Source organism: Evansella halocellulosilytica, assembly GCF_002335745.1.
Taxonomy (GTDB): domain Bacteria; phylum Bacillota; class Bacilli; order Bacillales; family Salisediminibacteriaceae; genus Bacillus_CA; species Bacillus_CA halocellulosilytica.
Map to the genome: position 1 here is coordinate 1,294,188 of NZ_NIST01000001.1, position 57,671 is coordinate 1,351,858.

Sequence of the window (57,671 nt, forward strand, 5' to 3'; positions counted from 1 at the left end):
GATTTACGGGAAACGTAAAATCGATGTCGAGCCAGTCTTCGGGTTTCTGAAGGCTAATTTGCATTTCACCCGAACGTCGGTGAGAGGCAAAAAGAAGGTAAAAAATGAATTAGGATTTGCACTTATGGCGGTGAACTTGAGAAAGTACACCGCCCGACAGTCTCATCAACCTATTTTAGGTCAACAAAACGGTGCCAACTATCGAAAAGCGATAATTGACACCGTTTTTTACTTAATTTGAGACTGTTTTGTCCCAGCCTCTTATTTTTATTTCGTAGACTTTACAAGGAATTTGTAAAAATCTCACTTATAATGAATGTACTTCTGCTTTAATAATTTTTCTAGATCGAAATAATATTGAAGCTATCGTGAAAAAGAGTACCGTAAAGAAAAGAGGCAGAATGATATTTTCAGGTGCAAATGCACAAATGATCATGGCAGCTCCACCGATAAATAGATGAAGTGACAACGGGCGGACCAGTTTGTTCCAATATTTTGATGAAATAGATGTGATTGATACTTGCTCATCTTCAGGGACTTTAAATCTAGGCAGTGTATTCCCGGTTGTTATGAATACAATTCCTACACATAAAGGAACGAGGGCGATTAAATGGATCAAGAAACCAGCTGCATACAACATAACCGCTACGTGTAAAACAAGTACGACGATAGAGACAGATAGAAAAATATGCTCCATCCCTTTTTTGTATCGGCGATAAATTTGCTTAAGCCTACTAACATTTGGTAAAGCCATCACATTGATAGCTAACAACAGCATAACAAGTGGGTGTACAAAGGAGATGACCTCTTTTGAACTTGTGACGTTTTCTGAAGAGACAGTCAAATAAAAGAATAAGCCAGAAATAAAGCCCACGATTGTAAGTAACCAGATTAATATTTTCCTCATTTTTCTTCCTCCTTTTTATTAAACCTTAATAACCATTTCATCATTTCTTGAAAAATTGTCGTATTTAATGAGTAGTAAACGTATTGGCCCTTTTTGTTTGAAAACACTAAGTCCGCATTTTTTAATACAGATAAATGTTGTGAAATAGCAGGTTTACTCATATTGAAGTGCGTTGCAATTTCCCCAGCGGTCTTATCTCCGTCGAGTAGAATATCTAAAATTTTTCTGCGATTTTCATCTGATAATGCTTTATATAAACGATTATTTACCATGTGTGTAACACCGCCAGTATCAAAAATTAAGTGATTAAGTAATTAAGTAATTGCTTAAATAAAAGAGTACATGAAAATGATGGAATAATCAACCATCATTTCCACTAATATTTATTAATGTCATAAATCTTCTTTTAGCATCGCATTAATTTCGCCGCCAAGTAATATGAGTAGTGATGAGACGTGAAACCAAACCATTAAGGCAATGACAGTTCCTATTGTGCCATAAGTCGCTGAGTAGTTGGCAAAATTGTCGAGATAAAAGGAGAAACCGAGGGATGTAATATGCCAGCCTACTGAGGCAAATAGTGCCCCAATATACACTTCCTTTAAATGGAGTCGAATATTCGGACCAATTAAATATAATATTGTAAAAACGACGAATAGAATGATGAAACTGAGCAGCCAACGGAAAAAAGCACCGTCCAAGAAGGCCATGTCAAATTCAAGATATTCACTAAAACGATCTCCAACAATTTGTAATACAAAAGCGGCAATGACGACAAGTAGTAAACCGATTGTAAGAATAATCGAGATGAATCGTGACGTGAGCGCACCACGTACTTCCGTGACATGGTAAGCTAAGTTGAGTGTCCTCAAAATTGAATTTAATGCAAGCGATGCAGTCCAAAGGGTGAAAATTGCCCCTAAAGAAAGCACACCTGTGTTATGACCGCGAGTAATGACATCCCACTGATCTTCAACGACTGCAAGAACATCACCTGGAATATATTCAACCTTTATAAACTCATATAAGTCTTGAAAAGTAAACGGTAAATATGATAGCAGTGTGACGACAAAAATTAAAAATGGAAACAAAGATAACAGGAGGTAATAAGCACATTGAGCCCCTAAATCAACTAAACGGTGATCGCGAAATCTCTCATATAATATTTGGAATGTTTTCATAGCTACCTCCAATCAAATATACATTACGCTTTCTAACGTTAATCTTCCTTTATTTTTCCCAAACTTTTCTTTTGAGAAACAATACTTTCTTTCGCTAATAAAAAATATGTGGACCTAAAGTCATAAAAACTACCATAATTTTCAATAGTTTAGTATTATTTTTACTAGGGGGTGGAGACATTTTGGTGAAGTATATCAATCTTATTTTGATTATTGGATGCATAGGTATTTTCACGTTTGCAAGCCCTTCATTTGCTGTCTCCCCTATACAATTAAATGATAACAGCGAAAAATATGATGTAAATTTGAAAATAGAAATCCTTGAAGATGAAGCGAATCAATGGACGATTGAAGATGTTTCAAGTGGGGAATTAGATTCGTCCTTTTATATACCACAAGTTCATACACCAAGTTACGGATATACAACATCTACTTTTTGGACCCGTTTCGAATTGAACAATCAGTCTACTCTTGAAGAATGGATGCTGGAAATAAGTAATCCGACACATGATTTTATTACTCTATATTATGAATTGGAGAGTGGTGAAAGGGTAGAAAAAGAGTTAGGCGATCTCTTTCCGTTTGAACAGAGAGAGGTAGATCACCGTCACTTTGTTTTTCCTTTGAATGTCCCTGAGGGAGCAAATCAAACTTATTATTTAAAGTTTGAAAGTGAGGGTTCGATGCAGCTTCAAATAATGTTATGGTCAGAGGACGAATTCTTTAATAAAAGCCTACTTGAATACATTACATTAGGTATTTATTACGGGATCGGCCTTGTCATGATTTTATATAATCTCTTTCTTTATTTTTCGCTGAGAATAAAAAGTTATATATGGTACGTATTGTTTATATCAACATATTTAATGGTTTATTTATCACTAAATGGACTTGCATATCAATTTGTGTGGCCTGACAGCACTTGGTGGAATAATCGTGCTATTGTATTTTTCATGGCAGCTGGATTTATATTTGCCTGCTTGTTCGCTAAAAACTTTTTACATACAAAGGAGAATGCTCCAAAGTTACATGTCCTATTATCTTGGTTAACTTTTTCTCAAGTTCTGTTGATTGGAGTACTTATATTTAATTATCCGTTGGCTCTTGATCTATTAACAGTTTCAACGGTCGTCATTATTTTTACAATAGTTGTGACAGCCGCTTATTGCTGGCGGAAAGGCTACCGTTCAGCTCGATATTTCTTTTTTGGCTGGATTACTTTTATTATTGGGGTACTAGTTTCTTCGTTTGCTCATGCAGGGATATTTTTTCCTTTAGTTTTTGTCACGAAGTACGCTTCACAAATAGGATCAGCTGTCGAGGTTGTCTTGTTTTCTTTAGCACTTGCTGATAAATTTAAGCTGCTTCAATATGAAAAGGAAAGAGCAGAAAGACAAGCAAAAGAAAGTCAGGAAATGGTAGTTGAAAGCTTGCAAAAAATGAATCAATTAAAGGATGAATTCCTTGCTAATACTTCACATGAGCTTCGAACCCCGGTTTACGGCATGATTGGGGTAGCGGAATCAGTAAGAGACGGTGCTGCTGGCAAGGTGTCTGAACCGCTAAAGCATCATCTCAATCTTATTATTTCTAGTGGTAGGAGGCTTACTCATCTGATCAATGACTTGCTGGACTTTTCTAAGCTAAAGCATAAAGAGATTGAATTGAATATTCAGCCAACGAACGTGAAGGCTGCGGTTAGTGTCGTCCTCTCCGTGTCAGCTTCATTAGCGGCAAAAAAAACAATTCAACTCATTAATCATGTTCCAGCTCATTTACCCCTAGTCGCTGCAGATGAAAAGAGATTGCAGCAAATTTTGTACAACTTGCTCGGTAATGCGATTAAGTTTACTGAAGAGGGGACGATTACGTTATGGGCGGAACGGTATAAAGATATGTTGTACATAAGAGTAGAAGATACAGGAGTTGGAATAAGTGAGGAAAGCATTGAATCAATCTTTAATGATTTTGAGCAAGGTACAAATACACGTGGAGGTACCGGTTTAGGCCTAAGTATTACAAAAAATCTGATTGAACTCCATGGGGGCTCAATATCAGTGAAATCTACAATTGGAAAAGGGAGTATATTCACATTTTCCTTACCAATATATATAGGGGAGTCGTTAGAAAGAAAATTAGAAAGCACTCCTCCTATATTAGAGATCGGTGATGATGAGTATTCTCCCCTACAGCAAAAGAACTCAAATAAAGCAACAGGACGAATCGTTGTTGCTGATGATGAACCTGTCAACTTACAAGTTCTTCATAACCAGCTTTCTCTAGGCGGCTATGACGTATTAACAGCGAACAGCGGGAATGAAGTGATAAAGTTGATAACCGACGAACCAATCGATTTAGTTATATTAGATGTGATGATGCCGGGAAAATCAGGGTATGAAACGGCGTATGAAATTAGGAAGAAGTTTTCGTTAACAGAGCTTCCGATTTTAATGTTGACAGCACGGAATGAATCTGGAGATGTTGTGACAGCTTTTGAATTTGGAGCAAATGATTATTTAACAAAACCGTGTCATAAAGAAGAGCTTTTAGCGAGAGTGTATACGTTGTTAACGATGCAACAGGCATTAACGAGTGTCATGAATCAATCCTACAAGATGAAAGGACTGAATCAAGAACTTGCTTCCTTGAATTCCAGATTGGAACAGCGCGTGAAAGAGAGGACAGCCGAACTAGAATCGAAATCAGAGGATTTGTTAAGAAGTGAACAGGCAAGGCGGCATTTGTTATCAAATATATCACATGAGCTTGGGACACCAATGACATCATTACAAGGCTACTTAAAAGCGATGCTCGACGGTATCATTGACCCGAACGATGAACGATATTTAAAGGTCATGTATGAAAAAGTGTTGTTTATCGACCGCTTAACCCAAGATTTATATGATCTTTCGAAGCTTGAAGCGGGACAAGTAAGTTTTAAATGGAGAGAGGCTACAGTTGATGAATTTGTTAACAAGTTTACTCGCATTTTTGAGCTCGCTGTTACGTCGAAGGGGTACCAGTTCCAGCTTCAAGATGATTTATTAGATCAATATTGCTTAAAGAAAAAGTTAATTATAGATTTTGAACGAATCGAACAAGTAATGACAAATTTAATTTTTAATGCACTAAAATATACTGAAAAAGGCGGATCCATTGCAGTTAAAGTAATGTTGGCTTCTTCATATGACAAAGTAAACGATGCATTAGAAGCAGCAACTCTGGAAAGTGCTGATAAACAACCAATTCAAGATCATAAGGAACAGTTGCTCATTTGTGTACAAGATAACGGTAAAGGAATATTAAAAGAAGATGTACCTTTTATTTTTGATCGTTTCTATCGCGGTGGCCTGTCTAGAGATGAAAAGAGTGGCAGCCTTGGTTTAGGTTTAGCGATTAGTAAAGAGATTGTTCATTATCATGAAGGACACATTTGGGTTGAAAGTGAAAAAGGAGCCGGGACAACATTCACTTTTACTTTACCAATCTATGAAGATAAATAGGGGGCGGGTTCGATGCAGAAAAAAGTTATATTAATCGTTGAAGATGATCAAGATATTTTGCACCTTCTTACTCTTTATTTACAGAATGATTTTACCGTTATTGAGGCAGTAGGGGGGAATCAAGCATTATTGAACGTTAAACAGAAGGTACCGGATTTGATTTTATTAGATATTGTCCTTCCAGATTTGGATGGATTTGAAGTATGTAAGAAAATTCGTGAGATGAATGTGGCCTCTCCGATTATTTTTCTTAGTTCAAAAAGGGAGCATGAAGATAAAATTAATGGTTTAATGATCGGTGCAGATGATTATATAACGAAACCATTTGACCCTGAGGAGGTTGTTGCAAGGGTAAAGGCTAATTTGAGACGTATGGAGATGAATCATCCTCAGAAGCCCCTAAAGAAATCGGTGTTTCAGTTCGGTGATCTTAAAGTGAATATAGAAACATACACAGTGACGATGAAGGGAGAGCAAGTCGATTTATATGCAAAAGAAATGCAGCTGCTTATCTATTTAATGAAGCACCCGAAGCATGTTTTTAGCGCGGAACAGTTATATAATCATGTTTGGGGATATGACAGCTTTGGGGATATTAAAACAGTCAAAGTACATATAAGCAACTTGCGGAGGAAAATTGAAACTGATACGGCAAAACCAAAATATATTCATACTGTCAGGGGACTAGGTTATCAATTTAAATATTGTTGACACGTAAGGTGAAGAAGCGTGTACATGGATATGGATTGAACATTTGTAATGGTGGAATTCAGAAAATTTTATTTATTTTATCTCCATTTAACCTTTGTGCATTAATCTTAATGATATATGAAACACATATCGTTAAAGTTATGAAGCAATGGGGGGATAATATGGATGCCGAGAAAGAAAAAATAGTACAGGATCAAGAATGGGAAGAGTTAATATTGGAAGCGAAGGAATTGGGACTCTCGGTAAAAGAAGTACAGCGGTTTTTTTATCACTCTAAAATGTACAAAAGTATGATGCTTTATGACCGGTTGAAAAAATATGAAATGCATTGTCATATGTCAGTGAAATAATAGTATATGGATGATTTTGAAGCTTCTATATAAAAGAAGCTTTTTTTGTTCGGTCAAAAGTATTATCTCATTTGTATCCAACTATTTCTATATATATCCAGCATATATCCAGGTGCCTGGCACATGGATATTAATTCCCAATTTATGTGTGTAGGGCAGTGGGTTTGCTGTTTGGTTCATTATAATCATTCTAGTTAGCGGATAAAACTGATTTTTTACCGGATAAACTCAATATATCGCGGATAAAACTGATCTTTTACTGGATAAACTTAATATTTCACGGATAAATCCGATTGTGAATAGCACTCGGAAAAAGAGAGGGCTATCCGAACTTTAACATTAGATGAAATGAGGTAAATCATCTAAAAGTAATGGGAAATTTTGCGATTTATGCCCAAAGTAGTTGTCAAAAAACGAATTATGCATAATACTAAACTAGGAAATATTTTAAATGGATGTCCAAAGTTTTGTGAAAAGTAGCTGATTGTCATCGGTGATTACAGACACAGGAAGAGTTTTTTGACGATCCGTGACTTTGATGTCCACCTTTTATAACATACAATGAAAGACAGAGGGAATTGACATGAATCATATATATGAAAAATTAGTTAATATTTGTACTGAAAAAAATGTGCTCCGTGATGAGCCGATGAAAAACCATACGTTAACAAAGATTGGCGGAAAAGCCGACTTTTTCGTCACTCCTGAAACGCATGAGCAAACAGCCAAAGTTGTCGCTTTTACTTATGAAAACAATGTTCCATTTATGCTTTTAGGCAATGGCTCAAATATGATCGTCCGTGATGGTGGAATTCGCGGAGTGGTCATGAATCTAAAAAAACTAAATGACATTGAGGTGCGTGGAAATCAATTAATCGCACAAGGAGGAGCAAATATTAAAGATGCATCCCGTTCAGCGTTAAAGCACAGTTTGACGGGTCTTGAATTTGCTTGCGGCATTCCAGGATCAATTGGTGGTGCCATGGTTATGAATGCAGGTGCCTACGGTGGTGAAGTAAAAGATGTCATTGATCACGTCACTGTCGTATCAAAGGAAGGAGAGCGTTTCCAACTTTCAAAAGATGAACTTGAGTTAGATTATCGATCAAGTATCCTCGGGAAAAAAGGTTACATGGTTCTTGAAGCTGTCTTCAATTTAAAAAAAGGGGATGCCACGTTAATAAAAGAAACGATGGATGATCTCACATTCAAACGAGAATCAAAACAACCATTGGAGTATCCTTCAGCCGGAAGTGTATTTAAACGCCCGCCAGGCTATTTTGCAGGAAAGCTTATTCAAGACAGTGGTTTGCAAGGGAAAGGTTTCGGTGGAGCAGAAGTCTCTACGAAGCACGCTGGGTTTATTATTAATAAAAATAATGCGACAGCAACAGACTACATCTCAACAATCAATATGGTCCGTGAAACGGTAAAAGCTACATTCGGTGTTGAACTAGAGCTTGAAGTGAAGCTTGTCGGTGAAGATGAATAGACCTAAAAAACAGGTAACCAATAAGTTTACCTGTTTTTTCCAGGTGCCAGGCACCACATATTTTATTTCGTCTCTCTAAAGAAATCCGTCGCGTCAGGACGCGGCATATGTTACAATTTCATTACAATATTTTTTTGGGGGGTGCATGTCAGAAAACAATGAATAATCTAACAGAAATCGCAGAGAAACTCCACTCACGCCAAGTTGAGTATAGTAAAAAGAATTGGACACTTTTCACGACAGGCTACGACTTTGGTGTCCAAGATTCATATGTAGATATGATGGATGTCTTGCAGGACAAACGTAATTTTAGCGAAATAGAAGAATATATAAAGCAAGATCTTTCTGAAACTGACAGAAGGAAAGCTGACATATTACATAACTCGTTTAAGCCGTTTCACCTTTCAGATGAATTAAATGAGTTGAACGTAAAGATTCAGAAGAAAGTAAGTGAACTATCAAAAATTCTTAATACGTTCCGATATAAGCTGGAAGGAAAAGAAGTGTCAGCAGTTGAGCTTGCCCAAGTGCTTAGTATGGACAGTGACCGTGAAAGAAGAAAGGAAGCATTTTTTGCGAGAAATCAAATTAATCAGCTTATGATTGATAACGGTTTTATCGAGTTGATCAATTTAAGAAAAGAGTTTGCAAAACGATATGGTGCCAAAAATTTCATCACATACAAGCTGGAGTCAAATGAGTTAGATGAAACGACGTTCGACAGTTGGTTAAAGGAGCTTCATGACATTCTTCCTGAGATGAAAGAAGGAAGACGAAAATATGCTCAGCAATTTCTAAATGATGATGAAATTATGCCGTGGGATGAACAATATATTCAATCACAAATCGCGCCATCTTTAAACGAAGATGTCGATATGTCAGAGTACTATACGAATATTAAAGAACTTTTCGGGCTTTTCGGGATTGACCTCTCTGAAATGAACATTACGTACGATATTTTTCCGAGAGCAAACAAGTCGGAGTGGGGCTATAATTTCCCAGTGGAAACAGCAATAGACTCACGAATTCTTGCGAATGTTAAAAATAAGTATTATGAGTACGGTGTTCTTCTTCACGAGACTGGACATGCGGTGCACTCATTCCTGCTAGACCCTGATGAGGTTATTTTAAATAGGGGCGTCAGTGGGATCATTAGTGAAGGAATCGCTAATTTGTTCCAAGGATTTTTATACAGCCCTGCTTTTTACAACAAGTTTTTTGCAGATGCAGAAAAGGTAGAAAAAGAGTTTACGAGATTAAAGGAATATCAGAAACTGAATTCTATACGAAGCATCGCTCGGATTTTCTTTGACCATAGCTTATATACAAATGATATTCAATCTTTAGACGATATTTATGATGTTTACTGGAAAAATCAAAAAGAAGTGTTACAAGAAGAACCGTTTGGGGAAGCTCCTCCATGGGCATATATGATCCATTTCACGACACATCCGATTTACCTCCATAACTATTTTATGGGTGATGTCACATGTGAAATGCTTGAACGAGTTTTCAAAGAAAGGTATGGCCATGAGATTTTGGATGCCCCGAAGCAATTCGGTGAATTTTTACAAACTGAGGTTATTAAACCGTCGGGGACATATAAATATAACGATTTGTTTAAGAGAATCAGTGGCGAGGATTTTTCATTGAAGTATATGGTTAATAAAAAATAAAACGGTTATGTGAAGGGCATGAGGTCCAAGGCTGATCTTATGCCCAAAGATAAGAAAATAGCAAACTTCAATATCTTGATAGAAGAGCGTTTACATCACGAGCTTCCACACGGATGTAGTAACTTCGGTGTTCCCGCAGGATGCAGGGATTTTAGCCGAAGATCTGATCTAGTGATTTGCCTCGACTGATGCCACGGAGTGTTGCTAGTAGAGGAAGAGGCAGCACCCATCGACTTGAGAAACTTCCTTCACCTTGTCTCGATGGGTATACTACGAATCTTTACTAGAAGAGAAAGAGACAAAAGTGAGTTTTTCGACTCTCTATTATCTCACTAGGCTTAGTCCGACGCACAGGACGTTTTAGTGTCGGGCATGCCATAGTACGTGGCGTTGTCCAACCAGTTTGCTTTGTCGATAACTAAGGGTGCTTGCGCTTTTCTAATTTGACTGTCGAAATTCTTCGTATATTTAAAGTCGTAATACGATGCCTCATTGAATAGACTGTACAAGCAAAGCTTGTACGGTTTTTGTATTTTTACTGGAGGCTGGTTACATGACTGTTTTTTTTACGTATGTCATATTAGGACTTTCATTGGCAGCTCCGATTGGTCCTGTTAATGCGGCGCAGTTGGACAGAGGCATTAAAAATGGTTTTCTTCATGCTTGGCTAGTCGGTCTTGGTGCGACCGTAGCTGATGGACTGTATATGATGCTCGTTTTTTTAGGTGTCGTTCATTTAGTCGAGATTCCATTTATCCAATCTTTTCTTTGGCTGTTCGGCTTTTTCGTGTTAGTGTACACAGGGATTGAAAGTTTAACTGGAGCAGGGAAAATGGCTTACTCATATTCACGGTCAGCGAATGAATCTCACACGAAATCATTTTTGTCAGGTTTTTTTATGTCATTGTTTAACCCGTTAACGATTTTGTTCTGGCTTGGAATCTTTGGATCTGTTTTAGCTAAAACGGTTACGTCTTATGGGACAGAAGAAGTGATCCTCTATATTTGTGCAATTTTTTTAGGAATTACATTATGGGATTTTACGATGGCTGGATTTGCAAGCACGTTAAGAAAGTATTTAACCCATCGTCTGTTAATGTGTATATCTGTATTATCCGGTATCTCTTTGATCGGTTTCGGAGTATATTTCGGGATTCAAGCAGCTACTGTTTTATTTTTTTGAATAAAGAGCCTGGTTGAGGGTCATCAGGCTTATTTGTATGATTTCTTTTCCAAACACGCATCATCAACCACGTAACAATGCCGATGACAGCAATAAATAACAGACTGACAAAAAAACCAGGGCGGCTAATCTGATGAAAAGCTGTACCGGCAATTGCAATGAGTACGATTAAAAAACCTAGTCCTCGTTTTACTTTATCGAACGTTGTCAGCTCAAGTAACCGGTTATATGCACCTAAAATAAAAAACCAATTGTAAAGCAGCATCAAGCCAGCTGCTGTTGTAAAATATTCGTAAATCCTGTTTGGCATAAGCAACGACAACACGATGGAAGCAATTATGGCTAACGTCGTCACACCAATAGCAGGCAGGGCGGTTGCCTTCATGACGGTTTTCGCTAAAAAATGAGGAGCATCATAACCTTCTGCTAAGCTAACGAGAATTCGAATCATCGCAAACATTGAAGCGACCATTGTCGAAAAGCCAGCAATAATAAAAACACCGTTAAAGATATGAGCAATAAACGGAACTTGATAGTTGTTAAGTGCTGATACAAAAGGACTTTCTTCAGTACTGAACTCATTCCACGGCAGCAACATTAACGCAAGAGCAAGAGAAACAATATAAATGATTGCAAGCAGCACAAACATCACTCTGCCAGATTTCATCGCATCTTTCATCTCTTTTAAACGAATCGCAAGAAGTCCGATAATCTCGATTCCAGCAAACCCATAAAAACCAAAGATTAATGCTGGAAGCAGACCTCTCCATCCATTCGGCATAAACGCATCAAATGTACGCGGCAGGTTGGCCGCTTGGATACCTTCTTGTTCACGTCCTCCTAAAAAACCCATTAAAGCAGCGGCAGCTAAAATAATAAACATGACGATAGCGGCAACTTTTAAGACAGCGAGTAAATTTTCAATTCTGTCGAACCCCTTTGCCCCAGTAAGAATGACAATAATGCCTAAAAGTGAGTATCCACAAGCGAACAGCCATAGTGGTACGTTAGGAAACCAAAACTGAGAGAAGATCGACAATGCTGTTAGTTGACTTCCCATAATTAATAGTTCTGATAACCAATAGACCCAGCCACAAGAAAAACCAGCCCAACGTCCATAAGCCTTTTTCGCATAAATACGAAACGACCCTTTTTGCGGGTCCGCGATTGAGAGTTTTGCTAATGCCTCGTAAACAAAATATGTGCCGATAGCGGCAAGGGCAAAAGCAATGACGACGGAAGGACCTGCCATCGTAATAGCAATACTTGAACCAAGCAAAAAACCTGTTCCAATTGTACAGGCAACACCTAATAAGGAAAGCTGCCACCATTCCAGCTTTTTCTCTTTTTGTGTCCCGGAATTCGACATCATCATACTCCCCCACTCGTTTATCCTGCTTCTATTTTTCCTGAAAACAAGTCAGTTTATGTAAAAAAGCATCGTTAAGCGAATTACACGTCAAAATATCGCTCATACTAAGTGCCAGGCACTTGTCGAAAAATCTCAATCGGATAGGAGGGATCACTTTGCAACTATATTTTTCACCAGAATTCTTCAAACAGGATGCACAAGTTTTAAATATTGTTACTGATAAAAATAAGCCGGTCGGCTATCTCGCCTTTTTAATGGAAGAGAAAAAGATGTACGTGTACGGAGTTTTGCAGGGGATTGCTGCAACTGAAGACTTTAAAGATTTAGTGACACCGTATGTTAAAGGGCTAACAAAGCTGAATCCGGAGTTAGAAGTTCTCTCCCACTTATCAGTTGGCGGGGAAAAAATAGATATTGAAATTGAAGTAGAGTGAACAAGACATTTGCTCAGTAAATTTTTGAAGTTCGCAAAAATAATAAAAATATTATGCATACAAGAACAAAGACGCGCATATAATAATAATTTCCGCTTTAACGAATAAACAACAATCTTTCCCCCTATTTCCTAAAAACAAATAAAGTGCCCTAAGGGCTTTTACGAACCTCCCTTTCATTCCCTCCAGCAATGACTAAAAAAATCATTTGAAAAATTAGAAAATTCATCCATAATAGAGAGTAAATTGTATTCAATGGAGGGTCTCGATTTGAAAATTGGACTCGTGCGCCATTTTAAAGTGAAAAAACGGAAGCCTTCTAAGTGGTTGATCACTTCAGACGAGCTGATCGACTGGTTCGAAGAGTACAATACAGCAGAGGTTGAACTCGGTGAAACAGATCTTATGGATGTAGATTGGCAAAGCTGTTATTCTAGCGATCTATCAAGGGCGGTAACGACAGCTAAGCATATTTTTAGTGACGAACTGGAGATGTCTGATAAATTGCGGGAGGTGAAAGCATATCCACTATTTTCTCGTAGACTTAAGCTACCGTTCATCTTTTGGGTTGTGGCTGTTAGACTTGCATGGCTTTTCCATCATCCTTCACAACGAGAAACGAAGGAAATCGTTAAAGAGAGGGTTCGTAAAGCAGTTGATGATATTCTTTTCCATGGTGAAGAAAATATCTTAATTGTCAGTCACGGTGGGACAATGATTTATTTACAAAAAGAACTTTCCAAAAGAGGCTTCATAGGACCGAAAATTCGGATGCCTGCAAATGGCAAACTATATTTATTTGAAAAACAGAGAGGAGAAGAATATGTCGGAACAAATGAAAGCAAACGAGATGAAGCGACTATTTAAATACATAACCGATGAAAAATTAATAAGCGGGGTAGCTTTTGCTGCTGAGGATGGGAAACCGATTTTTCATGAAGCATTTGGTGAAAATCTTCATTCTGGAAAAACGTTAAATAAACATACGAAATTTGAAATTGCTTCACTCACAAAACCTTTTACAGCAACGGCGATTCTCGTTTTAATTGAGCAAGGAAAACTTCAACTAGACGAGTCCCTTCAAACGTATTTCCCGGAGCTACCATATGAACATGTGACGATTTACCATTTATTAAACCATACGTCCGGATTGCCGGATTATATGGTGTGGTTTGAAAACGATGAAAATTGGGATCCCGCAAAAATTGCAACGAATCAAGGTGTTCTTCAATATATATCTGAAAAGCAGCCGGAGGTGTATTTCGCCCCGGGTGAAAAATGGGAGTATTGCAATACTGGGTATGTTCTACTTGCGGAAATCATTGCACAAGTATCTAAAGTGTCGTTTGAACAATTTTTACGAGATATGATCTTTGAGCCACTGCAAATGAACAACACGCTGCAGCACTCACGGAGAATTCGTCCGTCACAAATTAAAAATTATGCAATCGGATATATGTATGACCACCAATCACAGTCATTTCACCTGCCTGATGATCGAAAGAACAACAATTATGTATATTTTCTTGATGGCGTTTACGGTGATGGTGCATTAAGCTCAACGATTGATGATTTATTTGCGTTTGAACAAGCATGGTATACAGAGAAAATCCTAAACAATGAAACGGTGAAAAAAGCATTGACTCCTACAATCATTAACGGAGAAAGCATCGGCTATTGTCCAGGTTTTCACATAAATGCCGCTGCAGGCTACGGTTTTGGCTGGAAAATTGAAGAGGATACTAATCTCGGGAAAATTGTCTACCATGATGGCTATTGGGCCGGTTATTGTTTAGGGATGATCCGTTATGTTGATTACAATAAAACGATAATTTACGCAAGCAACGTCGACTATATAAAACGGGAACAAAACAAAATTCATCATGATACGATGCTGGCAATGGAAAAGATTTTGTTTGACATGGAGTGGGAGTATCCAGAAAAATTATAAACCTTGAGCTCTAGGGGGATTCTTTCAATGTAGGTCAAGGAAATTATACATACTTATAGAGGTTAGTTTGAGGTTTTAACGAACGCGAGTGGATCTCCGATTTGTATTACTCATTTATATAGCGATTTTAATCAACTTTGCAATTATTTTGCTGATACCTTTATTGAACATTTTACTTTTGATTTAGTGAATCTTAGAGAAGCGGATAACTCGTGTATGGCTCAAACAGATGATCAGTTGAGTATGAAAGAGTCAGTAATAGATTTAGAAGCAATCAGACCGTTGGACCTTCAACAATGGAGTTGTGGAGGACATTCAACAGGTGGGATGCTAGGGCTAGTGTATGCGGAGGTGTTCCCAGATTCGCTGACAAAGATGGTTATTGGTGGAACTTCTGCCTCGAGTGATTACATGGGAGACAAGAGCAGTATGTATAGTAGGAAATGCCCAATAAAATGCTAGATTAATAGATCTATTCTCGATTTTAAAACCTCCGGATTCTTCGAAGGAGGATCGTCAAAAAGCTGGTCGGGAGTGGACAGAGATGTCTCTTTATAAACCAGAAAAGTATAATGAATACTTCTCAATGCCAAGTAGTGGGAGAATAGTGCAAAAGCGGCTTGATTATTATTTGTTTAATGATTGCCACAACTTGTTATGAGAGAGCAGCTAAAAGAAATATCGATTCGTACCTATGTATTTTGCGGTAAGCATGATGCGCAATGTCCACTCAAAATTTCTGAAGAAATTGCTACTAAGCTTAGAAATGCCAAATTAAATGTTTTTGAGGAAAGTAATCACATGCCGTTTATAGAAGAAAAAGATGATTTTCTAAGGATGGTCAAAAACTTTACGAATGAGCTCTTTTAAATGAAAAGGTGAGATTATGGTGCAAAATAAGCAACCCCTGTATGTAATTACAGATAAGGTCAATTCAGGAGCACTTAATGAATTGTTAAATAACACCTTTGGAATTGATGAACAGTCAATTCAATATGTGAAAAGAGGAATAAATAGTCGTAAAAATAGATGTACATATGCTGTCATGAAAGCAGCGGATTTAGTTGGTTTCATAACTGCTTGGAAAACGATCTTTCATCCATATACAACATACTTTGCTATGGTCGTGCACCCAAGGTTTCGAAACGGACAAGTAGAACGGTTACTGCTTCAACAGATTGAAGGCAACAATCATGTAACATTCCCTCTACAAACGTCATGTTGGGAGACGAACGTTTCATTTAAAGATTTTTATGAGAGAACTGGATTCAAAGAACTACGGCGGACATTTATTACTTCACTCAACGTTCAAAATTCAATTAGGCTTTTGGTCAATACTCCTAGTAAGTTATTGAAAGTTCAAACTTTCTCAGAATTGCATGAATTGGAAGAACAAAGAGAGATCATTTACTTTATAATGCGAACATATGAAGAAACACATAAAAGTAATCCACTCGGTGTGTATGATGAAAACATATGGGAACAAATAATTTTTGGAGATGACACAATCCTTAAAGGTAGTTTCATTGTTCGAGATATGAACGGGCTCGTTGGTTTTGCTCTCCTCCACTATTCAGATATGGAAAATAAGCTAGAGTTTGGCTGGCGAGGTACAAGGGATTTAACAGATTTATCTTATATTCACTTCCTCACTTCTCTTCAAATTAAATTTGCTCTAAAAAGTCGTTATGAAGTAATAGAAGGTGAAATTGACACGACTGACATTTACTCGCTGGAGATGCTAAAGTACTTTCCTTTTTCTCCAGCACCAGCTTGGATTACTTATCAGATGAAAGAGGGAGAACGATGCAATGATCAAAGCAGTCTTATTTGACTTGGATGGTACGTTATTAGATCGAGAACATTCTTTACTTCATTTTATAAAAGATCAGTATGATCGTTTATATGATGATCTTAGTCATATCGACAAGGATGAATATTTAGGTCGATTTATTGAACTAGACGACAACGGCTATGTCTGGAAAGATAAAGTGTATGAGCAGCTAATAGTTGAACTAAAAATTAAATCATTAACCGTGCAAAACTTGCTCAATGATTACATATCTGAATTTAAACATCACTGTGTTCCGTTTCCACAATTAAAGGAGACGTTAGATGCTTTGAAAGGCAAAGGATATGCTTTAGGAATGATTACGAACGGAAGAGGAAAATTCCAAATAGATAATGTTGCCGCTTTGCAAATAAAAGATTATTTTGACACAATTCTCGTTTCGGAATGGGAAAAGATGAAGAAACCAGACCCTAACATTTTTCGAAAAGCATTGAAGCAGTTAAGCGTTTTACCAGAAGAAAGTGTATTTGTAGGCGATCATCCGAAAAAAGATGTTGAAGCTGCTCAAAATGTTGGGATGAAGGCAATATGGGTGAAAAACGATCATTGGGGAAGTGAAAAGGCGGATGCTGTCATTAAGAACCTTATAGACATACCACAAGTTGTTGAAGATTGGAGAAAGTAGGGAGAAAAATGGGGCGGTTACATTTTAAAAGGTTAGCAAATGAACGAGAGGAATTAATAGATTTTTATACGATGAATAATTGGGAATATCACGCTGATCCTCATCCGGAAAAAGACGAGATTGCACAACGATTTGATTGCGGATGGTATAAAGGTAGCAGAGAAACATTTTGGGTTATTGAAAATGGCGTTCGCATTGGATTGATCATTCTTGACGATATGTCAGACACAATGCCGATGCTGTATGATTTGCGGCTTGCAGAACAAGCTCGAGGGAAAGGCTATGGCAAAGTATGTCTGAAATGGGTAGTGGATTATGTTTTTTCTAGCTCTGCTGAAAAACTTCGGATTGAAGCCTATACTCGCTATGATAACTATCCGATGAGAAAGACATTCTATCATTGTGGGTTTCAAAAAGAAGGGTATTTACGAAAGTCATGGGAGAATGATGATGGTAGTGTCGTTGATTCAGTCGTTTATGCGATCATTCGAAGTGATTGGGTACACGGTGTAAGATCAGAAACCCAGCTGGACGATGTACCGTTTTAGGAGGACAAACATGGATAGCGAATCGTTAAAAATTTTTGATGACAATCGCAAGAAGGTCGGCGTCGCAACAAGAGAGGATGTTCACAGGCAAGGTTATTGGCACGAAACGTTCCATTGCTGGTTTGTGAAAAAGAAAGCACAAACTCATTATATTTATTTACAGCTGCGTAGCGGTAAGAAAGCTGACTATCCAAACTTACTAGATATCACGGCAGCAGGTCATATTTTAGCTGATGAAACAATTGAGGACGGTGTTCGTGAAGTAAAAGAAGAAACGGGAATTTCCGTTTCCTTTGACGACATGATTTCGATTGGTGTCATTCCGTATACGGTCATAAAAGAAACATTCATTGATCGAGAGCTTTCACACGTTTTTTTATATGTAATCAATCATTCTTTTGATGAATTCGATTTGCAAACTGACGAAGTCTCAGGTATCGTTCGAGCAAATTTTAACGAATTTTCACAGCTTTGGTTAGGTCAGAGAGAACATGTAAACGTAGAGGGCTTTGAAGTAAATCATGCAGGAGAAAGGGTAAGTGTGAATAAAAGTGTAGGCAAAGAAGCGTTCGTTCCGCACGACACTTCCTACTATCAAACTGTATTAAATAAAATAAAAGAGTCTATATCATAGTAAAACATTTTGTGCTGGGCTTTTCAGAGGGAATGGAGGAAGGCTGATTTTTTTATTTTTTAGGTGAAAATGTCGAGTCGCGGAATACACTGTCAATATGTACAGAATGTTAATGATCATTGACACTATGTTAAAGATTACTTACACTGTTAGTTAATATATGGCTAAGTTCACCGTGATTATTGGTAAAAAATGACATGGATTCATTTCGGATCATTTCTGAAACTGGTTTTTTCGAAAAAATGATGCAGATTTATTAAAAGATGTCGTGTACATGAAAACCAATGATTAATATGTAGGGTTACTGAGCCGAATAAGAAAAGGAAAGGGTCTTGCCTATGCTACGTAATCGTGTTCGAGAATTGCGTGCGAGGTTTCAAATGACGCAAGGTGATTTGGCAAAAAAAATTGGAGCCACGAGGCAGACAGTTGGAATGATTGAGAAAGGCGACTATTCACCTTCAGTTACGTTGGCGTTAAAAATCTCAAAGGAATTCTCGATGCCATTGGAAGAAGTGTTTTGGCTGGAAAGTGAGGAGGAAAGCTGATGCTTGAGCGGATCGTTCGTTCTCCGTTTACAATGACATACTTTTTAGGGTTTATGATGCTTGCCTTGTACGATACATCACAAAACAGGGAATGGTATCCTCTATGGTCAGCATTACTATTAGCAGGACTTATTGTTTACATTGGGATGATATTATTACACAACAAAAGGCATCCAGATCAGAAAATTAAATTAGTCACCTTAATCCCATACGAACTAAAAGAAAATGATGAAGGTCAGCAGTGGGTAACGAACAGAGCTTGCAGGAAAGTGTACATATTTTATTACTTTGCTATACCAGCAGCTGCCCTTTTGTTTATTGCATTTCCATATTTTCCAGAAATCCCATTAATTATAATGTTCGTTATGGGTACGGTCCAATACTTTATTTATTCTTACGAAGTGAATAAGTATTTGAAGTAATGAATCAATGATGTGTTACTTTCATATAAAAAGAACGGTCAAGTGGAAAGGCACCTTAGTAATATCGATAAGTTTTGAACAATAGGACCACGGAAAATTCTACACCTAAGGAAAAATACACCGGATTAGACAATCATCAGGTGTATTTTTTGATTAGTAGAAAAAGTGATAGAATATAAAGAAGAGATTATGGGGGGAGAAGTGAGTGGCTACGTTAATTAAGAGATCAAATGGTCTGTTATTATCAACAAATGAAAAGAAATCGGAAAGTAAATGGCGTGATGACTCGTGTTATAAATTCATCTATTCAATTAATGGGACGATGCGATACGAGACATTAAAACAGGATGTATCATTGTTCCAGAACGAATTTATTCTTTTAAACCCTCATGACAGGCATAGACAATTGAGAACAGAAAAGCATAAGTTTCTAATTGAACTCGAACGTTCATTTCTTAACGATATCTCCAATTCCTTTCAAGTTCAGTCACCAGAGCTTTGTTTTGCCTTATCGTCTCAAAAGCATCCACAAATAGCGCAATGGGTACATTTCGTTCACCAATATATTCAAGTGGAGATGGAAGGGGGCGATGATGAATCATTAAATTTATTTTTAGACCATAGTTTCCATCAATTAGGGTTGCTTTTGTATAAAAATTGTATAGGTACTCATACATATGATTTACGTATTTCATCGTTTCGAGGGGCGCATTCAATACTATATAAAACGATGGATGCAATCAAACAAAACTATAAGCATCAATGGAGTTTAGATGAAATGGCCGAAGTAGCATATTTAAGTAAATACCAATTTTCACATCTTTTTAAAGAAACAACCGGTGTAGCACCTTATTCGTGGTTGCAGTTGTACCGTTTAGTCAGAAGTCAGCAATGGTTAGTAGAATCGAATAAGTCGATTATAGATATCGCTTTGGACAGTGGTTTTTCTTCTGTTTCTGTTTATAATCAACTGTTTAAGCGTGTGTACGGTTTCACCCCAAATGTTTTCCGGAAACAAATGAACAAATAAATACATGTAGTTCCCATCATCAAGCTCCCGCATAATAAAAAGATGACTGAAGTTTCAATAAATGTAGATAAAAAACCGAAAAAACTTAATGACAGAACGTTTGAAACATAGAGAAGCACTGCATTAAAGCTAAATCCCCGTCCAAGCTTATCCTTTGGAACGCATGTTTGGATAAGAAATACTCTGGAAAGCCCTGTAATAGGAAGGCCGATCGCAACGATAAATACACCAATAAAGTAAAGTGAAATATGGCTGGCAAACCCAATGGTTAAAATGCCTGTCCCCCAAAGTAAACAACCGATAAAATAAGTTGTAAGGGACATTTTTTTCCAGATGATCGGAACAATAAAATTAATCACGATAACCCCGGCACCATACCATCCTAATAGTAGGCTATACATCTCCTCCCCGTTTCTAGTAAAGTCAACGAGACTTAATAACAAGCCGACTTGCCATACCCAAGTATTAAAGAAGACGACCGTAAAGGTGGCCAAAAACAGAGTTTTGATGGTGAATTCATCTTTTATCCAAATGAAGAACTCTAGAATAGGTTCAAATAAATTGAATGTGTTTTTATTATCGTTTGCAGGATAATTATCATTCCATTTTAGTTTGTAAATTAAGCAGGCACTAATCAAATACGTAATGGCGTCAACAGTGAAGAAATGAATTACCTGACCTGTACTAATTAACCCGATGCTGAACATAGGTGATAATACTTGTACACCTCTCGTGACGATATCGAGCATACTGTTGGCAGTCGTTCTTTCCTCATCTTTAGTTATGAAAGGTAAGACAGCGCGATAGGCGGGATTGAAAAAGCAACCGCAGCTTTGAATAGTTAAGCTGATTGTAATTAAATGCCAATACATTAGCGAGTCCATCTGGTAAAGGATTACGAGTGATAGGATGATAGGCACTCTCAATAGATCTAACCAAATTAGTAACTGCTTTTTATTGACTTTATCAGCGATGACACCACCAATGAGTCCGAAGAAAAGATAAGGGAGTGCTTGGGTTATAACAACCCCCGTCGTATGAATACTCGAACCAGTCAATTCATAAGCGAGAAACAAAAATGCCAGTCCAGCAATGATATTTCCTAATTGGGATATCCCTGCTCCAGATAAATAGAGGAGTAGGTCTTTGTTTTTTAATGCTTTTCGATACATTCTAACCACCTCTTAAAATAGGTTAGAACATATGCTAAATAGCATCTTCTGTAATGTTGTTGTTATTAACAGCAATATGTAGCAGTCTGTTCATTTCATGTTCAAGTAAAAAAGAAAAGTGCTTAGTCACGCACTAAGCACTTTTAAACTTATGTTTATTGTCTCGTTCGGTCTGTTGTATGGAGGATAGATGGTCGATTATTTTTTAACGGTACCGGTGTTCTGAATAAAACATCACCGAATGCCTTCGGTTCAAATGGAATAAATGGCCACATGTAAGGTGTATTTAACGTTTTGGCAGCTGTTAGCATAAAAATTAAAACAGTAGTCCCGAGTACGAATCCTTGCACACCAAAGGCAGCAGTTGCAAGCAATAAAAGGATCCTTATAATCCGGTTTGCGATGCTCATTTCATAACTCGGAGTGGCGTAGCTCGCCATTGCGGCAATTGCGATATAAAGAACAACCTCATGTGTAAACAGTCCAACCTCAATGGCGACTTCCCCGATCAAAATCGCGGCGACGAGGCCGAGTGCTGTTGCCAATGCACTTGGAGTATGAATCGCTGCCATCCGCAAAATTTCAAGGCCGATTTCAGCTATTAAAATTTGTGCGAAAAGTGGGACTTCTCCTGGGTCATCAGGTCCAACATAATGAATCGATTCCGGAACGATCTCCGGAGTGACAGCAAAGAAATACCATAATGGCAATACGAAAAGAGAAACGAACACTGCAATAAACCTAACCCAACGTAAGAATACACCGACTAATGGCTCTTGCCTGTATTCCTCAGCATGCTGCAGGTGATGCCAGTATGTTGTAGGGCAAATCATCACACTAGGAGAGCCGTCGACAAAGACTAATACGTGGCCTTCGAGTACGTGTGTAGCTGCGGTATCTGGTCTTTCTGTATATCGAACTAACGGAAATGGAAAGCTGTTTTTCTTTTTAAACATAAACTCTTCAACGGTCTTTTCCGCCATCGTTAATCCGTCAATATCGATATTTTCTAGTTTCCTTCTTATTCGCTCAACTAAATCGTGATCGACAACACTATCAATATAAGCAAGAGCAAGGTCTGTTTTAGATCTTTGGCCAATTTGTAAATATTCCATCACGAGTGAGCGGTCCCGAAGCCGTCTTCTCATTAAACCAGTGTTGAAAACAATCGTCTCAATAAATCCGTCACGTGGACCACGAACAACCCTTTCAATATCGGGTTCCTCAGGAGATCGAGCCGGATATTCACGAATATCAATTAAAACAGCTTCTTGGCACCCTTCGACGATAAAAGATGCTTGACCCGCGAGCGTTTGTCCGATTACTTCCTCTAGGTCATCGGTCGTTTCTACCTCTAAATGTGGAATTAGTTTTTGTACTAAATTTGTGATCGGGTCATCATCTAAATCACCGTGGTCAATGAGTGATAAGTGGCGCATAATATGAACCATCACTTCATCTTTAGCGAATGCATCAACAAAAAATAACCCGAATTTTCTTCCACCGTAAACAAGTTTATGGTGGATTACATCGAAGTTCTCTTCAATTCTCAACTCTTTATTTAAGTACTCAATGTTTTCTTCAAACGTTTCAAAAATAGGAACTTGGGATTCGCTCATTGCATTCACCTCATTTCGTATATTTTTACAATGAGTACAAAAGAATATACATTTTTTACATATGGAGCGATACAAGGATGTTCCAGGTATAAAAAAGAAATACCTTGCGCATATTGAGCGCAAGGCAAAGGAAGAATTTAGAGTAATGCTATGAATATTAAACTGGCGATTCCCATTGTTATATGAGCAAATATATGGGCGAGCATCGCTGTTTCCAACCCTTTTTTCCAATATAGCCATCCGAAGATCATACCAGCTGCGCCATTTAAGATGAGCATTCGGATGAAAACAGCTGTCGTGACAGTTGTTGTTGCCGCAGTTGCAGGGTAGTGCCCAATCGCAAAAACGAGTGATGACAGAATGATGGACACCCAAAATACGAAAGGAGCAGGCTTTGCTTTTTTTCGTTGAAAAAGTCGCCAAATGACCCAAACAATGAGGGTCATAAATCCCCAGCGTATCATTATCTCCTCGACAATACCGCCATATAAAACACCAGATAGAAGTTGAAGGAAGTCAGGAGATCCGGTTGTTTGGACAAGGTCTTCTGGAAGCCAAGGTATAAAAAGAAGATCAGCTACAATAATGATTAATCCTGCTGCAATTCCACCAATTATTCCATGCTTCATCGTTGGCTTAAACGATGCCCAAAATGGTTTTTTAAAGACATCTTTTTCGTATATAAAAGATGTTAAACCGACTTTCCGAGCGAGAAGGTGACCAATGACTGTAGCTAAGATGATTAAGATTAACGGGTTCATTATTGATAGTACCCCAAGCAGTTCTATAGGGATACCAGGGTCAATGCCAAGGTGGTCAATTTGTATTTCTACGGTTTCGATTAACATTGGAATGAGTGTGAGTGCACCAATGAGTCCTAATAATAGAAAAATGAGAAATGAGCGCCAAGGTTTATGGGGATTCATGGGAAGGCCTCCTCTTTTTCTTAAAGTACGAAATGGATTATGGAAAGGTTTCAAATTATTAATGGAATATTAGCAAAATTAAAATTATAAAGTATTCTTTTGGGGGGGTTTTTTCTTTTCGGTACAATCGGTGACTATGCTATGATAAAGTAACGTAGTGATGAAATGTAGAGGGGGATCGGAGATGACAAATAAAAATGTTGAAAAGGCTACCTTTGCAGGAGGCTGCTTCTGGTGTATGGTGAAACCTTTCGATGAACTGCCAGGGATCATCGATGTTGTTTCCGGATACAGCGGAGGAAATGTTGAAAACCCGACCTATGAGCAAGTGAAAACAGGAGAAACAGGGCATTATGAAGTTGTCCAAATCACTTTTGATCCTGTTTTATTTCCATATAAAAAACTACTAGACTTATATTGGCCGCAAATTGATCCGACCGATGATGGCGGACAATTTATTGATCGAGGCAGTCAATATCGGACAGCGATCTTCTATCATAATGATGCTCAAAAAAATGAGGCAGAGCAATCGTTGAAAGAAGTTGAAAATAGTGGGAGGTTTAAGGCACCTATCGTGACCAAAATTCTACCAGCTGCACCGTTTTATGAAGCGGAAGAGTATCACCAGAAGTTTTATAAGAAAAACCCTGAGAAGTATAACCAAGAACAAATTGAATCAGGCCGCGAACAGTTTAAGAATGAAAACTGGAAATAATGATTGAGTTTTTAATTGAATAACAAATTTTTACAAGTGCCTGGCACCTGGAAGTAACCACCAGGTGCCAGGCACTATATACAAGAGCAATACGATAAGTTCCAATAGAAGATGAAAGGTCATGATAATGATGTGGTTTTTAATTGCGTTAGCGAGTGCAATCATATTTGGCATATCGCCATTTTTGATGAAATACCACACTTACCGTAAACGACCGTTAGCACCGTTCTTATTCGGATTATATGTGAGTGGCTCTGCTGGATTTTTGATTGTCGCTTTTATTCAGCAATCTTGGTCAATTAGTTTTTCGATTGTGATTGCTGGAATATTGATCGGTATCGGGTCATTGTTCGGAAATGTGTTGTATATGAAAGCATTAGAACATGGACCGGCAAGTTTAACATCTCCAATCGTGAATACGAATATTTTATTCATTGTCTTCATGTCGATCATTTTTTACGGAGAACAACTGCGGGGAGTGGAAATGGCTGGAGTCCTTCTTATCTTTGTGGCAATTGGCATTTTACCAATGGATCCGAAAGAGAAAGTGACAATTCCGAACCGGATCTGGTATGTGCTCTCGATTGGGGCAACGCTTCTTTTCTTTTTAAGAAATGGAGGTCTAAAGGTAACTGAAGAAATGGCGCTTTCTAATACGTCAATTTTATTTTTCGCTTATCTGTTTGGAATTGCTTGGTCAAGTTATATGTTGAAAAAAGGGAAACAGGAAGTAACGAAAGAAGAAAAGCGGATTTCATTTAAATGGGGGCTTTTTGCTGGCCTTTTTTCTTTCGGAGGAATGCAGTTATATGCTGAGGCGCTTTTGCTAGGTCCTGCTAGTATCATCTCGCCCTTGTTTGCGACTCATAGTTTACTAGTTGCAGTCTTATCTATCCTCTATTTAAAGGAAAAGTTAACTCCTTTTCAAGCTGTAACCTTAGCTCTCGTTTTTATAGGCATCATCTTATTACGAATATAAAATGGTGCCAGGCACCTGGAAAATCACTTCCATGTGCCTGGCACGTACTTATTCTCGTTCGCAAATTTGCCGAAAGTTGCAGCGGTCACACTTTTTAATATGTTCTGTTTTAGGGAAGAATGATAACTCGACCGGCTTATTCTCCTCTTCATCGACAACATATTTACCCATTTCTACTAAACTTAATTTCATGATGTTATAAACGTCCATTAAATCAGATTCACTCATTTCATGGGTTCGGCATTCGCCTGTAAGTAAATATTCGTTGCGAATCTCAATTTGATCAAGTGGAACGTGATATTTTTTGCTAATATACATCGCGTATATTGCAAGCTGGTGGCGGTCATCCATCGTTTCTTTACCGGTTTTCCAATCAACAATGACCCATTTGTTGTTTTTTAAATCTTTATAAAGGACGTCAATCACGACAAAAACTTTGACACCTTCAATGTCCATCGTGCGAAACTGCTCACTTTCAAGAAACTTAATTTCGTCTTTTCTGGCAGTTAAATCGAGGAAACTGTCGCTATTCAAAAAGTTATTAATACATAAAGCGAGTCTTTTTTCAATTTCATCGACTGAAGCTTTTTTCAACTCGCCACCATAGTAGATTTCATGTAGCATATTGTATCGATTCGGACGGTGGTACCATTCATCAAATCCTTTGACAGAATCACGAAAAGCCAGATTCAACCGGTTACGAATATGAGTGGTTAAGCGCTCCTCAGTTGGAACAGTACCAGATTTAAGATAATGGTTAATGACAGATTCTATCATATCGTGTACTTCTTGACCGAATAGAATTGGAAGGTTCGTGATTTTTTTTAATCGGTAAGCCTCTCGAGAAAGCTCAGAAGCATCTCGAAACCAGCCATTGTGCGATGTGTAGTACATCAATCCATATTTACGTGGACAGTCCATCATTGACTTGTGACGAGAGAGAGACCATGAAAATTCAGGATATAATTTACGTTGCAATGTGAAAACTCCTTTTTAGAGCATGTTAATAAAGACCGGGAAAAATAACTTTCGTATCTATGCGTTGACTCGTTTCTCCGTTACTTACGTATGAACACGATACGCTCCGCGACGCAAAACTTCGTCGACTTGATAAAAACTTTGTCTCTTCCTCTACAAGCTAAGCTTTGTCGTGGATCCGTCAACCGGACAAAACGCCACGTACTGTGGCATGTCCGGGATTAGGACGTCGTGTCCGTCGAGACAACTCGATCGATCAAATCTTCGGCTAAACTCCCAGAGTCCTGCAGGGAACGCCGAAGTCACCACATCCGTGTTGAAACTCGTGATGTGACACTCGTAGCTCTTATTGCCCTCCTTTGGAACAGGCTCTTATATATCGGTGAAATCGGTATGTAATGGCACTATTACGTATTGATTAAATTAATGTAGAGAGCACTAGGTTACATGAAAAAATAATAATAAAGGTAAAACAGTGATCCACAAAAGATGATCCATTCACTAGGCTTGCCTGTTCGATATAAGGGAAATTTAAATCGGTCATTCTTGAATGGTAAAAGCAGCGGGACACCGCCTTTAGAGAAGAAATCTCCGACGATATGAAAAATAATCCCGAGAAACAGTCCTGTTAAAAATGGCTGGTCCGTATTAAATAAGCCAAGTAATGATAATGCAATCACAATGCCAGAATGTGTTATACCGCGATGACCAAACAACGTTTTTACGATTGCAGCAAGTCCACCTGACCTCCGGCCGATATATGAACGAGTTTCGTCAATATCAGGAAGAATCGCCCCTGCAGCAACTCCGAATAGTGTAGCGGTTGTCATTGCTGTATCAGTAAATTGCCCGTATAATAAACCCATTGATAATGATGTTGTGATATGTGTATAGTATCTCATGATGCATCATTGCTCCTAAAAAATAACTTGTATGAATATCATCATACTAGGATCTGCGAAATTGGACAATCTGCAATTTTGCTCATACTTTTTGTAAAAAAGTTTACGTATACCTATATAGAAGATTTGTTACGATTATTTTTTCCAGAGTGGGGTGGCTTTGGTGAATTGGAAAAGGGGCTGTCCAATCGGACAACCCCTTCATCATTATATCTATGGTTCATTACCTTTATGCCGCGGTAATGATCTCTGTCTGACAGCTAAAAACACTTAACTTACATAACGAAAGCCCTACCTCTCTTCCATCCTTGCAACTCCTTGGTTGCGCCAGTATAAATAAGGATAAATGTAGGACAGGATTCCAGAATTGATGTTTAAAAATAAAAAGATATAAACCATAAATGAATACCATTAAAGGCACAAAAATGATTATAACACTTTAATCAATGAAGATCAACATACGTACAAGCAGTGGTTATTTTTTTACATATGATAATAAAAAAGAGGGATGATGGTTATGAGTCAGTTTCAAATGGAGATTGTAAGAAGAATTCAAGCCATTGCACAATCAGGGTTAGCCTTTACGAAGGATCCATTTGACAAAGAACGGTATCAAGAACTGATGACGATAGCGGCAACGATGATGTCGAGTTCATTAGACGAAAGAACAGAGGATATCCTAACGATTTTTAATGATGAACAGGGCTATCCGACACCAAAGTTAGATGTAAGAGGAGTTGTTTTTCATAATAAAAAGATTTTACTCGTTAAAGAAAAAATGGACAACCTTTGGGCATTACCTGGGGGTTTTTGTGAGGTTGGTTTATCTCCAAATGAAAATGTTGTGAAAGAAGTAATCGAGGAAGCAGGTATTGATGTGAAAGCAAAAAGGTTGTTAGCGATGTTAGATATGAATAAACATCATCACCCGAAACAATTATTTCACTATTATAAAATATTTATTGAGTGTGAATGGCTGGAAGGCTCACTTGAAAAAGGCTTAGAAACGTCGGAAGTGAACTTTTTCGAAAAGGATCACTTGCCACCATTATCGACAGGAAGAAATACGGAAGAACAAATTGAGCTGCTATTTTCATTTATGAATGAGGATAAGATGCCAATTATTGATTAGATTTGCTGAAGTAGAGTGCGGTTAACAGCTGACAAGTAATCAGAACTTTGATTTAGAAGCTTACTTAGAACAAGCGTACAGTAAGAATAACACTTATGAAAATGAGCCAACGGTCTAAGGAGGGATACTCTTTAGGCCGTTGTTTATTAAAGACGTTTTATATGGTAGCAACTTTACATATTTAATTTGGTTTTTTCAGCAGACCAGATTGTCCAACGGTCCTTTTCGACTATTTGTCCAGACGGCAAAATCTCATCTAATTTTTTAACAAGAATAGTTAGCTCCTTATCTGAAATCTCATGCAAAATACTGCGACCTTTTCGGTTACGCAAATCTTGAAAGAGGTCGTTCTTCGTTTCGTACGTTCTTCTCGTTTCCCAAAGCTTTTGCTCCTTAATCGAAGTAAAACCTACTTCTTTTAATGCTGCTATAACGGTGTTGCTCTCGTATCGACGTTTCGTTTCAATTGGTAGCAAATGAGGGAAGGTTGTAAAGAAATAGCCACGGATGTGTGAGGTTGATCCTGGTATTAGGCAGTCTTGAGGTGTTCGGTCTTGAATAATAATCGTACCGTGCTCTCTTAATATCCGGTAAGCTTCTTGAAAACTAGCCGATAAATCGGTTAAGTGATGGATGAGTGCTCTTGATAATACAAGGTCAAAGGAGTCGTCCTGGAGTTTCGTATGAAAGGCATCTCCGTGATGGTAGTGAATATAGTCATATTCATTACTAGAAGAAATCGCTGCTTCAAGCATAGCTTTAGAATAATCAACTCCAGTAACGGTAGACACTCCAAGCTCACTTAATGCTCTCGTATAAATTCCGCCGCCACAACCAATATCTGCAGCTTTTTGAGGAAGCGAATTAGGAAAAAGTTGAAGCATTGTTTTTTTCCAATTATCGCTTGCTCCTCTCTCTGTATAGCTTTTTTTATTGCGTTTGTCGTGAAAATCGATGGTCATTTCATCAGCCTCCTTCTCATGATCATCATTCACTTATTATGGTAAAGTAAAGCTATCAATAATAAAATGTCATATTTATTTAATAATTTTATAAGAAAAACTTAAGGGAGGGGTCGGAGATGAAAGTAGAGGAGTATGAGTTGATCGTTGCTCTCGATGAAACGAGAACAATAAGAGGTGCTGCAGAAAATTTATTTATTTCACAGCCGGCAATTAGTCAACGTCTTAAGCAAATTGAACAAGATTGGGGAGTTGAACTATTCATTCGTACACCGAGACGATTAATTCCGACGAACGCGGGTGAAAAAATTGTTGAGCATGCAAAAAAAGTGATGGTTGAAGAACGAAGAATTCGTCACGAGCTTGACTCGATTTCAAATGAAGTCGGAGGAGTCCTTTCATTAGGAATTTCATCTCTTGTAGGTCAATATGTGTTACCTTCGATTTTAGAGGCGTATGTAGAGAAATACCCGAATGTAAAAGTTCAGCTTAAAACCGGATTAAGTCAATCGATCCGTGAAAACATTGAGAAATTTCATGTAGCAATTGTAAGAGGGGAAAGAGTTCGCGGGCAAAAGTGTGAGCATTTTTTCTCAGACGAGATGTATTTTATTGACCGGGAAGATTTCGTGAACAATGACCGACGCCCTTTTATCGAATTTCAGGCTGATGATTCGTTAAAATCGGATATTCGGAAGTGGTTCGTCGAGCAAAAGGACATTCACGTAGCGCAAACGATTGAAGTTGATCAAATTGAAACGTGTAAACAATTAATGAAGAAAGGGTTAGGGATGACGGTTCTTCCAGCGAGTGCGATGAAAGACTTACAGGAAGGCTTTGTAAAAACGTCCTTAAATTCTAAGACTCCTCATATTCGGGAGACGTGGATTAGTTATCATGAACGATCGAAAGAGCTTCCGCAAGTCACTGCATTTTTACAAGAGTTATATCATTATCGTATATAAACAAAACTTGGCTTCAGCAAGCGAATTGTGCTTGCTTATGCTTTACTCGAAAGAGCGCCAGGGGTCACTCAGGCAGGAAAAGCAATCGTCGAAAATCCCCTAGGTGCACACAGTGTGACACCTAGGAAGTTGAGGCATTGCCCGCCGCAAAGAAGACACTATGCAAACGAAGTGCAGCACGAGTAGATGTCGCACTTGTGCTTTGGAGTGAAAGCGTCCGCTATAGCGATTTCGAATTCTATATGATTATGAAAAGGGATTCCCTCAAAAAACTTTGGCACGGACCAAATTAAATAAAGTCCTTTAAGGGACTCTGGTGGTAAAGTGCCCTTATAGGGCGAAATTAAAACCGCCGTTTTGCGGGAGGATACTTATTTCGTGCAAGTCATAATAGCGAAAGACATAGTTGTTATACTATCGTCCATAGGTTTAATAAATTCTGATCGTAAAGAAAGAGCAAAGCGGACTGTTGTCCCTTTGCTTCTTCACTTTCTCTATTCTGTATCTTCTTGAATGATTGCTAATACTAGAAACAAAATAAAGCTCAATGCTAAAATCGATCCACCGACAATATACCAAATGAGCTGAACGGTATCTGGTAATTGAATCGTATCAAGCATATAAATATACATTCCGGATGTCAGACCGAAACTTCCTATAATTGCTGTCCATACGTGCAACTTTGTCAGTAATGACTTTCTCGGTTTGTATACTTTATAAAATACACTCCACGCGAATAATGATAACCAGCCGACGACTAAAATGTGAGCATGAACTGGTCGTAAAGCATATGATCCTGCTCCAGCCATGTGTGAACCCATAAACGTCCCTAGTAATGCAAAAATAGCAGAGACGATGAGCAAGAGTTTACTATATGACATAACTTCCCCTCCGAATAAACAACATGATCATACTGTTAACTTACATAAAACTATGTTGCCTTACAGGCTTAGGGAAGTCAATGAACATTATGTGTCACTTTTTTGGCATATTACCATCCATTCATCGATAGCAAAGGACTCGATGTTTCTATCTTTTTGTTTAATATGAAAATATTTTTTCATTTCGTCATCTGCATTTTTGAAAAGCGAGGTCACTTGATTTGCAACAGCCTCACTTTCCACCGTTCTCTTTAACCAATCTTCGTATAGGAAATCTTTTTTTCTTGTCTTTTCCTTTAATATTTTAAAAGAAGTTTCATCTAATAAGATCTTCCATTCTGATATCGATAATGCTTTGACATGACTCGGATCACGAAGTTTTTCAAATGTGTTCATGAAAGAATGCAGTGATTGGTGATCAGGGGCAACGTTGTCAATGAAACAAAATATTCCACCTTTTTTTAATGTGCGGTACACTTCCTTGATAAACAGATCCGGGTTAGGAAAATGATGAGGAGCGATTCTGCACGTAATCAAGTCGAATTGATTGTCTATAAACGGTAAATTTTCTGCATCGGCGATGACGTAATCGATATTTGTTAAATCACGTAAATGATTAGCAGTATTTTCAAGCATTTGTTTCGTTAAGTCTGTAGCAAAGACTCGTTTTACATAAGGAGACAATAATTTTGCTACATGACCGCCTCCGGTAGCGATGTCGAGTGCAGTCCAATCAGGTTGAGGGTTTGCCCATTCAAGCAGCAATGGTAAATCAGCACCTTTTGCATGCGTCTTACTATCTATATATTTTTGAGCATGCTTCGAAAAGGTTTGTTTCACTTTTTGTTTTGGTTCATTGTCGATCATGTTTGCTCTACCTCCTAAATGAATGTCACATTAATCATATTCGAATATGAGAGATAAAAAAATGATCGATAAATTAATTATTAAGATAAATTTAACTTATATATATGTTTGTGTTGTGTGTCAAAGTAAGAAATGTAGATTAAACAGTGTATAGCGTTATTAAAAGAAGAGAACTTGATGATATCCTATGATTTCTAATTATTTCTAATCATTTTCACTTATTTGTAATTATTTCCATGTGCCTGGCACCTGGGGATATATGGATATATGGATATGCGGATATGATTGGATGCGCTTTCTCCTATTAGTTGTCGTTTGTGGATGGACGAATGGTGAGTGTTTCAATGACATCATTGATGAACTTATTGTAGTCAAAGCCTAAAGCAATACTTACTTGAGGGGCATTCTCCTCTTCTTCTGGAATAGGGCGGAAATTAGCAATACTTTGCCCACGGACAGGTTCATTCGCAACGACTTGAACTTCACGTTCGGCAAAATCAAATTGATCACGGTTAATTGAGGTATAGACTGCTAAAACATCGTGGAATAGTGCTCCATTTAATTCAGGAATTAATTGTTCGTAAGCTTCTTTATAATATTCAAAAATTGGTTCAAGTAATGGAGTAAATGCATTATACTCTTTTGCTGTTACCACATCAATGATATCTTCAGTAATAATCGCGCGATTCGTTACATTTAAAGGGACTAAAGTTACGTTTTGACCTCGTTGCATGACTAGGTTTGCTGCGATCGGGTCCCCATAGAAATTTGCTTCGGCAACCTCTGTCACATTTCCTGGGACGAGAAAAGCGCCTCCCATAATATAATATTCTTTTATGTGCTCCATAATTTCGTCACCAATAATAAAGGCAATTGCTAATGAAGTAAGCCTGCCAACGTCAATAATCGTAATTTCACCAGGATTATTTTCTATAAGATCAAATATATCGGAAAAATTGAGTAATTCCCCTTCGATCGTATCTGGTGGCTGAATTGGACCGAGTCCTTCCTCTCCATGAATTTCCGGATAATACCGAACGATCTCTCCGGAAAAAGGATAATTTGCCCCCGCATATATCGGAATATCTTCTCGTCCCGCTAAAGACAGCAAATAAGCAGCGTTATTTGTCGCTTGTTCTTGATCGACATTTCCATAACTGGTAACGATACCGACAACTTCAATTTCGGGATGTAATAGCGCATACATAATGGCAACAGAATCATCTATACCCGGGTCACTAAATATAATGACTTTTTTCACTCGCAGACACTCCTTTTTTATAATTTATTCATAAGCATGAGTATACAGAATGGATCTTATTAAAATAATTTTAATGATCAGAAAAAAAGCTTTATTAATAAATATAAAAGTAGGATAATAGTTAGAGTCCGCTCGCAGTATATGTTATATTTTGTTGGATTATAATTCCGGATTAAGCAGCAAATTTACGGGTAACGATGGTATTAGAAGGAAGGCAGTGAAGCAATGAAGCTAACGTGGAAAGCTTTTAGTGTTATTTTTATGTGTATATCAACACTCCTCGTTATTCTGTACTTTATAATAAACCCGCAAATGATGAAGCAATATGAAGCTCTTGAAGAAAGAATGGCATACAAAGACGTGCAGCGAGTGGAAAGTGCTTTAATGACGAGATTGCACCAATTATCAGCCTTTACAAGAGATTGGGCTGTTTGGGACGATACATATGCATTTTTAGAAGGTGAAAATGATGAATATATTGAAAGCAACTGGATACAGGAAACGTTTGATAATGTTGCAGTTGATTTCGTTTATTATATACAGGAAGATGGAAGTTTGGTTTTTTTTGATTATGACAGGGAGGCGGAAGGAGCCTCAGCTTTAATCGATATTGACGTCACTAAGTATTTCAATAATTTTCTAAGTGTTGACAGGGCGCACAATGGCATCGTGAATATTGGAAGTCATGTTGTACTGGCTGCCTCAAGTCCAATTTATGATACGAATCGAACAGTAAACCCGAACGGTGTTTTAATCGGGGGAATGATGTTAAATCACGAATTATTGAATTCGATATCAGATGATACCGGTCTAGCTGTATCATGGTCAGTTGAAGCCGATGTGGATCATGCACCGCAACGTGCTGTTACGAGAAATGACAGTACGATACAGGGGTTATATGTGTTCCCCTATACGAACACAAATACGTTTGGGCAGCTAAGTTTTGTAGAAAAACGAGACATTTATTTACAAGCACAAGCGAGTCAAAATTGGGCAATTGTTATTTATGGAAGTTTAACAATAGTCTTTGTATTACTAACATTACTGTTGTTAGATCGATTTATCTTATCACGCATGAAAAAACTGAATGCACATTTAGAAGAAATTGAAGATTCACGTGATGTCACAAAGCGTATTCCGATTAAAGGAAATGATGAAATTACAAATGTAGAAGAGGGAATTAATCGAATGCTAATTGCATTGGCTGATTCTCAGCAAGAGGTCAAACATATGGCTGAAACAGATAGTCTCACTGGCTTTTTTAATCGCAAAGCATTTACTGATAAGGTTAATGACTGTCTTAACAAGCTATTAGATCGCTCATACTACCTCCTCTTCATTGATATTGATCTGTTTAAGCGGATTAATGATACATTAGGACACCATGCAGGTGATGAAGTATTATTACAGCTAACTGAACGGATCTCAAACTGTTTAAGTGACAATGACTTTGCCGGACGATGGGGAGGAGACGAATTTGTCCTGTTTATTAACTGTGAAAAGCAAGTTGAAATGAACATGATGATTGAAAACTTATTAAGTTCGATTGAGCAGCCATTAACCATTGAGAAGAAGAGGAAGCTTCAAGTAACTTCAAGTATTGGAATCAGTCGTTTTCCGGAAGATGGTGATTCTGCCGAAACGCTTATTCAGCGAGCAGATCTTGCGATGTACAATGCGAAGCAGAAAGGGAAAAACCAACACAAATATTATCATAAGATTGACAACGAACCTTAAAATAAAAACTAAAATGGATGTTTTCTTCCAGGTGCCTGGCACTTGGAAGTGATTGGAATAAAACGGGCTTTGTTTGGGAATCGTTTTGGTAGTTATGTAAATAAGGAACAATAAAGGAGCTATCTTATGGAACCTTTGCTACAAACATATTCTGAAATAAGCCCTTTAAAGAAAGTGTTATTAAAGCGACCTGGTAAAGAGGTAGAGACATGATATTTTTGCTGATACATTAAGAAATAAAGGGGTGGAAATTGTTTATTTTGACGATTTACTTCATGACGTATTTGAACAACGTCACGTAAAAGAAACGTTTTTACAAGAATTTCTAATCGAAAGTAAGCCTCCAATCGGAGCTCCGGTTGAAGATTTAATCCAATATTTCCTATCCTTATCGACTGAAGACTTCGTTAAGAAAATGATTGAAGGAGTACCTAAAGATGAAATTGCCCCGGAAAAGAAAATAAATAAGTACGAGATGATGACTGATAAGGATCCTTTTTACTTAGACCCTATGCCAAGTTTGTATTTTACAAGAGATATTGCCGCAGTTGTTGGTGAGGGGCTAATGATTTGTAACATGTATGAAAAAGCAAGAACGCGAGAAACTTTACTATTTCAATACGCTGCAAATTACCATCAAGAGCTTTACCGACCAGGTATAAAGCGGTGGTTTGAAAGGTCAACGAAAGCATCATTTGAGGGAGGAGACATTTTTGTATTCGATGAAGAAACGTTGTTAGTCAGTGTAAGTGAACGTACATCTATAAGTGCAATTCAACATTTTGCAAAAAGTATATTTTCTACAGAAAACTCCTTCAACAATATCATTGTCATTGAAATACCGAAAAAAAGACAGTTTGTTCATCTAGATACAGTATTTGCGATGATTGATTATGATAAGTTCCTCGTACACCCGGAGTTGTTTAATGAAAAAAGAAGTGTAAATCTCCAAGTGTTTAAAAGAAAAATAGAAGGCGGTTATACGGTAGAAAAGTTCAATAACTTAAAGGAAACATTGCAAAAATTCCTTAAAATAGATGAAATTTTAATGATTTCATGTGGTCAAGGTGATGTGATTGATGCTCCTAGGGAGCAATGGAATGGCGCAATAAACTTACTCGTCATCTCCCCAGGTGTTGTCATCGCGTATGACCGCAACTACGTCACCAATCAATTAATGAGAGAAAATGGAATTAAAGTTATTGAGGTACCGAGCTCTGAGCTATCTCGAGGGAGGGGCGGACCACGCTGTATGAGCATGCCAATCATAAGAGAACAACCAACAAGTGAGAGGGAACCAAAAAATCCCAGGTGCCTGGCACCTGGGATTTTTTGGAATTCACTGGTTTATTTACGTGGGATTAGATTTTTACTTTCTATTTCAACATGAAAAAGTTATATGAGTAAATGAATCATGGACGTAGCAATTGTAAAGTAGATCATTAAGCCGAGAATATCATTCACAGTTGTAATGAACGGACCTGATGCTATTGCAGGATCGAGTTTAAGTTTATGAATTATTAGTGGAACGATGGTTCCGATGACTGTCGCGATGCTTAACGATAAGAAAATCGATAGTCCGACAATTAATGCAAGCCAGTAGCTTGAGTGTAATAAAGGAATAATCAGCATTAACACAATTGCACACATTAACCCTAGTATGAGGCCGGTACCAAACTCTCTCATCAGCATTTTACTTAACCCTTTTTTCTCAAGTGTACCGAGAGCGAGGGAACGAACAGCAACTGCGAGTGATTGTGTGCCAGTGTTTCCTGCAGAATCCATAATTAATGGAATAAACCCTGCTAACAATACGTACGCTTCAAGCGTTTCCTCAAACTGACCTATTACATTTGCTGTGATCATCCCGAAAAACATGAGTAAAATGATCCACGGTGCTCGCTTCTTTGCAGCAGTAAATGAAGAAAGAGTAATATCAGTAGCACCACGTGATGCTGCAAACTCACCGAAATCTTCAGTTGCTTCTTCCTCGATAACATCTAAAATGTCGTCGACGGTAATAATCCCGACAAGCTTATTATGACTCGTTACAACAGGGACAGCTAAGAAATCATACTTTTTAATAAGCAAAGCGACATCTTCTTGATCATCACTCGTTTTTACAGAAACGACACGAGAACTCATGACTACATCTACTTTTGTATCTGGATCAGCAATAATTAAATCCCTTAAAGAGACAACTCCTGCTAATTCATGCTTATCATTTATAACGTATAAATAATAAATTGTTTCCGCATCAGGACCTTCATTTCGCAGAAGGTTAATGGCGTCACGCACTTGAGCAGCAGCACGAATATTAATAAATTCTTTTGTCATAATCGCTCCGGCAGTCTCTTCTTCATAGCCGAGAAGCTCTTTTATATCCTTCGCGTCGTCATCTTCCAAACCTTCAATGATCTCATTTGCTTTTTCTTCATGAATTTCAGCTAAAAAATCAGCGACATCATCGGCAGACATGTGAGAAATCATATCTTGAGCATACGATTCATGCAGTTCTTGCAAAATATTTTTTTGATCTTCAAGCTCTAGCTCCTCAAAAATGTCAGAGAACTCTTCAGAAGATAAATATTGATATACGTGTGTACGCTGTTCTTTCTTTAATGTTAAGAAAAAATCTAATTGATCTTGCGGATGTAACTCTAAAAATAACTGCCGGAATTGCTCAATGTTTTCAGAAGTAAGTGCATTCATGATAGATTGAGCATATTGTTCGCGGTTTTGATCTGTTAACTTAACCATATTGATCGGCCTCCTCTTACAAGGCCAACACTCGGTGTGAAATGGCCTTGTTTATGCTGAATTGTATTTTTTGCTGACTTAACTGATAAAAGTTCCTACTGTATTCGGGAACGGGGTCCATTCCACACCACCTCTTTTCCTAAAAAATAAAAAAACACCTTCACGAATGAAGGTGTTTAAAAGCATCATTAAACTAACACGATGATCAATCCATCACGTCCTCCATTCGTAGAGCTTTAGCACTGTACGGCATAGGACGTTGCCAGCTGCATTAGAATACACCTTATGTCGATGAATCCAGTTGACCCATTGGCGTCTTTGGACGTTTTTGGGCAGCAGCATATCTCCGTACAGGAGCCTCACCTAACGAGGAATATTATTTTCACAATTGTTATCGTAAATGATACCGTTAATATCTGTCAACACCTTTAATGAAAAAGTGAATTTCGTTATTTCCTATAAAAATAGTTGGAAATGGTTCCCCTTCATCATGAAAAACCTTATAATATAATGTATATTAAACTATTTTGGAGGCGTGAGCGATGAAACGTAAATGGTTTTTGGGCGGATGTTTTATTTTGATGCTAACACTTTTCGGTATTACGTTCATGTCTGGTGAAAAGTCTGAGGCAGAAGCTGCCGCTATCAATTACGCAGAAAAATATTTCATTGAGGAATATGAAATAACAGATGAAGAAGTTGAAATTAATAGCATTCATTATTCTGAAGAGGAAGATCGCTATGCAGTAGCTATTAGCGAAGGCAATGACATTTATGAATTTGCTTTAAGACTTGATGAAAATTTAGATTTATCGTTTATTTTAGATGTAACAGGACAATTTGATGAATTTGGGTTAGCATATTGTCATTAACGATACGAAACAAAGGTTTGGGCGGTGTCTGTCCCAAACCTTTATTATTATATTCTTTGTAAACCACAGGCTCTGCCTGTGTGAAAATAAATCTTTAAGGGTTGTATTCGTGAGATTTCTTTAAAAGTAACGAATAGTTGGAAGGTATACTGCTAGCTTTCACCCCAGGGCACAAGTGCGACATCCGCTCTTACTTCACTTTGTTCGTATTCACGGTGTCTTCTTTGCCACGGACCAAATGAATAAGGTCCCTTAAGGGACTCTGGTGGTAAAGTGCCCTTATAGGGCGAAATTAAAACCGCCCGTTTTACGGGCGGATACTTATTTTAAGACGTGCCTCATTTGTACTAACTTTGAAGGCGGACTTTTTGAGTTCGTCTTCTTCTATTTATAGCTCCAAAGAGCGGTTCCCCCATGAATAAAGCTGTGATGAGCCTTTTTTTTCAGGTTTTTAGGTTGTTTTTTTGAAGAACTCCTCGTTTATTCCTGAAAAAAATGAGTTTATTCCTGAAATTTTTTGTTTTATTTGCGAAAAATCAGCTTTTATCCTGTAAAAAGACGATCTTATCCGCTAACTAGAATAATTCTAAATAACCCCTGTTTAACCTTACTAAAACTTCTCTCATATAAATCATTCTAAAACGCTAAAATCGTGCTTAAACAACATCGGTATCTTCGACAGATTTGCGTCTAAGCGTTGCTAGTAGAGAAAGTGGCAGCACTGTGATTCTTCCTCTACAAGATCAATCGAAGAAGAGAATGCGTCGAAGCATCTCGGAGAGGATTCAGCGAAGAGTGTTACATCACGAATAAGCTACGAGTTACCTTGACGGACATACTACGAAGCAACTCAGGTAGAGGAAGAGGCAGCATGAACGACGTGAGAAACATCCCTTACCTCGTCTACGATAAGTCGTGAGCGACGAGCGTTCACATCACGAGCTTCCACACGGACGTGGTTGACTTCGGCGTTCCCACAGGGACAGGACGCGGGGGTTTTAGCCGAAGTTCTGATCTAACGAGTTGTCTCGACGGACAGGACGTGGCGTATTGCCCGGTTGACGGATACACTCCAAAGCTAAAGTTAATTCTCTTGCTAAGGGCCTCATTAACGACAAGCCAAGTTTTGGTTAAATCATTATTTAGTTAATCGAAATATTAGCACACTAAAAAAATATCATGGAAATCCACAAAAAAAGATAGATATATGCTATAATAGATTCCTATTATTTATTAGGGAGCTAATTAAATGAATACGCAAGATATTGAACAAATGATTGGATATCATATAGGGGTCGTCTCTCACTTAATTCAAAATAAATACAATAAAAAGCTGTCGGAATTCGATTTAACGATTGCTCAAGCAAAGGTTCTATACAGGCTTGTGCAAAATGGAAAGATGACGCAGGCTGAAATTCAAAAACGATTGTACATTAAAGGATCGACAATGAATGGTATTATCGACACAATGCTTAAAAGAGACTTGATCGTTAAAGAAGACAGCAAAGAAGATCGAAGAACGAAGCACATTTCATTAACGGAAAAAGGAGAGCAACTTGAACGAAAGCTTTGGAGTTCTGTTGGAAATCTTGAAACAGAGTTAGTTGCTGGATTTTCAGAAGAAGAACAAAAGCTGCTCGTTTCATGGTTGAAACGTTTACGTGAAAATCTCGATAAAAATGAATAGTAGAATAAAGAGTAGAAAGAAGGAACAATCATGCAACAAAAACATCAAAGTGAACGCTTAGGAACAGAGCCAATTCCCAAATTGCTTAAAAACTTATCCATTCCGGCTATGGTCGGAATGTTTGTTATGGCTCTATATAATGTAGTAGATACGATTTTTATTTCGTATGGTGTTGGCATTGACGCTGTGGCAGGTGTAACGATTGCATTCCCGCTCATGATGATTATTATGGCGGTTGCTGCCGCAGTAGGTATTGGCGGTGCATCTGTCATTTCTCGTCGATTAGGAGAAAGACGAGAAAAGGACGCTAATTTTGTTTTTGGGAATATATTACTATTAATCTTCTTTTTTAGTGGACTTGGTTTAATAGGTGCCTTTACCTTTTTGGAGCCACTCCTTATATTATTCGGTGCGACACCTGAAATTATTGGCTATGCAAGTGACTATATGTTTCCAATCATGCTTGGAACCGTCTTTTTCTCATTTGCTTTTGCAACAAACAGTATTATCCGTTCAGAAGGAAATGCTAGATTTGCGATGATGACGATGATCATCCCATCTGTACTAAACATTATTTTATCTCCAATCTTTATATTTGGTTTTGACATGGGCGTACAAGGGGCAGCCATTGCAACAGTATTATCACAAGCCTCTGTCTGTGGAGTTGTCGTGAAGTATTTCTTAGCAGGTCAAAGTTCGATTTCTGTATCACTCGCTTTCATGACTCCGCGATTTGAATTGATGAAAGAAGTTATTGTTGTCGGCCTCCCAGCATTAGTTCGCCAAATTGCCGGAAGTGTCATGATGATTGCGATCAATGCGATGCTCATCCGTTTTGGAGGTGAGTTTTACGTAGGTGTATTTGGAATTGTCCAACGTGTAGCGATGTTTACGCTTATGCCGATGATGGGGGTGCTGCAAGGGATGCAGCCGATTGTCGGATACAATTATGGAGCAAACCAAATGGACCGTCTCCGTGAAACGGTTTGGCTAGGATTAAAAGTATCTACGGCCATTTCAGCTTTCGTCTTTTTAATCGTCATGTTTTTCCCGAACATCTTCATGCACGCTTTTACGAACGATCCACAAGTGATCGAAGCTGGTGTTGATGGAATGAGAGTCATGTTTGCAGCTGCCATCCTCATTGGTGCTCAAGTAGTTAGCGGTGGATTGTATCAAGCACTTGGAATGGCAAAACAAGCACTTGTTCTCTCAATGGCAAGGCAAATCTTATTTTTGATCCCGTTAGTGCTCATCTTACCGCATTATTTCGGGGTTATGGGAGTATGGCTTGCTTTTCCAATCGCTGATGTACTTGCATTCATATTATCAGTTGCATTCTTGTACCGAGATCGTAAGCTCTTTTTATTTGGAACTGAAAAAGAACAAACGAAGGTGGCAGAAGCAGTTTCATCATAATACGTGTCATGATGCAAGAGGTGTCTTAAATTTTACATTTGAGACACCTCTTTTTTTAGTGCGCCCAGCATGGGTGTAATCTATAGGGTGAAAGTCCCGAACCACGAAGGCAGAAGTAGTGGTTAGCCAAACGCAAGGGTGTCCATGGTGACGTGGAATCTGAAGGAAGCGAGCGGCAGACCTCCGGTCTGAGGAACACGAACTTCATATGAGGCTAGGTATCACTGGATGAGTTTGCTAAACAAAACAAAGTCCGTTCTGCCGAAGGTGGTACAGAGTAAATGAAGCAGATAGGTGGAGGGAAAGATTGCACTCTTACCTGGGGAGGCCTGGCTGTAACGCCAAGCTCACTTGGTAACCTATTTAGTGATAAATAGCTGAACAGTCAGGAGTCAGCAGAGGCCATAGTACTTTGAATGATCTAGAGATTTAAGGGAAGGGCCGAATCATTTAAGAAGAATTAGCGCTTGGCGTACGTATTACTCAATGAAGCAGAAACATATAATCCTTCCTAATGGAGGACGTGGTGAATCCCACAGGGGACATAAGAAGGGCTGAGAGTAATACCACACAAGAAGATGATCTAATTCACGTAGGAGATTGATAAGAATGTTGGAACGAGTTCTATCACGGCAAAATTTAAATCGCGCACTCGAAAGAGTGGAGCGTAATAAAGGAAGTCACGGTGTAGATGGGATGAACGTACAAAACCTACGACCTTATCTTCATGAACACTGGGCATCCCTGCGAGCTCAGCTCGAAAGTGGTACCTATCAACCTCAACCTGTTCGCCGAGTCGAAATCCCGAAACCGAGCGGAGGTAAGAGGAAATTAGGAATCCCGACTGTGATAGACCGTTTCATACAACAGGCTATTGCACAAACACTGAGTGAGGTTTATGACCCAACATTCTCCACCAAAAGTTTTGGGTTCCGACCAGACAAACGTGCTCACGACGCTGTTCGACAAGCTAGGGGGTATATTAAAGAGGGTTGTCGCTGGGTCGTGGACATTGACCTAGAGAAATTCTTCGATAAGGTAAACCATGATAGATTAATGAGAACAATAAGTTATCGAGTGGATGACCCCATACTACTTAGGTTGATACGTAGGTATCTTCAATCTGGTGTGATGGAGAAAGGCCTTGTCAGTCCTAATACTGAAGGGACTCCGCAAGGAGGACCGCTTAGTCCCCTCCTGTCTAACATTGTTCTAGACGAACTTGACAAGGAACTGGAGGAAAGAGGTCTTGCCTTCGTACGCTATGCCGACGATTGTAATATCTACGTCCGCTCTAGAAGAGCAGGTGAACGGATAATGGAAAGTATTACAACGTTTATTGAGAAGAAACTCAAACTGAAGGTGAACAAAGAGAAGAGTGCAGTAGACCGACCATGGAGAAGAACATTCCTAGGCTTCACTTTCACCAACAACATTAAACAACCGAAAATTAGAGTATCCAAGCAAAGTATTCAACGTTTTAAACTGAGAATACGAAAACTCACCTCGAGGAAATGGTCAATTTCTATGGGGGATAGGATAGAGAAAATCAACCGCTATCTGATCGGTTGGATGGGCTATTATCAACTAGCCGAAACTACCTCAGTCTTTAAAAGGATTGATGGTTGGCTTCGAAGAAGGTTGAGGATGATTCGATGGAAAGAGTGGAAGAAGATTAAAACGAAACAAAAGAATCTTAGGAAGCAAGGAATCAATGAACAACAGGCATGGGAGTGGGCTAATTCTAGACTAGGATACTGGCGTATAGCTAAAAGTCCTATATTAGATAGAGCCCTTGATAACCGATATTGGAATAATCAAGGGCTTAAAAGTCTACTTTTGAGATATCAATCGTTACGTTGGACTTAAATGAAACCGCCGTGTACCGAACGGTACGCACGGTGGTGTGAGAGGTCGGGGGTTAGTCACCCCCTCCTACTCGATTTACATTCTTTGTCAACCACAGGTTCTGCCTGTGTGTAAATAAACCTTTAAGGGTCGTAGTCATGAGATCTCTTTAAAAGTACGAATAGATAGAACGTATGCTGTGCTTCTTCCTCTACAAGATTAATCGAAGAAGAGAATGTGTCGAAGCAGCTCGTAGAGAATTCAGTGAAGAATCGCTCGTTGCTCCTGCGATTACTCGTCGCAGAAAAACAGTGCTCCTGCGATTACTCGTCGCAGACTCCATGCTTCTTCCTCTACAAGATTAATCGAAGAAGAGAATGCGTCGAAGCAGCTCGTAGAGAATTCAGTGAAGAATCGCTCGTTGCTCCTGCGGTTACTCGTCGCAGAAAAACAATGCTCCTGCGATTACTCGTCGCAAAAGCATTTGCTTGCTTATAGGGCAAAATTAAAAGCACCCGTTTTACGGACGAATAGTTTAGTTAAAACAAATATCTAGCTGAATTACAAGTAAACTCGATGCATCCTCTTAGCCTTGTGTGGAACCTTGAATACCTTTTTCGAAAAAATCCAAATCCTTCTTCTTCTACCTATTGACAAATTGATTAACAACCTCTATGGTTAGTTACATAAGTAATGAACCACGGAGGTTAACACTATGGGTCAATCGTTTGAGGAAGGACAGCCGATCTTCCAACAAATCGCAAAGAGAATCTCAGATGACATTATAAACCGGACACTTACCGATGGAGACCAAGTTCCGTCAACGAACCAATTTGCTCACCATTATCAAATTAACCCTGCAACTGCTGCCAAAGGAATTAACCTTCTTGTGGAAAAAGGCATTCTTTTTAAAAAGCGAGGAATTGGAATTTTCGTATCAGAAGGTGCGAGGTCGATCCTCATTGACGAACGTCGAGAAGAGTTTCATAAAGAATTTATTGTGCCAATGCTGAAGGAGGCGAAACAGTTAGAATTATCGAGTGGAGATATAAAAGAAATGATTGAACGGGGGGAGAACAATGAAAATTGAATTGAAAAACGTTTCAAAGACAATACTCGGTCAGCCAGTTTTAAAAGGTTTTTCCTGGAGTATTGATGAGCCAGGTATTTATGCAGTACTCGGTCCAAATGGGGCAGGTAAGACGACAATGATGCAAATCATGTCTGGGTTGTCCATACACGATTCTGGTGAAGTGCATGTGAACGGTGAAAATCCGTTTAACAACCGAAAAACGTTATCAGAAATTAGCTTTGTGCAAGAAAGTGATAATTTCAAACCTACATTAACAATTGAGCAAGTAATAAGTATCGTTCAACCGTTTTACCCAAACTGGAATCACTCACTTGCTAATACGTTAATAGATACTTTTAACCTTCCACGAAAAAAGCGGCTTAATCAACTGTCAAAAGGAATGGGATCAGCCCTTCACATGATCATCGGACTTGCAAGCCGAGCTCCTTTAACGATTTTCGACGAGCCATATATTGGAATGGATGCGAGAGCGAGAAAAACGGTATATCAGGCGATTCTTGATGATTACCTTGAATATCCTCGTGTTATTTTGTTCTCGACTCATTTTATTGAGGAAACAGAGAATTTATTTCAATCGGTTTGTATTATTGAGCAAGGAAGCAAGACGTTCGAAAGTAATATCGATCAACTATCCGAGCGTGCATTGCAAATTACGGGGCCAAAAGAAGTTGTTTATAGTTTAGCGAAAGAGGCATCAACTGTGTTAAGTACTTCAACGTTTATGAGTGAAGCAAGTATGAACGTATTATTAAACGAGGGGGAAGTATTAAATATTCCTCATACTTGCAAACAAAAGTCGATATCTTTACAAGATTTATTTATTGATTTTACGAGTCATTCCAAAGAAGGTGAGCACGTATGAAGCAATACAAATCAATGTTAAAAGTTTTATTTTCAGATATTTTCAAGTCTTTCGTTATTTTTTGGTCGATATACACAGTCATTACAATTGCTTCTTATACGATTGCCCACTTAGCATCAGTCGATAATATTCACCAAATGGGCATTCCGTTTGCAATTATTTGGATTGCGATTCACAGCTTCCAAGCGATAAAAAATGATTTTCCTTACATTATTAAATTAGGTGCTACGAGACAGCAGTTTACAATCGCTATAACGATTTTCGTGACGATTCTATCAATTGTCATGACGTTGACAAATTTCCTCCACTTATCACTTTTTGCGTTTCTTGCAGAACAAGTCCAAAGTATTACCCCTGTTACTTTTGTTACATGGGATTATCTCGGTCATACGATTTCTCTTGGAATGTCGTTAGTGATCGACGTGTTACTCGGAATGTCGATAGCATTTTTCCTCGTTCTTTTGGCAAGCTTGCTTTATCGATTTGGCAAACTTCCAGTATATGGTGTAATGGCTGTTCTGGTGATCGCGCTAATCATTCCGGCTACACATCAAAACTTAATTGAATGGGCAATTAATGTTGCTGTTGGAGATGCAACTTATACGATCTTCTGGCTTCTGCCAATCGCTCTTCTGATGAGCGTCATAAGCGGTCGGGTACTACAAAGAGCTTCGTTTCGGTAGTAGGCAAGTGAGGCTGTCCCAAAGATCCTTTCCAGACTTAATTTTGACTACGGAGGATGAGACAGCCTTGCCTTTAGTTACAAGTCTGAAGTTCGTTTTTCCCTTCTTAAGATGAGTTTTAGCAAATGCTGAATTCTTAAATGGTGGATGATTGTCATAACAATGATGATGGTGCTTAATAAATGACTGAACAACATAAATGTATACATTTTCTTAGAAAACATGATATCCCGCCCTTCTTTTTCGTTAGTGTGTGGAAAAACGAGTAGAATCATTACATCATCATATTTGCTTGTGACGAGGGTGACGACTGGACTCCATTAAAAGGAAAAAAGCCTATGCAGGTTGACGGCTTCAATGCTCGTAATAAAATCGAATCGGTCAGGCTATCGTCTAATGTGGTTCGTTATCACTCAAATAACGAACAATAACATTCAAAAAAATCTAAATATATGAATGAATGTTAATATTTCGACTTGAAAACGCTTTATTTTATGTTATAATTTTCTTATAATTACAAAAGTTTAAGGGAAGAGAAGAAGAGATCACCCTTAAGAACTAGTTTGGTCAAGCCACAACTATGTTCTTTTGGGCTCTCTTCTTCCTTTTTTTAACTTAATTTTCAAGCCGTGATTTATCTGTTTTAAAACAATTACTAGGAGGGCTTAAATTGAAGAAGTTATATTCCGGACTCATTAGTGTACTCATGTTAAGCGTATTAGCAGCTTGTGGAGGAGATTCCGAATCAAGTGGAGATGACATAGGAACGATTACGTTGTATTCACCTGAAACGCCAGACATGACAAGAGAAATGGCTGAAGCATTCGAAGAACAATATGGAGCAACAGTAGATGTACATTATGCGGGAACGAACGTGCTAGTTAACCAGATGATTGCTGAAATGGACAACCCTCAGGCAGACCTTTGGTACGGAGGTGGAGGTATCTTACCATTTGAAGCTGCGATCGAACATGGTTTCATAGAAGCCTATACTCCGGAGCTAGCTGAAGATTGGGAAGTCGTAGAAAATGGGATAAAAATGCGCCATGAGGATTGGATGTGGACAGGCGTAGAAGTTTTTGTGTTAGGACTGACATATAACACAGACTTAGTAAGTGAAGACGAGCTTCCGCAAACTTGGGATGACCTATTAGATCCGAGGTGGGAAGGTGAACTGCAAATGCCCAACCCAGCAGCCTCAGGAACAGCTACGTTACTCGTGTTAAGTCAAATGTTAGATAAAGGTGAAGAAGAGGCATGGGAATATCTCGATGCACTTGTTGATCAAATGAGTGCAATTCCAGACTCAGGCGGAGCACCGTCACAAGCGGCAGCGTCGGGCGAAGCGGCAATCGGAATCGGTTTTGACTTTATGGCATATCAAATGAAAGAACGTGGAGAATCTGTCGACTTCCATATCCCAGAAAATACACCGATCTTAGTCAATCCGGTTGCATTAGTAAAAGATGGTCCAAACCCTGAAGGAGCGCAGCTGTTCATTGATTTTATGTTATCTGAAGAAGGACAGCAAATTAAAGCTGATTGGCATCATATTGTCATCAATCCAGATGTAGAGTCAAAATCTCCATTATCACTAGATGAATTGCAAGATACAGCACAAGATTTAGATGTTGATTGGGTTGTAGATAATTATGACAGAATTCGACAAGAATGGCGTGACCGTTATCAATAAAAAGAATGAATCAACGTTTTTTACTTCGTGAGGAGGCAGACAAATGGGGTCAGTGGTTGTAAACGATTTATTGAAAAAATATAAAGATGTAACAGCGTTAAAGAGTGTCAATTTAAATATTCAGGAGGGCGAATTTTTCGCCCTGCTTGGTCCATCTGGATGTGGCAAAACGACGACGATGCGTTGTATTGCAGGATTTGAATCACCTACAGATGGTGAAGTTCTCATAGGCGGAAATTCGATGACACATGTTCCAGCTAACAAACGAAACTGTGGGATGGTATTTCAAAGTTACGCACTTTTTCCACACTATAATGTGTTTGAAAACGTCGCGTACAGCTTAACTGTACGTGAGCTTAACTCTGGTTCTATCGGACAAAAAGTGAAAAGTTTCGGCAGGCTGATGAGTAAACGGCTCGGGAAGCCAAGTAAAGACATTGAAAAGAAAGTAATGAATGCATTAGAGTATGTCGAAATGGCGCACTTAGCAGAAAGAGGCGTAAATGAGCTGTCTGGGGGACAACAACAAAGGGTAGCTCTTGCTAGAGCACTAGTGATGGAGCCAGCTGTTTTATTAATGGACGAGCCTTTATCTAATTTAGATAAAAAATTAAGAAACACGATGAGAACGACAATTCGAAAAATACAGCAGGATGTCGGGATAACAACGATCTTTGTTACCCATGACCAAGAGGAAGCGATGAGTATGGCAGACCGCATTGCTGTCATGAAAGATGGTGAAATTATTCAAATTGCCACTCCGACTGAATTGTATGGTAATCCAACAAACTCATTCGTTGCTGACTTTGTCGGGTCATCAAATATTTTTGAAGGAAAAGTCGTTAAGAGAAATAACGGAATTACAACGGTGAATGTTGGAGGAACGTTGTTAACTTCTACACAAAAGTCTCATAAGGATGATGTACAAGTTCTAATTAGGCCGGAAGGAATTGAAATCATTAATGATTCAAATAAAGGAGAAACACATAATGTCATAGAAGGTACCATTTCTATGTACACATACTTAGGGTCAAATATTCGATATGATGTGAATGTTAACGGACATGAGTATATGGTTGAACAGCCGTATCAACTCGGATCCCAACTAAAAGAGGTAGGCGAAAAAGTTACGCTAGATGTTCATCCTGGGCGGGTGTTATTAATATGAAACCTGAACTAAATACGAGCCCACCTGTTAAGCCGAATAAATCACGAAAAAAGATTTTTGCCAAGTTTGATAGTTTATCATTAATGAAATTTCTAATTGGAGCTTTCTTCTTTTTATTTTTAATCTTACCATTACTTTCGATTCTTATAGTCAGTTTCACTGGACAGCCTGTGAATATTCTCGGTTCATTGATTAATTCTGATATACTTTCGACGAACATTGAGAGATTATCGAATGCATCGTTAGAACATTGGGCAAACCTATTTGGCGGTGGAGTCTATTTCTCGGCACTAACGAATAGTTTGTCTTTATCACTTGGTGTATCTCTATTAGTCATTCTCATGTGTTTGCCGATTGCTTATGGGTTTGCGAGAACGACAATGCCGTTAAAAAAAACGTTCGCTGCCCTCTGTACAATGCCAATCATCGTTCCAACGTTTATTTCTGCCGCGGGATTTATCATTATGTTTGGACGAACAGGATGGGTTACAACATTATATCAATATTTAGGTGGAGACGGAGCACTCTTTCCTGTCTATTCAATGACAGGTATCGTTTTAGTCCAAATCTTCTTCTTTTTTCCATTTGCCCTTTGGCCAATGGTAGCCGCTTTTAAAATAAGTGATATTTCTTTAGAGGAAGCGTCTCAAAATATGGGAGCAAGAAACTGGATTACGTTGTTATTTATCACTTTCCCACTAGCGATCCCAGGGATCATTTCTAGTGCTCTACTTATTTTTACGGTTAGCTTTTCAGATTTTGGTACACCAATCATCCTTGCTCCCGATGGACTGAATTTAATCGTAGTAGAAGCGTATCGCGAGATCTCCGGCTTTTTTAACTGGGCAGGAGCATCAATTTTAACGGTTGTGATGGTCGTTGTTGCAGCAATCTTTTTCTGGCTGCAGCGTTTAGTTACAAAAGGGAAAGATTATGGGACATTGTCTGGAAAGCCGAAACAAGCTAAATTAAATGATCATAAAATCGTGACGACTTCTTTAGCTGTGTATACAGGGATCATTGTTTTAGTTCCTTTGTTAGCCGTATTATCTGTTCTCATGCAGTCATTTGCAACAACTTGGGGGGCAGACTTACTTCCAAGAGGATTTACAATCGATCATTATCGAACGATTTTTACCCGCTCGACAGATAATATTATAAACAGTATCGTGCTAGCAGGCGGAGCGTTAGTATTAAGTGTGATTATCGCGACCTTTGTTTCGTACTTTGTCGTTCGTGAAAAAGCGATGAAACTTGATTTTCTATCATCACTTCCATTAATTGTTCCTGGCATCGCATTAGGGATTGCATATATTCAAACGTTCAATACTGCCCCTCTCCAATTGACTGGAACAGCGTTTATTTTAATCGTGGCGTATGCTATCCGGCGAATGCCTTATATGATTCGATCAACAATGGGAACGATGATGGCGATAAAGAGTGATATTGAAGAGGCTGCAGTTAACCTAGGGGCTTCAAAGCTTTTAGCGATTGTAACAGTTGTAGGACCGCTCATGCTGCCGGGAATTGCAGCTGGATCGATCTTAGTATTTGTAACCGTCATTAAAGAAACGAGTATTACGATTTTAATGGCACCATCCAACTGGGCACCAATGTCTTTAGTTGTATTCCAAAACCTTTTACGAGGGGAAATTTATACGGCCTCGGCAATGGCGATTTTAATTATCGTGGTTGTTTTAGTCTTGCAATCTATCGCAAATAAACTGACAAAAAATTCGCTTTATTAAAGGAGTATCATATGCAAAAAGGCTTTATCTTTGATTTAGATGGCACTGTATACCTCGGTAATGAGGTTATTGAAGGTGTTCCAAAGGCGATAAATAAATTAAAAGACCAAGGGCACAAAATTCTCTTCCTTTCAAATAAACCGATTGCTACACGGAAGTCATATGAAGAGAAATTAACGAAAATGGGTATTGAAGTAACACGAGAAGAAATATTAAATTCCAACTATATTCTTGCAACCTATTTACAACAATCAATGAAGGAGGGGGAGCTCACCTGGGTATTAGGTGAACCGCCGCTATTTGAGGAATTAGAGAATGCAGGAATAAAGGTTACGTCTGATCCTTTAAAAGCTAGTCATATTGTGTTGTCATGGGATCGAGATTTCACCTATCAAAAGCTTAATTCTGCATTTCAAGCATGGAGGAATGGTGCGAAAAAAGTGATTGCAACGAATCCGGATGGGACATGTCCGATTGAAGGAGGCGGTCAAATTCCGGATTGCGGTGCGATTATCGGCGCTTTTGAAGGGGCGACTGGTACAAAAGTCGATTTAATTGCTGGTAAACCGTCTCCGATTACAGTAGAAATCGCATTAAGTAAATTAAAGTTACCAGCTGAAAATTGCTATATGGTCGGAGACCGTCTTGAAACGGATATAAAGATGGGTCTTGAACATCGCATGAAAAGTGTCCTTGTATTATCAGGTATTACAAGTCATGAAATGTTGAAAAAATCAAAATATAAACCGCATTACACATTGACAAGTGTGAAGGAAATCCATACGATAACAACATAACCAAAAAAAGTTGAGTAGCTTTTTGCTTTTTGTTCGTGCAAAAAGCTACTTTTTTCTAATAAAATGGTTAGAGGGGTTTGCCTAATGAATAATCATTTGTCTATTACCGATATCGTAGAATCTCAAGTCATTGCAGCCATTAATAGTGAGACAAAATTATTGAAAGCCATTCAGAGTGAATGTAATGTTGCCTTTCTGCTCATGGGAGATATTATGACGCTTCCGAATTACGTGAGGGACCTTCAGAAGCACGAGATGAAAGTGTTTGTTCATCTTGATTTTGTAGATGGAATTGCAAATGATAAGAGTGGGATTGAATTTATCGCAAAAAAAGTGAAGCCAGATGGGATTATTACAACGAAAAAGCATTTGATTAAGCACGCAAAAGATGAAGATCTGATTACGATCCAACGGTTGTTTTTAATAGATAATAGTGCAATTGATAAAGGGATACAAATGATTCGATCATCTAAGCCAGATGCAGTGGAAGTCTTGCCTGGCCTAATCCCAAAAGTGATTACAAAATTGACGGACATTACTCCTTTGCCAATTATTGTAGGCGGGCTAATTGAAAATAAAGCTGAAATTTTACAAGCTCTAGAAGCTGGTGCATTAGGCACTTCATGCGGCAGCCCAGAATTATGGAACCTAGGTATATAATGTAAATCTATTATGAACTAGCTATAGTATATAAGACGAAGTTGAATTATAAGCATTTACAAGTAAAAATAAATTATGGTATAATAAATGTAATTTCATACGGACGGTCTGGAGATATAGAGAGACCACAACATTCTTGAAAAAGATGGGTAACCTTTGCCTTTCTTTAGTAGAGACGTTGTGGTCTCTTTTCTTTTTTATCTAGGAAACTTTGACGTCTTAAGCGTGATACATTCCTTTAATAAAGACAGTGATGCTTTTCCTACACAAATCTAGACTTTCTCTATATTTTGAAAGGGTGATCACCATGGTTAAACCATTTTCAGCAGTTCAAAGAAATGTATATTTAGAAGAAATGAGCAATAATGAGCTTGATCTTTTCATAATAGGAGGAGGAATAACAGGTGCAGGAATTGCACTTGATGCAATATCAAGAGGGATGTCTGTAGGGCTTGTCGATATGCAGGATTTTGCAGCTGGAACTTCGAGTCGTTCAACCAAACTCGTACATGGTGGACTTCGTTATTTAAAGCAGCTTGAAGTGAAACTTGTTGCAGAAGTCGGAAAAGAACGAGCGATTGTTTATGAAAATGCCCCTCATGTCACGACACCAGAATGGATGTTACTGCCCATTATTAAAGGTGGAACGTTTGGTAAATTTTCCACATCTTTAGGGTTAAAAGTGTATGATTTTTTAGCACGAGTTCGTAGGCATGAACGACGAAAGATGCTGAATCGAAATGAAGCTTTACAAAAAGAACCTTTGCTAAAAAAAGAGGGCATTAAGGGCGGTGGAATTTATGTAGAATACAAGACAGATGACGCAAGGCTAACGTTAGAAGTACTAAAAGAAGCTGTTCATCGAGGAGCAAGAGCAGTTAATTATACAAAAGCGACACGGTTTATTTATGATGATGGCAAAGCTGTCGGTGTCGTTGTTCAAGACTTAATAAGTAAGAGAGAATACAACATCTATGCTAAAAAAATAGTAAACGCTGCTGGACCATGGGTGGATACTGTGAGGGAACAAGATCGATCAAAGAAAGGGAAGTTTCTTCATTTAACGAAAGGGATTCATATTGTTATTGATCAATCACGTTTTCCGCTCCAACAAGCTGTCTATTTTGACACAAAGGATGACGGACGAATGGTATTTGCGATTCCTCGTAACGGGAAAACATACATTGGTACAACAGATACAAACTACAATGAGGATATAGCTAGCCCTCGAATGACTGAAAATGATTTGAAATATTTGCTCGATGCAGCTAACTATATGTTTCCAGAAGTAAAATTAACTGAATTTGATGTGGAGTCTAACTGGGCTGGATTGCGTCCGCTCATTCATGAAGAAGGAAAAAGTGAATCTGAAATATCTCGAAAAGATGAGGTTTTTGTATCTCCGTCTGGTCTTATTTCTATAGCAGGTGGGAAGCTGACAGGTTACCGCAAAATGGCGGAAAAAATCGTGGATCTTGTCGGCAATGAATTAGGAAATAAGAACAAATGTATGACTGATAAGCTGAAACTATCTGGCGGTGATATTGGGGGTTCACATAAATTTGAAGCGTTTATTGATAAACATGCAACCTTTGGGGAAACGTTAGGGATTGATGCATCTGAAGGGAGAAGCTTAGCAAAACTTTACGGTGCGAATGTCGAGAGAGTCTATGAAATTATGCAAACAGTCGGAGAAGAGTCAAAACATTACGAGTTACCGAAAGGGCTGTTTGCTTCACTGATTTATGGAATTGAAGAAGAAATGGTTGCAACGCCGTTAGACTTTTTTGTTCGCCGAACGAGTTCGCTATTTTTTAACATTGACTCGGTAAAAAAATGGAAAGCTTCTGTCATCGATTACATGTCGACACGTTTTCAGTGGACGGAGGAAGAAACAGTGGTTCATCGTCAAGAATTAGAACGAGAAATTGCTTACGCAGAAAATCCTGAAGAGGTTGCTGATGAAATGATGAAAGAGAGTCAAGTAAATACTCATAAAGTATAATGTAGAAATCGTACTGTTTTAAAAGAAATTGCACCGATTTCCCCCTTTGGATCATTTTGTCCAAGGGGGTTAGTACACGTAACTAAGTTGTCTGTAACGGTTATGTAGTGAGTTTCCCAAAAAAAGGGCTGATTTTTATAAATAAGTGACCAAGATTCGTTACATGTCCAAACATAAGCCCTTAATGTTACATAAAGTATTGTGTAAGAATGAATCTTGCCAATATTTTATATGGGAGGTAATAAAAGATGTGTGGATATTGTCAACCTCAATACGTAGCTCCAGTGGCTGCACCACGTAGAGACGGAACTTTTTTTGGGCTGATTTTAGTGTTGTTTATCTTATTAGTCATTATAGGTTGTGCTTGTGCAAAGCATTAATCGTGTTCTAAAGGGGCTTATAATGGGCTCAAAGTCCCTCTTCTAGGAAAAAAGCGTATCTAGTTTAATGGATACGCTTTTATTAGTGCGCCCAGCATGGGTGTAATCTATAGGGTGAAAGTCCCGAACCACGAAGGCAGAAGTAGTGGTTAGCCAAACGCAAGGGTGTCCATGGTGACGTGGAATCTGAAGGAAGCGAGCGGCAGACCTCCGGTCTGAGGAACACGAACTTCATATGAGGCTAGGTATCACTGGATGAGTTTGCTAAACAAAACAAAGTCCGTTCTGCCGAAGGTGGTACAGAGTAAATGAAGCAGATAGGTGGAGGGAAAGATTGCACTCTTACCTGGGGAGGCCTGGCTGTAACGCCAAGCTCACTTGGTAACCTATTTAGTGATAAATAGCTGAACAGTCAGGAGTCAGCAGAGGCCATAGTACTTTGAATGACCTAGAGATTTAAGGGAAGGGCCGAATCATTTAAGAAGAATTAGCGCTTGGCGTACGTATTACTCAATGAAGCAGAAACATATAATCCTTCCTAATGGAGGACGTGGTGAATCCCACAGGGGACATAAGAAGGGCTGAGAGTAATACCACACAAGAAGATGATCTAATTCACGTAGGAGATTGATAAGAATGTTGGAACGAGTTCTATCACGGCAAAATTTAAATCGCGCACTCGAAAGAGTGGAGCGTAATAAAGGAAGTCACGGTGTAGATGGGATGAACGTACAAAACCTACGACCTTATCTTCATGAACACTGGGCATCCCTGCGAGCTCAGCTCGAAAGTGGTACCTATCAACCTCAACCTGTTCGCCGAGTCGAAATCCCGAAACCGAGCGGAGGTAAGAGGAAATTAGGAATCCCGACTGTGATAGACCGTTTCATACAACAGGCTATTGCACAAACACTGAGTGAGGTTTATGACCCAACATTCTCCACCAAAAGTTTTGGGTTCCGACCAGACAAACGTGCTCACGACGCTGTTCGACAAGCTAGGGGGTATATTAAAGAGGGTTGTCGCTGGGTCGTGGACATTGACCTAGAGAAATTCTTCGATAAGGTAAACCATGATAGATTAATGAGAACAATAAGTTATCGAGTGGATGACCCCATACTACTTAGGTTGATACGTAGGTATCTTCAATCTGGTGTGATGGAGAAAGGCCTTGTCAGTCCTAATACTGAAGGGACTCCGCAAGGAGGACCGCTTAGTCCCCTCCTGTCTAACATTGTTCTAGACGAACTTGACAAGGAACTGGAGGAAAGAGGTCTTGCCTTCGTACGCTATGCCGACGATTGTAATATCTACGTCCGCTCTAGAAGAGCAGGTGAACGGATAATGGAAAGTATTACAACGTTTATTGAGAAGAAACTCAAACTGAAGGTGAACAAAGAGAAGAGTGCAGTAGACCGACCATGGAGAAGAACATTCCTAGGCTTCACTTTCACCAACAACATTAAACAACCGAAAATTAGAGTATCCAAGCAAAGTATTCAACGTTTTAAACTGAGAATACGAAAACTCACCTCGAGGAAATGGTCAATTTCTATGGGGGATAGGATAGAGAAAATCAACCGCTATCTGATCGGTTGGATGGGCTATTATCAACTAGCCGAAACTACCTCAGTCTTTAAAAGGATTGATGGTTGGCTTCGAAGAAGGTTGAGGATGATTCGATGGAAAGAGTGGAAGAAGATTAAAACGAAACAAAAGAATCTTAGGAAGCAAGGAATCAATGAACAACAGGCATGGGAGTGGGCTAATTCTAGACTAGGATACTGGCGTATAGCTAAAAGTCCTATATTAGATAGAGCCCTTGATAACCGATATTGGAATAATCAAGGGCTTAAAAGTCTACTTTTGAGATATCAATCGTTACGTTGGACTTAAATGAAACCGCCGTGTACCGAACGGTACGCACGGTGGTGTGAGAGGTCGGGGGTTAGTCACCCCCTCCTACTCGATTACATATATACGATCCTAATTATCTGCTCCTAATAAACGTGATGGACAGGAATTTCTATTTCAAGATCCATTGGTAAGTATAGCTGATCCATGATATAATCTTGGAAAGAAATATGATTATGTTTCATAAAGAAATCGCCTCCTGGTATGGTTTTGGTGTGGTGCTTTAATTATACCAAAAGGGGCGATTTCTTTATTTTTCAATTTTATTAAAAAACCTCGAAAGAGTGGCAGGCGGCGACTCTCCAGCGGGAAAAGCAACAGCTTTCACTTATGCGACGAGTAACCGCAGGAGCAGAAGACCCCACAGGGTGGTTTTCCCGAGGCTGAAGTGTTGCCCGCGGAAAGCGTCCGCCTAGAGCGATTCGAGCAAACCTATTACATTTACTTCAATTAATTAGGTAAAACAATGAGGGTGTCACCAAAAGCTAGGCTTATGGGATACCCTCAACATAGAAGGCAATTATTTTATTCATTCACTGTGGAGACTGTAAAACATTCCCTAGCTGA

The 57,671-nt window shown here is 38.6% G+C and carries 56 protein-coding genes and 1 riboswitch (1 of these 57 only partly in view); of the genes, 40 read left to right on the forward strand and 16 right to left on the reverse strand.

Going from position 1 to position 57,671, the window contains the following annotated elements; translation table 11 throughout:
- Positions 1-241 (forward strand): transposase (locus CD001_RS26825; protein WP_257009727.1); only part of this gene is annotated, 241 nt, incomplete at its 5' end.
- 66 nt (positions 242-307) lie between these two features.
- On the opposite strand, the gene CD001_RS06275 is transcribed toward CD001_RS26825, so the two are convergent.
- The 3 genes from CD001_RS06275 to CD001_RS06285 form a co-directional block, all read right to left on the reverse strand.
- Positions 308-907 (reverse strand): hypothetical protein, encoded by a 600-nt coding sequence (locus CD001_RS06275; RefSeq protein ID WP_096186701.1) that lies wholly within the window; start codon positions 905-907, stop codon positions 308-310.
- The gene (locus tag CD001_RS06280) at positions 904-1,179 is read right to left on the reverse strand and encodes an autorepressor SdpR family transcription factor (RefSeq protein ID WP_096186702.1); all 276 of its coding nucleotides are present in this window, start codon (positions 1,177-1,179) and stop codon (positions 904-906) included. The genes CD001_RS06275 and CD001_RS06280 overlap by 4 nt, the downstream gene beginning before the upstream one ends.
- Before the next feature lie 120 nt (positions 1,180-1,299).
- On the reverse strand, positions 1,300-2,088 hold the full coding sequence (locus CD001_RS06285; RefSeq protein WP_096186703.1) for a YihY/virulence factor BrkB family protein: 789 nt from the start codon (positions 2,086-2,088) through the stop codon (positions 1,300-1,302).
- Between the two features lie 185 nt (positions 2,089-2,273).
- On the opposite strand from CD001_RS06285, the gene CD001_RS06290 reads away from it, so the two are divergent.
- The 6 genes from CD001_RS06290 (at position 2,274) to CD001_RS06315 (ending at position 11,003) form a co-directional block, all read left to right on the forward strand.
- On the forward strand, positions 2,274-5,591 hold the full coding sequence (locus CD001_RS06290; protein ID WP_257009967.1) for an ATP-binding protein: 3,318 nt from the start codon (positions 2,274-2,276) through the stop codon (positions 5,589-5,591).
- Positions 5,592-5,603: 12 nt separating this feature from the next.
- Complete coding sequence (locus tag CD001_RS06295) at positions 5,604-6,302, forward strand: response regulator transcription factor (RefSeq protein ID WP_096186705.1); 699 nt, start codon at positions 5,604-5,606, stop codon at positions 6,300-6,302.
- An 8-nt stretch (positions 6,303-6,310) separates the two neighbouring features.
- Positions 6,311-6,652, forward strand: coding sequence for an anti-repressor SinI family protein (locus CD001_RS26830; RefSeq protein ID WP_257009728.1), 342 nt, complete (start codon positions 6,311-6,313; stop codon positions 6,650-6,652).
- Between the two features lie 583 nt (positions 6,653-7,235).
- The gene (murB, locus tag CD001_RS06305; RefSeq protein ID WP_096186707.1) at positions 7,236-8,144 is read left to right on the forward strand and encodes a UDP-N-acetylmuramate dehydrogenase; all 909 of its coding nucleotides are present in this window, start codon (positions 7,236-7,238) and stop codon (positions 8,142-8,144) included.
- 107 nt (positions 8,145-8,251) lie between these two features.
- Positions 8,252-9,820 (forward strand): M3 family metallopeptidase, encoded by a 1,569-nt coding sequence (locus CD001_RS06310; protein ID WP_257009729.1) that lies wholly within the window; start codon positions 8,252-8,254, stop codon positions 9,818-9,820.
- A 553-nt stretch (positions 9,821-10,373) separates the two neighbouring features.
- Positions 10,374-11,003, forward strand: coding sequence for a LysE family transporter (locus CD001_RS06315; protein WP_096186708.1), 630 nt, complete (start codon positions 10,374-10,376; stop codon positions 11,001-11,003).
- Here the strand turns inward: CD001_RS06315 and CD001_RS06320 are convergent.
- On the reverse strand, positions 10,984-12,375 hold the full coding sequence (locus CD001_RS06320; RefSeq protein ID WP_096186709.1) for an amino acid permease: 1,392 nt from the start codon (positions 12,373-12,375) through the stop codon (positions 10,984-10,986). The genes CD001_RS06315 and CD001_RS06320 overlap by 20 nt on opposite strands.
- A 155-nt stretch (positions 12,376-12,530) precedes the next feature.
- Between CD001_RS06320 and CD001_RS06325 the strand changes: the two genes are divergently transcribed.
- From CD001_RS06325 to CD001_RS26840, 11 genes are all read left to right on the forward strand, one after another.
- A complete protein-coding gene (locus CD001_RS06325; protein ID WP_096186710.1) occupies positions 12,531-12,809 on the forward strand; it encodes a hypothetical protein in 279 nt (92 codons plus the stop codon).
- 270 nt (positions 12,810-13,079) lie between these two features.
- Entirely contained in the window at positions 13,080-13,676 is a 597-nt protein-coding gene (locus tag CD001_RS06330; protein WP_096186711.1) for a histidine phosphatase family protein, read from the forward strand.
- The gene (locus CD001_RS06335; RefSeq protein ID WP_179298635.1) at positions 13,633-14,760 is read left to right on the forward strand and encodes a serine hydrolase domain-containing protein; all 1,128 of its coding nucleotides are present in this window, start codon (positions 13,633-13,635) and stop codon (positions 14,758-14,760) included. Before CD001_RS06330 ends, CD001_RS06335 begins: the two co-directional genes overlap by 44 nt.
- A gap of 216 nt (positions 14,761-14,976) precedes the next feature.
- On the forward strand, positions 14,977-15,222 hold the full coding sequence (locus tag CD001_RS26835; protein ID WP_257009730.1) for an alpha/beta hydrolase: 246 nt from the start codon (positions 14,977-14,979) through the stop codon (positions 15,220-15,222).
- A gap of 424 nt (positions 15,223-15,646) precedes the next feature.
- Complete coding sequence (locus CD001_RS06345; protein WP_218839241.1) at positions 15,647-16,594, forward strand: N-acetyltransferase; 948 nt, start codon at positions 15,647-15,649, stop codon at positions 16,592-16,594.
- Positions 16,572-17,237 carry an HAD family hydrolase gene (locus CD001_RS06350; RefSeq protein ID WP_096186714.1) on the forward strand — a complete coding sequence of 222 codons (666 nt, stop codon included), beginning with the start codon at positions 16,572-16,574 and terminating at the stop codon, positions 17,235-17,237. Before CD001_RS06345 ends, CD001_RS06350 begins: the two co-directional genes overlap by 23 nt.
- Positions 17,238-17,245: 8 nt before the next feature.
- Complete coding sequence (locus CD001_RS06355; RefSeq protein WP_096186715.1) at positions 17,246-17,785, forward strand: GNAT family N-acetyltransferase; 540 nt, start codon at positions 17,246-17,248, stop codon at positions 17,783-17,785.
- Between the two features lie 10 nt (positions 17,786-17,795).
- On the forward strand, positions 17,796-18,419 hold the full coding sequence (locus CD001_RS06360) for an NUDIX hydrolase (RefSeq protein ID WP_096186716.1): 624 nt from the start codon (positions 17,796-17,798) through the stop codon (positions 18,417-18,419).
- A 338-nt stretch (positions 18,420-18,757) separates the two neighbouring features.
- Complete coding sequence (locus tag CD001_RS06365) at positions 18,758-18,967, forward strand: helix-turn-helix transcriptional regulator (protein WP_096186717.1); 210 nt, start codon at positions 18,758-18,760, stop codon at positions 18,965-18,967.
- Positions 18,967-19,389, forward strand: a complete 423-nt coding sequence (locus tag CD001_RS06370) for a hypothetical protein (RefSeq protein WP_096186718.1) — start codon at positions 18,967-18,969, stop codon at positions 19,387-19,389. The genes CD001_RS06365 and CD001_RS06370 overlap by 1 nt, the downstream gene beginning before the upstream one ends.
- Before the next feature lie 205 nt (positions 19,390-19,594).
- Positions 19,595-20,419 (forward strand): helix-turn-helix transcriptional regulator, encoded by an 825-nt coding sequence (locus tag CD001_RS26840; protein WP_257009731.1) that lies wholly within the window; start codon positions 19,595-19,597, stop codon positions 20,417-20,419.
- On the opposite strand, the gene CD001_RS06380 is transcribed toward CD001_RS26840, so the two are convergent.
- From CD001_RS06380 to CD001_RS06390, 3 genes are all read right to left on the reverse strand, one after another.
- Positions 20,356-21,591 carry an MFS transporter gene (locus CD001_RS06380; RefSeq protein WP_096186719.1) on the reverse strand — a complete coding sequence of 412 codons (1,236 nt, stop codon included), beginning with the start codon at positions 21,589-21,591 and terminating at the stop codon, positions 20,356-20,358. The two genes, CD001_RS26840 and CD001_RS06380, sit on opposite strands and share 64 nt — an antisense overlap.
- Positions 21,592-21,746: 155 nt before the next feature.
- On the reverse strand, positions 21,747-23,210 hold the full coding sequence (locus CD001_RS06385; protein ID WP_096186720.1) for a spore germination protein: 1,464 nt from the start codon (positions 23,208-23,210) through the stop codon (positions 21,747-21,749).
- Between the two features lie 137 nt (positions 23,211-23,347).
- Positions 23,348-24,136, reverse strand: a complete 789-nt coding sequence (locus CD001_RS06390) for a CPBP family intramembrane glutamic endopeptidase (protein WP_096186721.1) — start codon at positions 24,134-24,136, stop codon at positions 23,348-23,350.
- Positions 24,137-24,320: 184 nt separating this feature from the next.
- Here CD001_RS06390 and msrA point away from each other — a divergent pair, with 184 nt between their 5' ends.
- Together msrA and CD001_RS06400 are read left to right on the forward strand one after the other, a co-directional pair.
- On the forward strand, positions 24,321-24,851 hold the full coding sequence (gene msrA, locus CD001_RS06395) for a peptide-methionine (S)-S-oxide reductase MsrA (protein WP_096186722.1): 531 nt from the start codon (positions 24,321-24,323) through the stop codon (positions 24,849-24,851).
- A 121-nt stretch (positions 24,852-24,972) separates the two neighbouring features.
- On the forward strand, positions 24,973-25,830 hold the full coding sequence (locus CD001_RS06400) for a DMT family transporter (RefSeq protein WP_096186723.1): 858 nt from the start codon (positions 24,973-24,975) through the stop codon (positions 25,828-25,830).
- A gap of 48 nt (positions 25,831-25,878) precedes the next feature.
- On the opposite strand, the gene CD001_RS06405 is transcribed toward CD001_RS06400, so the two are convergent.
- Both CD001_RS06405 and CD001_RS06410 read right to left on the reverse strand, forming a co-directional pair.
- On the reverse strand, positions 25,879-26,808 hold the full coding sequence (locus tag CD001_RS06405; protein ID WP_096186724.1) for a PD-(D/E)XK nuclease family protein: 930 nt from the start codon (positions 26,806-26,808) through the stop codon (positions 25,879-25,881).
- A gap of 443 nt (positions 26,809-27,251) precedes the next feature.
- Positions 27,252-27,710 (reverse strand): metal-dependent hydrolase, encoded by a 459-nt coding sequence (locus tag CD001_RS06410; protein ID WP_096186725.1) that lies wholly within the window; start codon positions 27,708-27,710, stop codon positions 27,252-27,254.
- 517 nt (positions 27,711-28,227) lie between these two features.
- Between CD001_RS06410 and CD001_RS06415 the strand changes: the two genes are divergently transcribed.
- Positions 28,228-28,842, forward strand: a complete 615-nt coding sequence (locus CD001_RS06415; protein ID WP_096190510.1) for an NUDIX hydrolase — start codon at positions 28,228-28,230, stop codon at positions 28,840-28,842.
- A 173-nt stretch (positions 28,843-29,015) separates the two neighbouring features.
- Here the strand turns inward: CD001_RS06415 and CD001_RS06420 are convergent, their stop codons facing one another.
- Positions 29,016-29,804, reverse strand: a complete 789-nt coding sequence (locus CD001_RS06420) for a class I SAM-dependent methyltransferase (RefSeq protein ID WP_096186726.1) — start codon at positions 29,802-29,804, stop codon at positions 29,016-29,018.
- Positions 29,805-29,923: 119 nt separating this feature from the next.
- Between CD001_RS06420 and CD001_RS06425 the strand changes: the two genes are divergently transcribed.
- A complete protein-coding gene (locus tag CD001_RS06425) occupies positions 29,924-30,769 on the forward strand; it encodes a LysR family transcriptional regulator (protein ID WP_096186727.1) in 846 nt (281 codons plus the stop codon).
- Between the two features lie 494 nt (positions 30,770-31,263).
- On the opposite strand, the gene CD001_RS06430 is transcribed toward CD001_RS06425, so the two are convergent.
- The 3 genes from CD001_RS06430 to CD001_RS06440 all read right to left on the reverse strand — a co-directional run bounded on the left by CD001_RS06430 (position 31,264) and on the right by CD001_RS06440 (position 33,778).
- Positions 31,264-31,650, reverse strand: a complete 387-nt coding sequence (locus CD001_RS06430) for a hypothetical protein (protein ID WP_096186728.1) — start codon at positions 31,648-31,650, stop codon at positions 31,264-31,266.
- A gap of 87 nt (positions 31,651-31,737) precedes the next feature.
- Complete coding sequence (locus CD001_RS06435; protein WP_096186729.1) at positions 31,738-32,517, reverse strand: class I SAM-dependent methyltransferase; 780 nt, start codon at positions 32,515-32,517, stop codon at positions 31,738-31,740.
- Between the two features lie 304 nt (positions 32,518-32,821).
- A complete protein-coding gene (locus tag CD001_RS06440) occupies positions 32,822-33,778 on the reverse strand; it encodes a nucleoside hydrolase (RefSeq protein ID WP_096186730.1) in 957 nt (318 codons plus the stop codon).
- Between the two features lie 225 nt (positions 33,779-34,003).
- Between CD001_RS06440 and CD001_RS06445 the strand changes: the two genes are divergently transcribed.
- Together CD001_RS06445 and CD001_RS06450 are read left to right on the forward strand one after the other, a co-directional pair.
- Positions 34,004-35,515: a sensor domain-containing diguanylate cyclase gene (locus CD001_RS06445; protein WP_096186731.1), complete on the forward strand. Its 1,512-nt coding sequence runs from the start codon at positions 34,004-34,006 to the stop codon at positions 35,513-35,515.
- Between the two features lie 214 nt (positions 35,516-35,729).
- Positions 35,730-36,905 carry an arginine deiminase gene (locus CD001_RS06450; RefSeq protein ID WP_096186732.1) on the forward strand — a complete coding sequence of 392 codons (1,176 nt, stop codon included), beginning with the start codon at positions 35,730-35,732 and terminating at the stop codon, positions 36,903-36,905.
- Between the two features lie 5 nt (positions 36,906-36,910).
- On the opposite strand, the gene mgtE is transcribed toward CD001_RS06450, so the two are convergent.
- Positions 36,911-38,275 (reverse strand): magnesium transporter, encoded by a 1,365-nt coding sequence (mgtE, locus tag CD001_RS06455; protein ID WP_096186733.1) that lies wholly within the window; start codon positions 38,273-38,275, stop codon positions 36,911-36,913.
- A 214-nt stretch (positions 38,276-38,489) separates the two neighbouring features.
- A riboswitch (M-box (ykoK) riboswitch) is annotated at positions 38,490-38,653 on the reverse strand.
- 164 nt (positions 38,654-38,817) lie between these two features.
- On the opposite strand from mgtE, the gene CD001_RS06460 reads away from it, so the two are divergent.
- The 8 genes from CD001_RS06460 (at position 38,818) to CD001_RS06490 (ending at position 46,739) form a co-directional block, all read left to right on the forward strand.
- Positions 38,818-39,147 carry a hypothetical protein gene (locus CD001_RS06460; RefSeq protein ID WP_096186734.1) on the forward strand — a complete coding sequence of 110 codons (330 nt, stop codon included), beginning with the start codon at positions 38,818-38,820 and terminating at the stop codon, positions 39,145-39,147.
- A gap of 1,249 nt (positions 39,148-40,396) precedes the next feature.
- Positions 40,397-40,834, forward strand: a complete 438-nt coding sequence (locus CD001_RS06465; RefSeq protein ID WP_096186735.1) for a MarR family winged helix-turn-helix transcriptional regulator — start codon at positions 40,397-40,399, stop codon at positions 40,832-40,834.
- A 30-nt stretch (positions 40,835-40,864) separates the two neighbouring features.
- Positions 40,865-42,253: an MATE family efflux transporter gene (locus tag CD001_RS06470; protein ID WP_096186736.1), complete on the forward strand. Its 1,389-nt coding sequence runs from the start codon at positions 40,865-40,867 to the stop codon at positions 42,251-42,253.
- Positions 42,254-42,862: 609 nt separating this feature from the next.
- Complete coding sequence (gene ltrA / locus CD001_RS06475) at positions 42,863-44,122, forward strand: group II intron reverse transcriptase/maturase (protein WP_096186737.1); 1,260 nt, start codon at positions 42,863-42,865, stop codon at positions 44,120-44,122.
- A gap of 216 nt (positions 44,123-44,338) precedes the next feature.
- Positions 44,339-44,599, forward strand: a complete 261-nt coding sequence (locus tag CD001_RS25915; protein ID WP_142303552.1) for a hypothetical protein — start codon at positions 44,339-44,341, stop codon at positions 44,597-44,599.
- A gap of 217 nt (positions 44,600-44,816) precedes the next feature.
- Entirely contained in the window at positions 44,817-45,191 is a 375-nt protein-coding gene (locus CD001_RS06480; RefSeq protein WP_096186738.1) for a GntR family transcriptional regulator, read from the forward strand.
- A complete protein-coding gene (locus CD001_RS06485) occupies positions 45,181-46,056 on the forward strand; it encodes an ATP-binding cassette domain-containing protein (RefSeq protein WP_096186739.1) in 876 nt (291 codons plus the stop codon). Before CD001_RS06480 ends, CD001_RS06485 begins: the two co-directional genes overlap by 11 nt.
- Entirely contained in the window at positions 46,053-46,739 is a 687-nt protein-coding gene (locus CD001_RS06490) for a hypothetical protein (protein ID WP_096186740.1), read from the forward strand. The genes CD001_RS06485 and CD001_RS06490 overlap by 4 nt, the downstream gene beginning before the upstream one ends.
- A 77-nt stretch (positions 46,740-46,816) precedes the next feature.
- Here the strand turns inward: CD001_RS06490 and CD001_RS26315 are convergent, their stop codons facing one another.
- The gene (locus tag CD001_RS26315) at positions 46,817-46,963 is read right to left on the reverse strand and encodes a hypothetical protein (RefSeq protein ID WP_179298637.1); all 147 of its coding nucleotides are present in this window, start codon (positions 46,961-46,963) and stop codon (positions 46,817-46,819) included.
- Between the two features lie 446 nt (positions 46,964-47,409).
- On the opposite strand from CD001_RS26315, the gene CD001_RS06495 reads away from it, so the two are divergent.
- The 8 genes from CD001_RS06495 (at position 47,410) to ltrA (CD001_RS06530) (ending at position 57,086) form a co-directional block, all read left to right on the forward strand.
- A complete protein-coding gene (locus CD001_RS06495) occupies positions 47,410-48,432 on the forward strand; it encodes an ABC transporter substrate-binding protein (protein WP_257009732.1) in 1,023 nt (340 codons plus the stop codon).
- 43 nt (positions 48,433-48,475) lie between these two features.
- The gene (locus CD001_RS06500; protein ID WP_096186741.1) at positions 48,476-49,600 is read left to right on the forward strand and encodes an ABC transporter ATP-binding protein; all 1,125 of its coding nucleotides are present in this window, start codon (positions 48,476-48,478) and stop codon (positions 49,598-49,600) included.
- Positions 49,597-51,348, forward strand: coding sequence for an ABC transporter permease (locus CD001_RS06505; protein WP_096186742.1), 1,752 nt, complete (start codon positions 49,597-49,599; stop codon positions 51,346-51,348). The genes CD001_RS06500 and CD001_RS06505 overlap by 4 nt, the downstream gene beginning before the upstream one ends.
- 11 nt (positions 51,349-51,359) lie before the next feature.
- Complete coding sequence (locus CD001_RS06510) at positions 51,360-52,145, forward strand: HAD-IIA family hydrolase (RefSeq protein ID WP_096186743.1); 786 nt, start codon at positions 51,360-51,362, stop codon at positions 52,143-52,145.
- A gap of 84 nt (positions 52,146-52,229) precedes the next feature.
- Positions 52,230-52,805, forward strand: coding sequence for a glycerol-3-phosphate responsive antiterminator (locus CD001_RS06515; RefSeq protein ID WP_179298638.1), 576 nt, complete (start codon positions 52,230-52,232; stop codon positions 52,803-52,805).
- A 307-nt stretch (positions 52,806-53,112) separates the two neighbouring features.
- A complete protein-coding gene (locus CD001_RS06520; RefSeq protein ID WP_096186744.1) occupies positions 53,113-54,810 on the forward strand; it encodes a glycerol-3-phosphate dehydrogenase/oxidase in 1,698 nt (565 codons plus the stop codon).
- A 248-nt stretch (positions 54,811-55,058) separates the two neighbouring features.
- A complete protein-coding gene (locus tag CD001_RS06525; protein ID WP_096186745.1) occupies positions 55,059-55,190 on the forward strand; it encodes a YjcZ family sporulation protein in 132 nt (43 codons plus the stop codon).
- 636 nt (positions 55,191-55,826) lie between these two features.
- Entirely contained in the window at positions 55,827-57,086 is a 1,260-nt protein-coding gene (ltrA, locus tag CD001_RS06530; protein WP_096186737.1) for a group II intron reverse transcriptase/maturase, read from the forward strand.
- A gap of 577 nt (positions 57,087-57,663) precedes the next feature.
- Here the strand turns inward: ltrA (CD001_RS06530) and CD001_RS06535 are convergent.
- Positions 57,664-57,671, reverse strand: partial view of an undecaprenyl-diphosphate phosphatase gene (locus CD001_RS06535; RefSeq protein WP_179298639.1) — the 3' portion only. The gene runs 802 nt beyond the window's last position; only the last 8 of its 810 coding nucleotides appear in the window; the start codon falls outside the window, past its right edge; the stop codon is at positions 57,664-57,666.

Coding starts and splice junctions, on each gene's coding strand:
- CD001_RS06370 (WP_096186718.1), top strand. CDS start 18,967: ATGCTTGAGCGGATCGTTCGTTCTCCGTTTACAATGACATACTTTTTA.
- ltrA (WP_096186737.1), top strand. CDS start 55,827: ATGTTGGAACGAGTTCTATCACGGCAAAATTTAAATCGCGCACTCGAA.
- CD001_RS06500 (WP_096186741.1), top strand. CDS start 48,476: ATGGGGTCAGTGGTTGTAAACGATTTATTGAAAAAATATAAAGATGTA.
- CD001_RS06350 (WP_096186714.1), top strand. CDS start 16,572: ATGATCAAAGCAGTCTTATTTGACTTGGATGGTACGTTATTAGATCGA.
- CD001_RS06515 (WP_179298638.1), top strand. CDS start 52,230: ATGAATAATCATTTGTCTATTACCGATATCGTAGAATCTCAAGTCATT.
- mgtE (WP_096186733.1), bottom strand. CDS start 38,275: ATGGTTAAGTTAACAGATCAAAACCGCGAACAATATGCTCAATCTATC.
- CD001_RS06345 (WP_218839241.1), top strand. CDS start 15,647: ATGGTGCAAAATAAGCAACCCCTGTATGTAATTACAGATAAGGTCAAT.
- CD001_RS06480 (WP_096186738.1), top strand. CDS start 44,817: ATGGGTCAATCGTTTGAGGAAGGACAGCCGATCTTCCAACAAATCGCA.
- CD001_RS26315 (WP_179298637.1), bottom strand. CDS start 46,963: ATGTTTTCTAAGAAAATGTATACATTTATGTTGTTCAGTCATTTATTA.
- CD001_RS06295 (WP_096186705.1), top strand. CDS start 5,604: ATGCAGAAAAAAGTTATATTAATCGTTGAAGATGATCAAGATATTTTG.
- murB (WP_096186707.1), top strand. CDS start 7,236: ATGAATCATATATATGAAAAATTAGTTAATATTTGTACTGAAAAAAAT.
- CD001_RS06320 (WP_096186709.1), bottom strand. CDS start 12,375: ATGATGTCGAATTCCGGGACACAAAAAGAGAAAAAGCTGGAATGGTGG.
- CD001_RS06445 (WP_096186731.1), top strand. CDS start 34,004: ATGAAGCTAACGTGGAAAGCTTTTAGTGTTATTTTTATGTGTATATCA.
- CD001_RS06435 (WP_096186729.1), bottom strand. CDS start 32,517: ATGATCGACAATGAACCAAAACAAAAAGTGAAACAAACCTTTTCGAAG.
- CD001_RS06285 (WP_096186703.1), bottom strand. CDS start 2,088: ATGAAAACATTCCAAATATTATATGAGAGATTTCGCGATCACCGTTTA.
- CD001_RS06385 (WP_096186720.1), bottom strand. CDS start 23,210: ATGAGCGAATCCCAAGTTCCTATTTTTGAAACGTTTGAAGAAAACATT.
- CD001_RS06360 (WP_096186716.1), top strand. CDS start 17,796: ATGGATAGCGAATCGTTAAAAATTTTTGATGACAATCGCAAGAAGGTC.
- CD001_RS06310 (WP_257009729.1), top strand. CDS start 8,252: ATGTTACAATTTCATTACAATATTTTTTTGGGGGGTGCATGTCAGAAA.
- CD001_RS06390 (WP_096186721.1), bottom strand. CDS start 24,136: ATGAATCCCCATAAACCTTGGCGCTCATTTCTCATTTTTCTATTATTA.
- CD001_RS06420 (WP_096186726.1), bottom strand. CDS start 29,804: ATGACCATCGATTTTCACGACAAACGCAATAAAAAAAGCTATACAGAG.
- CD001_RS06355 (WP_096186715.1), top strand. CDS start 17,246: ATGGGGCGGTTACATTTTAAAAGGTTAGCAAATGAACGAGAGGAATTA.
- CD001_RS06365 (WP_096186717.1), top strand. CDS start 18,758: ATGCTACGTAATCGTGTTCGAGAATTGCGTGCGAGGTTTCAAATGACG.
- CD001_RS26835 (WP_257009730.1), top strand. CDS start 14,977: ATGGCTCAAACAGATGATCAGTTGAGTATGAAAGAGTCAGTAATAGAT.
- CD001_RS06520 (WP_096186744.1), top strand. CDS start 53,113: ATGGTTAAACCATTTTCAGCAGTTCAAAGAAATGTATATTTAGAAGAA.
- CD001_RS06335 (WP_179298635.1), top strand. CDS start 13,633: ATGTCGGAACAAATGAAAGCAAACGAGATGAAGCGACTATTTAAATAC.
- CD001_RS06425 (WP_096186727.1), top strand. CDS start 29,924: ATGAAAGTAGAGGAGTATGAGTTGATCGTTGCTCTCGATGAAACGAGA.
- CD001_RS06505 (WP_096186742.1), top strand. CDS start 49,597: ATGAAACCTGAACTAAATACGAGCCCACCTGTTAAGCCGAATAAATCA.
- ltrA (WP_096186737.1), top strand. CDS start 42,863: ATGTTGGAACGAGTTCTATCACGGCAAAATTTAAATCGCGCACTCGAA.
- CD001_RS06415 (WP_096190510.1), top strand. CDS start 28,228: ATGAGTCAGTTTCAAATGGAGATTGTAAGAAGAATTCAAGCCATTGCA.
- CD001_RS06460 (WP_096186734.1), top strand. CDS start 38,818: ATGAAACGTAAATGGTTTTTGGGCGGATGTTTTATTTTGATGCTAACA.
- CD001_RS06410 (WP_096186725.1), bottom strand. CDS start 27,710: ATGAGATACTATACACATATCACAACATCATTATCAATGGGTTTATTA.
- CD001_RS06490 (WP_096186740.1), top strand. CDS start 46,053: ATGAAGCAATACAAATCAATGTTAAAAGTTTTATTTTCAGATATTTTC.
- CD001_RS06510 (WP_096186743.1), top strand. CDS start 51,360: ATGCAAAAAGGCTTTATCTTTGATTTAGATGGCACTGTATACCTCGGT.
- CD001_RS06525 (WP_096186745.1), top strand. CDS start 55,059: ATGTGTGGATATTGTCAACCTCAATACGTAGCTCCAGTGGCTGCACCA.
- CD001_RS06275 (WP_096186701.1), bottom strand. CDS start 907: ATGAGGAAAATATTAATCTGGTTACTTACAATCGTGGGCTTTATTTCT.
- msrA (WP_096186722.1), top strand. CDS start 24,321: ATGACAAATAAAAATGTTGAAAAGGCTACCTTTGCAGGAGGCTGCTTC.
- CD001_RS06315 (WP_096186708.1), top strand. CDS start 10,374: ATGACTGTTTTTTTTACGTATGTCATATTAGGACTTTCATTGGCAGCT.
- CD001_RS06400 (WP_096186723.1), top strand. CDS start 24,973: ATGATAATGATGTGGTTTTTAATTGCGTTAGCGAGTGCAATCATATTT.
- CD001_RS06465 (WP_096186735.1), top strand. CDS start 40,397: ATGAATACGCAAGATATTGAACAAATGATTGGATATCATATAGGGGTC.
- CD001_RS06485 (WP_096186739.1), top strand. CDS start 45,181: ATGAAAATTGAATTGAAAAACGTTTCAAAGACAATACTCGGTCAGCCA.
- CD001_RS06380 (WP_096186719.1), bottom strand. CDS start 21,591: ATGTATCGAAAAGCATTAAAAAACAAAGACCTACTCCTCTATTTATCT.
- CD001_RS06470 (WP_096186736.1), top strand. CDS start 40,865: ATGCAACAAAAACATCAAAGTGAACGCTTAGGAACAGAGCCAATTCCC.
- CD001_RS06280 (WP_096186702.1), bottom strand. CDS start 1,179: ATGGTAAATAATCGTTTATATAAAGCATTATCAGATGAAAATCGCAGA.
- CD001_RS06430 (WP_096186728.1), bottom strand. CDS start 31,650: ATGTCATATAGTAAACTCTTGCTCATCGTCTCTGCTATTTTTGCATTA.